Annotated in this window: 46 protein-coding genes and 1 other RNA gene (1 of these 47 running past the window's edge); 25 read left to right on the top strand and 22 right to left on the bottom strand. The window is 61.6% G+C overall.

Annotated features, from left to right (window positions below; genetic code table 11):
• The 3 genes in view from H8S62_RS16605 to H8S62_RS16595 are tightly spaced (at most 13 nt apart) and all read left to right on the top strand, a layout consistent with a single transcriptional unit that may run on beyond the window.
• A protein-coding gene (locus tag H8S62_RS16605) for a hypothetical protein (RefSeq protein ID WP_155149096.1) crosses the window boundary here: on the top strand, positions 1-105 show its end. The gene continues 363 nt to the left of window position 1, outside the view; only the last 105 of its 468 coding nucleotides appear in the window; its start codon lies off the left edge, out of view; it ends in the stop codon at positions 103-105.
• On the top strand, positions 102-1,004 hold the full coding sequence (locus H8S62_RS16600) for an RluA family pseudouridine synthase (RefSeq protein ID WP_173023914.1): 903 nt from the start codon (positions 102-104) through the stop codon (positions 1,002-1,004). The genes H8S62_RS16605 and H8S62_RS16600 overlap by 4 nt, the downstream gene beginning before the upstream one ends.
• A 13-nt stretch (positions 1,005-1,017) precedes the next feature.
• Entirely contained in the window at positions 1,018-1,194 is a 177-nt protein-coding gene (locus H8S62_RS16595) for a hypothetical protein (protein ID WP_155149098.1), read from the top strand.
• Positions 1,195-1,407: 213 nt separating this feature from the next.
• Here the strand turns inward: H8S62_RS16595 and H8S62_RS16590 are convergent, their stop codons facing one another.
• From H8S62_RS16590 to mutY, 5 genes are all read right to left on the bottom strand, one after another.
• A complete protein-coding gene (locus tag H8S62_RS16590) occupies positions 1,408-2,814 on the bottom strand; it encodes an MATE family efflux transporter (protein ID WP_186920309.1) in 1,407 nt (468 codons plus the stop codon).
• A 90-nt stretch (positions 2,815-2,904) separates the two neighbouring features.
• A complete protein-coding gene (locus tag H8S62_RS16585) occupies positions 2,905-3,777 on the bottom strand; it encodes a radical SAM protein (RefSeq protein ID WP_186920308.1) in 873 nt (290 codons plus the stop codon).
• A gap of 261 nt (positions 3,778-4,038) precedes the next feature.
• Entirely contained in the window at positions 4,039-4,611 is a 573-nt protein-coding gene (locus H8S62_RS16580; RefSeq protein ID WP_155149104.1) for a thymidine kinase, read from the bottom strand.
• Positions 4,612-4,696: 85 nt separating this feature from the next.
• Positions 4,697-6,061, bottom strand: coding sequence for an aldehyde dehydrogenase (locus H8S62_RS16575; protein WP_155149106.1), 1,365 nt, complete (start codon positions 6,059-6,061; stop codon positions 4,697-4,699).
• Positions 6,062-6,076: 15 nt separating this feature from the next.
• Positions 6,077-7,123 (bottom strand): A/G-specific adenine glycosylase, encoded by a 1,047-nt coding sequence (mutY, locus tag H8S62_RS16570; RefSeq protein ID WP_186920307.1) that lies wholly within the window; start codon positions 7,121-7,123, stop codon positions 6,077-6,079.
• A gap of 206 nt (positions 7,124-7,329) precedes the next feature.
• On the opposite strand from mutY, the gene H8S62_RS16565 reads away from it, so the two are divergent.
• Genes H8S62_RS16565 through H8S62_RS16555 form a run of 3 tightly spaced genes read left to right on the top strand, consistent with a single transcriptional unit; the run spans position 7,330 to position 9,220 of the window.
• Positions 7,330-7,800, top strand: coding sequence for a sigma-70 family RNA polymerase sigma factor (locus H8S62_RS16565; RefSeq protein WP_186920306.1), 471 nt, complete (start codon positions 7,330-7,332; stop codon positions 7,798-7,800).
• Positions 7,801-8,943, top strand: coding sequence for a DUF4179 domain-containing protein (locus tag H8S62_RS16560; RefSeq protein ID WP_186920305.1), 1,143 nt, complete (start codon positions 7,801-7,803; stop codon positions 8,941-8,943).
• The gene (locus tag H8S62_RS16555) at positions 8,918-9,220 is read left to right on the top strand and encodes a hypothetical protein (RefSeq protein WP_186920304.1); all 303 of its coding nucleotides are present in this window, start codon (positions 8,918-8,920) and stop codon (positions 9,218-9,220) included. The genes H8S62_RS16560 and H8S62_RS16555 overlap by 26 nt, the downstream gene beginning before the upstream one ends.
• A 191-nt stretch (positions 9,221-9,411) precedes the next feature.
• On the opposite strand, the gene H8S62_RS16550 is transcribed toward H8S62_RS16555, so the two are convergent.
• The 5 genes from H8S62_RS16550 to recG form a co-directional block, all read right to left on the bottom strand.
• Complete coding sequence (locus H8S62_RS16550) at positions 9,412-10,509, bottom strand: S-layer homology domain-containing protein (RefSeq protein WP_173023545.1); 1,098 nt, start codon at positions 10,507-10,509, stop codon at positions 9,412-9,414.
• Between the two features lie 112 nt (positions 10,510-10,621).
• On the bottom strand, positions 10,622-11,071 hold the full coding sequence (locus tag H8S62_RS16545) for a hypothetical protein (RefSeq protein ID WP_186920303.1): 450 nt from the start codon (positions 11,069-11,071) through the stop codon (positions 10,622-10,624).
• A gap of 111 nt (positions 11,072-11,182) precedes the next feature.
• Positions 11,183-11,569, bottom strand: a complete 387-nt coding sequence (locus H8S62_RS16540; protein WP_186920302.1) for a C-GCAxxG-C-C family protein — start codon at positions 11,567-11,569, stop codon at positions 11,183-11,185.
• Between the two features lie 96 nt (positions 11,570-11,665).
• Positions 11,666-12,112 (bottom strand): GNAT family N-acetyltransferase, encoded by a 447-nt coding sequence (locus H8S62_RS16535; protein ID WP_155149121.1) that lies wholly within the window; start codon positions 12,110-12,112, stop codon positions 11,666-11,668.
• 128 nt (positions 12,113-12,240) lie between these two features.
• Positions 12,241-14,361 (bottom strand): ATP-dependent DNA helicase RecG, encoded by a 2,121-nt coding sequence (recG, locus tag H8S62_RS16530; RefSeq protein ID WP_186920301.1) that lies wholly within the window; start codon positions 14,359-14,361, stop codon positions 12,241-12,243.
• A 303-nt stretch (positions 14,362-14,664) separates the two neighbouring features.
• On the opposite strand from recG, the gene H8S62_RS16525 reads away from it, so the two are divergent.
• From H8S62_RS16525 to H8S62_RS16485, 9 genes are all read left to right on the top strand, one after another.
• Entirely contained in the window at positions 14,665-18,126 is a 3,462-nt protein-coding gene (locus H8S62_RS16525; RefSeq protein ID WP_186920300.1) for a pyruvate carboxylase, read from the top strand.
• Between the two features lie 223 nt (positions 18,127-18,349).
• Entirely contained in the window at positions 18,350-19,309 is a 960-nt protein-coding gene (locus tag H8S62_RS16520) for a D-2-hydroxyacid dehydrogenase (protein WP_186920299.1), read from the top strand.
• A gap of 279 nt (positions 19,310-19,588) precedes the next feature.
• On the top strand, positions 19,589-19,933 hold the full coding sequence (locus H8S62_RS16515) for a PadR family transcriptional regulator (protein WP_155149130.1): 345 nt from the start codon (positions 19,589-19,591) through the stop codon (positions 19,931-19,933).
• Positions 19,934-19,955: 22 nt separating this feature from the next.
• Complete coding sequence (locus H8S62_RS16510; protein ID WP_186920298.1) at positions 19,956-20,798, top strand: hypothetical protein; 843 nt, start codon at positions 19,956-19,958, stop codon at positions 20,796-20,798.
• The gene (locus H8S62_RS16505; protein ID WP_155149134.1) at positions 20,791-21,435 is read left to right on the top strand and encodes a DUF5044 domain-containing protein; all 645 of its coding nucleotides are present in this window, start codon (positions 20,791-20,793) and stop codon (positions 21,433-21,435) included. Before H8S62_RS16510 ends, H8S62_RS16505 begins: the two co-directional genes overlap by 8 nt.
• Positions 21,436-21,456: 21 nt before the next feature.
• Positions 21,457-22,242 carry a permease prefix domain 1-containing protein gene (locus tag H8S62_RS16500; RefSeq protein ID WP_186920297.1) on the top strand — a complete coding sequence of 262 codons (786 nt, stop codon included), beginning with the start codon at positions 21,457-21,459 and terminating at the stop codon, positions 22,240-22,242.
• Positions 22,239-22,964, top strand: a complete 726-nt coding sequence (locus tag H8S62_RS16495) for a hypothetical protein (RefSeq protein ID WP_186920296.1) — start codon at positions 22,239-22,241, stop codon at positions 22,962-22,964. Before H8S62_RS16500 ends, H8S62_RS16495 begins: the two co-directional genes overlap by 4 nt.
• Positions 22,965-23,028: 64 nt before the next feature.
• Positions 23,029-23,526: an S-layer homology domain-containing protein gene (locus H8S62_RS16490; RefSeq protein WP_186920295.1), complete on the top strand. Its 498-nt coding sequence runs from the start codon at positions 23,029-23,031 to the stop codon at positions 23,524-23,526.
• A 581-nt stretch (positions 23,527-24,107) separates the two neighbouring features.
• The gene (locus H8S62_RS16485; RefSeq protein ID WP_186920294.1) at positions 24,108-27,011 is read left to right on the top strand and encodes an S-layer homology domain-containing protein; all 2,904 of its coding nucleotides are present in this window, start codon (positions 24,108-24,110) and stop codon (positions 27,009-27,011) included.
• Between the two features lie 169 nt (positions 27,012-27,180).
• Here H8S62_RS16485 and H8S62_RS16480 read toward each other — a convergent pair whose 3' ends face one another.
• From H8S62_RS16480 to H8S62_RS16460, 5 genes are all read right to left on the bottom strand, one after another.
• A complete protein-coding gene (locus H8S62_RS16480) occupies positions 27,181-28,908 on the bottom strand; it encodes a phospho-sugar mutase (protein WP_155149145.1) in 1,728 nt (575 codons plus the stop codon).
• Positions 28,909-28,945: 37 nt separating this feature from the next.
• Positions 28,946-29,356 (bottom strand): hypothetical protein, encoded by a 411-nt coding sequence (locus tag H8S62_RS16475; RefSeq protein WP_155149147.1) that lies wholly within the window; start codon positions 29,354-29,356, stop codon positions 28,946-28,948.
• A 62-nt stretch (positions 29,357-29,418) separates the two neighbouring features.
• Positions 29,419-29,901 (bottom strand): 23S rRNA (pseudouridine(1915)-N(3))-methyltransferase RlmH, encoded by a 483-nt coding sequence (gene rlmH / locus H8S62_RS16470; RefSeq protein ID WP_155149149.1) that lies wholly within the window; start codon positions 29,899-29,901, stop codon positions 29,419-29,421.
• A gap of 18 nt (positions 29,902-29,919) precedes the next feature.
• Positions 29,920-30,708, bottom strand: coding sequence for an MBL fold metallo-hydrolase (locus H8S62_RS16465; RefSeq protein WP_155149151.1), 789 nt, complete (start codon positions 30,706-30,708; stop codon positions 29,920-29,922).
• A 391-nt stretch (positions 30,709-31,099) separates the two neighbouring features.
• A complete protein-coding gene (locus H8S62_RS16460) occupies positions 31,100-32,392 on the bottom strand; it encodes a UDP-N-acetylglucosamine 1-carboxyvinyltransferase (protein WP_155149153.1) in 1,293 nt (430 codons plus the stop codon).
• Between the two features lie 627 nt (positions 32,393-33,019).
• On the opposite strand from H8S62_RS16460, the gene H8S62_RS16455 reads away from it, so the two are divergent.
• Positions 33,020-35,875, top strand: a complete 2,856-nt coding sequence (locus H8S62_RS16455; RefSeq protein WP_155149155.1) for an S-layer homology domain-containing protein — start codon at positions 33,020-33,022, stop codon at positions 35,873-35,875.
• A gap of 91 nt (positions 35,876-35,966) precedes the next feature.
• Here the strand turns inward: H8S62_RS16455 and H8S62_RS16450 are convergent, their stop codons facing one another.
• On the bottom strand, positions 35,967-38,777 hold the full coding sequence (locus H8S62_RS16450; RefSeq protein ID WP_186920293.1) for an S-layer homology domain-containing protein: 2,811 nt from the start codon (positions 38,775-38,777) through the stop codon (positions 35,967-35,969).
• Between the two features lie 535 nt (positions 38,778-39,312).
• Between H8S62_RS16450 and H8S62_RS16445 the strand changes: the two genes are divergently transcribed.
• The 5 genes from H8S62_RS16445 (at position 39,313) to H8S62_RS16425 (ending at position 48,723) form a co-directional block, all read left to right on the top strand.
• Positions 39,313-41,079, top strand: coding sequence for an efflux RND transporter periplasmic adaptor subunit (locus H8S62_RS16445; RefSeq protein WP_186920292.1), 1,767 nt, complete (start codon positions 39,313-39,315; stop codon positions 41,077-41,079).
• A 44-nt stretch (positions 41,080-41,123) separates the two neighbouring features.
• Positions 41,124-41,819, top strand: a complete 696-nt coding sequence (locus H8S62_RS16440) for an ABC transporter ATP-binding protein (RefSeq protein ID WP_155149161.1) — start codon at positions 41,124-41,126, stop codon at positions 41,817-41,819.
• Entirely contained in the window at positions 41,816-43,093 is a 1,278-nt protein-coding gene (locus H8S62_RS16435; protein ID WP_155149163.1) for an ABC transporter permease, read from the top strand. Before H8S62_RS16440 ends, H8S62_RS16435 begins: the two co-directional genes overlap by 4 nt.
• Before the next feature lie 46 nt (positions 43,094-43,139).
• Positions 43,140-45,539, top strand: coding sequence for an S-layer homology domain-containing protein (locus tag H8S62_RS16430; RefSeq protein WP_186920291.1), 2,400 nt, complete (start codon positions 43,140-43,142; stop codon positions 45,537-45,539).
• A gap of 301 nt (positions 45,540-45,840) precedes the next feature.
• Positions 45,841-48,723, top strand: a complete 2,883-nt coding sequence (locus H8S62_RS16425; RefSeq protein WP_155149167.1) for an S-layer homology domain-containing protein — start codon at positions 45,841-45,843, stop codon at positions 48,721-48,723.
• A 59-nt stretch (positions 48,724-48,782) separates the two neighbouring features.
• Here H8S62_RS16425 and H8S62_RS16420 read toward each other — a convergent pair whose 3' ends face one another.
• The 5 genes from H8S62_RS16420 to H8S62_RS16400 all read right to left on the bottom strand — a co-directional run bounded on the left by H8S62_RS16420 (position 48,783) and on the right by H8S62_RS16400 (position 54,583).
• Entirely contained in the window at positions 48,783-49,613 is an 831-nt protein-coding gene (locus tag H8S62_RS16420; protein WP_186920290.1) for a hypothetical protein, read from the bottom strand.
• A 71-nt stretch (positions 49,614-49,684) separates the two neighbouring features.
• Entirely contained in the window at positions 49,685-51,052 is a 1,368-nt protein-coding gene (locus H8S62_RS16415) for a hypothetical protein (protein WP_186920289.1), read from the bottom strand.
• Entirely contained in the window at positions 51,042-52,838 is a 1,797-nt protein-coding gene (locus tag H8S62_RS16410; RefSeq protein WP_243141917.1) for an ATP-binding protein, read from the bottom strand. The genes H8S62_RS16415 and H8S62_RS16410 overlap by 11 nt, the downstream gene beginning before the upstream one ends.
• A gap of 444 nt (positions 52,839-53,282) precedes the next feature.
• Complete coding sequence (locus H8S62_RS16405; RefSeq protein ID WP_186920288.1) at positions 53,283-53,987, bottom strand: response regulator; 705 nt, start codon at positions 53,985-53,987, stop codon at positions 53,283-53,285.
• Positions 53,988-54,046: 59 nt separating this feature from the next.
• Positions 54,047-54,583, bottom strand: a complete 537-nt coding sequence (locus tag H8S62_RS16400) for an NUDIX domain-containing protein (protein ID WP_186920287.1) — start codon at positions 54,581-54,583, stop codon at positions 54,047-54,049.
• A gap of 164 nt (positions 54,584-54,747) precedes the next feature.
• Here H8S62_RS16400 and H8S62_RS16395 point away from each other — a divergent pair, with 164 nt between their 5' ends.
• The 4 genes from H8S62_RS16395 (at position 54,748) to ssrA (ending at position 57,063) form a co-directional block, all read left to right on the top strand.
• Positions 54,748-55,245, top strand: a complete 498-nt coding sequence (locus H8S62_RS16395; RefSeq protein WP_155149178.1) for an adaptor protein MecA — start codon at positions 54,748-54,750, stop codon at positions 55,243-55,245.
• Between the two features lie 73 nt (positions 55,246-55,318).
• Complete coding sequence (smpB, locus tag H8S62_RS16390) at positions 55,319-55,786, top strand: SsrA-binding protein SmpB (protein ID WP_155149180.1); 468 nt, start codon at positions 55,319-55,321, stop codon at positions 55,784-55,786.
• Positions 55,787-55,990: 204 nt separating this feature from the next.
• The gene (locus H8S62_RS16385; protein ID WP_155149181.1) at positions 55,991-56,512 is read left to right on the top strand and encodes a peptidylprolyl isomerase; all 522 of its coding nucleotides are present in this window, start codon (positions 55,991-55,993) and stop codon (positions 56,510-56,512) included.
• Positions 56,513-56,716: 204 nt separating this feature from the next.
• Positions 56,717-57,063: a transfer-messenger RNA gene (gene ssrA, locus H8S62_RS16380) on the top strand.
• Between the two features lie 176 nt (positions 57,064-57,239).
• On the opposite strand, the gene H8S62_RS16375 is transcribed toward ssrA, so the two are convergent.
• On the bottom strand, positions 57,240-57,671 hold a 432-nt coding region (locus H8S62_RS16375; protein ID WP_186920286.1), incomplete at its 5' end, for a helix-turn-helix domain-containing protein.

Raw genomic sequence — 57,671 nt, 5'->3', positions numbered from 1 at the left:
GCCGTGGCGGTCAGTCAGGCCGTCTTCTTTACCCTGCTGGCCGCCATTGCGGCGTTCTTCGTGGTGTTCCTCTCCGCCACGGCCTACTACAATAAAAAGCTGTGAGCGCCCAGCCGCCCCGCCGCCTGGCCCTCACCGTCACACCGGAGCAGGCGGGCCGGAAGATCGATACCCTCATGCGCACCGGCCTGGGCCTCTCGGGCACGGTAATCCGCCGGGTGAAGTGGCTGAGCGACGGGATTCTGCTTGACGGCGTCCGGGTCCATACCGACGTCCGCCCCCGTGCGGGCCAGGTCCTCTCCGTCCTGGTGGCCGACGGCGTGCGCCGCAGCGGTATTGTCCCAGCCGCCGGAGCGCTGGATATCGTGTATGAGGATGCCGATATCCTGATCCTCAACAAGGCCCCCGGCGTACCCGTCCATCCGGGTCCCGGCCACTTTTCCGATACAATCGGTAATTTTCTGCTGGATTATTACGATAAAGAGGGTATTCAGGCCGATTTCCACCCGGTCCACCGGCTGGACAAGGGTACCAGCGGCCTGCTGGTGGTCGCCAAGCACCCTCACGCCCAGGAGGCGCTGAAAAACGCTCTGCACACCCCGGACTTCCGCCGCTTCTACCTGGCGGTGTGTGAGGGGGTTCCCCAGCCGCCCGCCGGGCTTATCGACGCCCCCATCGGCTCCGTGCCCGGCTCCCTCATCGCCCGGCGGGTGGCTGCCGACGGCCAGCCCTCCCGCACCCGGTACGAGACGCTCCGAACCGCCCATGACCGCGCCCTCCTCCGCCTGGAGCTGGAGACCGGCCGTACCCACCAGATCCGGGTCCATATGGCCCACCTGGGCCATCCACTCACCGGGGATTTCCTCTACGGCACGGAGGACCCCGCCCTGATCTCCCGCCCCGCCCTTCACTCTGCGCAGCTGCGCCTCCTCCATCCCGTCACTGGAAAGCCGATGACCTTTACGCTTCCTCTGCCCGCCGATATGGCACGGCTTGTGGAGTAGATGGGAGGCCCTTATGAGACGTTCGCATTTCCTGCTTCTGATCCCGCTGCTTTTGGGCGCTGCCTGTATCGTGGTCAATCTCCTTCTCGTCCCCCTGCCCGACCCGCTGGTCCGCGCGGCGGGCGCGGTGCTGCTTCTCTCCCTCTTTTTGTTCGTCTTCACCCTCGTCCGCGCCCGCAGGCCTGACTGAGGCGCAACCGCGCAGAAAAGCCCGGCGCCATCCGTTTTGGATGGCGCCGGGCTTTTTCCCCGTACACCGAAACGCGCGGGGAAGGCTCCCACAGCCGGCTGTCGGCGGCAGCACCCTGGACAAGGTGTCCGGGCGTCCCTTGCCTCTTTTAAAAAAGGACGTGGGGCGGTTTAGGCCGGTTCAATCCAACCGGCTTTTCCATTTTTCCCTTCTTCACTTTACCGCCGCCGTCTCCAGTCCGCACATCCGTCTCCACTTCCCGCTTCTCCACCGCACGGTGCAGAGGATGCCCCGCAGGACCAGGTCGGCGCTCATGGCAATCCACACCGCCTCCAGCCCCATGCGGAACACGAACACCAGGATGGGCGCCAGCACGATGCGCACTCCCCACATACAGATGAGGCTGGCCGCCATGGGGAAGCGCACGTCCTGTCCGCCCCGCAGGGCCCCGGTGAAGACGATGGACAGCGCGAAAAAGGGCTCCGCCACCGAGACAATCCGCAGCACCAGCGCCGCCTGATCCACCACCGCCGGGTCGGAGTTAAAGAGGGTGGCCAGAGGACGTGCCAGCAGGAAGAGGAGGGCGCCGGTGCCCAGGCACAGGAAGAAGCCCAGCCTGCCCGACAGCGTGCCGTACCCCTCCGCGTCCTCCCGGTTCTGGGCCCCCACCGACTGTCCCACCAGAGCGGTGGCTGCGTAAGAGATGCCGTAGGCCGGCATGTAGCAAAGCCCCTCCGCCGTGGTGGCGATCTGGTTGGCCGCCAGGGCCACCGTGCCCAGGGAGGCCACCAGGGCGGTCATGGCGATCTGGCCCAGGTTAACCGCCGCCCGCTCCGCCGCCGAGGGGAGGCCCAGCCGCACCGCCTGCCGTAAAATGGCCCGGTCGGGCCGCAGCCCTTCCGCGCGGAGGGAGACCCGGAAGCGGTCCCCCTGCCGCAGGGCGCACCAAAATATTGCCGCACCTGAGACCGTCAGGGCGATGGCCGAGGCGATGGCCGCCCCCGTGGCACCCATACCCGCGCCGGGGATGGCGAAGCGCATGCCCAGGAAATCCCCCCGCCGCGTGGGATAGATAAAGAAGAAATTGAGGATGATGTTCAGCACGTTTGCCATGGTGTTGAAGAGCAGGGGCGCCTTGCTGTTGCCCATGCACCGCAGTACGGCGGAGAAGATGAGTCCCGCGGCGGTGAAGGGCATGGCCGCAGTATAGCACCGCAGATAGGCCACCGCCTGGGGGTAGACGTCCGGCTCCGCACCCAGCCAGAGGGGAATAAACCCGGCCAGAAGCTGGTAGAGGAGCAGGGCGGCGCAGCCGCAGACCAGGGTGCCCAGCACCGCCTGGCGGATGACAGCCCTGGCTCTGCTGTCGTCCCCCGCGCCGATGGCGTGGGACACCAGCACCGAGAAGCCCACCCCTACCCCCGAGAGCACGCCGTTGATGAGCCAGAGGGACGCCGCGTTGACCGACACGGCGGCGGTGGCGGCCGCCCCCAGAGCACCCACCATGGCGGTGTCCACATAGCTGACCATTGTGGCCAGCACCTGTTCTATGATCGCGGGCCAGGAGAGGCGCCACATGGTCCCCATGCGCCCTCTCCCCACCCGTTGATTCCCTTCCATGGAAACATCCTCTCCAAACAAATTCAATCAGTGCATCCCCCTGGCGGGTGCTGCCGCCGCAGGCGGCCCAGAGGCGGCGTTCCGCCGCCTCTATACACCCGTGAGGTCAAAATTGGGGATAAACCCCTCGGTGGCGGACAGCAGCTCCTGGGTAAACCCGTCCAGCCCGGTGGCGGCGAAATACGTCTCCGCCGCACGGATCTCCGAGGGCCTGACCCGGCGGTTGATCTCGGGGAACGCCGCCGCCCGGCCCAGGGGGACGTACTGGCTCATGAGGGAGAAGAGCACCGTGTGGGGCGGAAAGGATTCCGCCGCCCAGTCCATTACGGCCTTGGCCTCCCTCACCCGCCCGGGGAGAATCAGGTGCCGGATGAGCACGCCCCGCTTGAGCAGGCCTTCCTCCAGCACATACGGTCCAGTCTGGCGCACCATCTCCCGGATGGCCGCGGCGGCAATTTCCGGGTAATCCTCCGCCCCGGAGTACCGCGCCGCGCCGGCGGCGTCCAGGTATTTGAGGTCGGGCAGATAGACCTGCACCTTTCCCTCCAGTCCCCCCAGGGTTTCCACGCTGTCGTACCCGCCGGAATTCCATACCACCGGGACCTCCGGCGGCTCTCTCAGCGCCGCCAGAATTGCGTGGGCGAAGTGGGTGGGGTTCACCAAGTTGATGTTGTGCGCCCCCTGGGCGGTCAGCTCCTGAAAAATCTCCCGCAGACGGGCCGCGGATACGGTCCTGCCGAAGTTCCCGTGGCTGATACCCTCGTTCTGGCAGAAGACGCACCCCAGCGCGCAGCCGGAGAAGAAGACCGTCCCGGACCCCCGGGTCCCCGAGATGGGCGGCTCCTCCCAGGGGTGGAGGCCAGCCCGGGCGAGCACAGGCAGGGCGGGCATCCCGCAGACGCCCGCCCCAGCCGTATCCGTTCTTTCCGCCCCGCATCTGCGCGGGCAGAGCCTGCAAATCATGCCCTGTGCTCCCTTCCGTGTTTATCCGGCGGGCCGCCGTGTCCCCGCCCTTACCGGTTGACCTCGCACTTTTCCGTGCGGCCCATGAGCCAGCCCACGGAGACTTTGTAATAATCCGCGATTTTCAGCAGATTATCATAATTCGGCTGAACGCCGCCATCCCGTCTATCAGGTCTCTGCGCCCAGGAGCGCTTTGCCCGGGGTCTCCGTCTGGGCTATGGAACGCCCTCTGACGGCCCGCGGTCCCATCCTGTCTTATTTTTACTTGCCCGGCCCCAGATTGCCTTCCTTCCAGTGCTTCCTGCACAGGCCGATATACCGGTCGTTGGCCCCCAGCACCACCTGCTCGCCCTCCTTGAGGACCTTACCGTTCTCGTCGAAGCGGGCGTTGCAGATGGCCTTCTTGCCGCACCAGCAGATGGTTTTGATCTCCTCGATGATATCCGCGCTGGCCAGCAGCTCCTGGGAGCCGGGGAACAGCTCCCCCTTGAAGTCGGCCCGCAGGCCGTAGCAGATGACGGGCACGTTCAGCTCATCCACCAGGTAGGTGAGGTACTGCACCTCCTCCCGGCTCAGGAACTGGGCCTCGTCCACAATGACACAGGCGTAGGGCTTCAGCTCCTCCCCCGTCATCTCCCGCAGCTCGGAAAAATAGATGCAGGGGTGGCTCAGCCCCGCCCGGGAGGCCACGAACCGCGCCCCGTCCCGCTGGTCCACCGAGGGCTTCACCAGCAGGGAGTCCTGCCCCCGCTCCTCGTAATTATAGCGCACCATCAGCGCGTTGGCTGTCTTGCTGGAGCCCATGACCCCGTAGCGGAAATACAGCTTTGCCATCCGTTCCATCCTCCATTTTAAAAAGCTCCCCCTGGCGTCTGCCCCCCAGTAAAAAGGGCCGCCGTCCCCGGCGGACAGGGGCGCTTCACATCAGCTTTTTCAGCAGCCCCAGGCCCTTCCCGCCGTAGGGCGGGTAGCGCACGGGCAGATCCAAAGCGCCCCGGCGCACCACCGTGCGGTAGTGGGTAAAGGTGTCAAACCCGGCCTTCCCGTGGCAGGCCCCCATGCCGCTGGCCCCCACGCCGCCGAAGGGCACGTTGGGGTTTGCGAGATGCACCACCGTGTCATTGACGCACACGCCGCCCGAGGGCACCATGCGCAGGATCCGCTCCTCCGCCCGCCGGTCCCGGGTAAAGAGATAGAGCGCCAGGGGCCGGGGCTTTTGCTGCTGCCGTGCGAGCAGCTCCTCCAGATCGGTGTAGGTCAGGATGGGCAGCACCGGCCCGAAAATCTCATCTCCCATCACCGCGTCCGTCTCGGTAACGTCCACCAGCACCGTGGGCTCAATGCGCCGGGTCACAGGGTCGCTTTTCCCGCCGATGGCCGTCTTCTCCCGCTGAATCAGCCCGTTTACCCGATTAAAATGCTTCTCGTTGACGATTTTGGGCAGATCGGGGCTCTCCAGCGGGTTTTCTCCGTATAACGCACGGATTTGCTTTCCCAGCTCCTCCACCAGCGCGTCCCGCATCCCCTCCGGCACCCAGACGTGGTCCGGGGCCACGCAGGTCTGCCCCGCGTTGAGGAACTTGCCCCACGCCAGCCGCCGGGCGGCCAGCTTCAGGTCCGCGTCCTCCCCGATGATGACCGGGGACTTGCCCCCCAACTCCAGGGTCACGGGGGTCAGAAACTCTGCCGCCGCCCTCATGACGGTCCTGCCCACCTCGGTGGACCCGGTGAAGAAGATATAATCGAAGCGCTCCTCCAGCAGGGCGGAATTTTCCGCCCTGCCCCCCTCCACCACGGCGGCGTACTCCCGGGGGAAAATATCCGAGATCAGGGCCTTCAGCACCGCCGAGCAGGCTGGGGCATAGGCCGAGGGCTTTACCACCGCGCAGTTCCCCGCCGCCAGGGCGGAGATGAGGGGCACCAGGGTGAGCTGGACCGGGTAGTTCCACGGCGACATGATAAGCGCCACCCCATAGGGGTCGGCCACCACCCGGCTTTTCGCCGGGAACAGGGCCATGGGCGACGGGCGGCCCTTGGGCGCGGCCCAGCGGGTCAGATGGCTCTTGGCGCAGCGCAGCTCCGCCAGAGTCATCCCCACCTCGCAGGCGTAGGACTCGTAGGGGGCCTTGCCCAGGTCCTCCCGCAGGGCGGAGAGCAGCTCCCGCTCGCGGCTTACCACGGCCCGCTCCAGTTTCTCCAGCATGTCCCGCCGGAAGCCGACGCTGCGTGTCGCACCGCTGTTCCAGTACCGCCGCTGGGCGGAGACCAATTCTTTCAAGTCCATAAGCCCCTCCTTATTTTAGAGCCGCTCCTCCACCAGATGCGCAAAGCTCTGGAAGGCATTGGGCACCGCGTAGTCCCGCCGCAGGGCGGCCCGGTCCGCCCAAATCCACCCCTTTGGCAGGTCGTTTTCCTCTATATAGACGATCTGGGCGGTCATATGCCATTCAATATGGGTAAAAATATGCTTTCCCACGCCGCCATACTGCGTGCCGACCGGGTGAACACCCCAGGTCTCCAGCGGATGATCCACCGCTTTCAGCTCATTGGGGTACTCCCATAGCCCGGCCAGCAGGCCTCTGGCCGGGCGGCGGCGCAGGGCCACCCGTTTTTCCCCATTCTGCGTAAAAATGAGGAAAACCCGGCGTTCCTCGGTCCGCCTCGCGCGTTTAGGCGCCTTTACCGGCAGCTGCGCTGTTTTTTCCTGCAAGAACGCGGCGCAGAAGGATTTTGCGGGGCAATTATCGCAGTTTGGCGCGCCGTTGGGCACACAGACCGTAGCCCCCAGCTCCATCATGGCCTGATTAAAGTCCCCCGGCGCGTCCCTGGGGATGATTTGCAGCAGGGCCTCCCGCATGCGGACTTTCGTCTCGGGCCTGGAGATGTCGCTGTCGTCCCCCGTGATGCGGGAGACCACCCGGAGAACGTTGCCGTCCACCGCCGGGACGCTGACGCCGAAGGCGATGGAGGCGATGGCCCCCGCTGTGTACTCCCCCACCCCGGCCAGGGACAAAAGCGTCTCATAGGTCCGGGGGAACTCCCCTGCGAAGCCGTCCACGATCTGCCTGGCGGCCTTTTGGAGGTTCCGGGCCCGGTTATAGTACCCCAGGCCCTGCCAGAGCTTCATCAGGACGTCCTCCTCCACCCGGGCCAGGGCCTCCACGGTGGGCAGGGCGTCCATAAAGCGTTGGTAGTACCCCAGGACCGCGGCCACCCGGGTCTGCTGGAGCATGATCTCGGACACCCAGACGTGGTAGGGCGTGGGGGCGCTCCGCCAGGGGAGGGTGCGGGCGTTCTCCCGGTACCAGGAGAGCAGGGGGATGGGCAGTTGTTCCAGTATGTTCAAATGGGCGCCTCCAAGAAAACAGGGCGGCACGGAGGCCGTCCCCTACAATTTATGCTATTATATAATGCGTGAAAATAAATTTCAATGGCGGCGATCAAAACAGGCTCCCCGATTATCTAATGGGTGAACAGGGACCTGATTCCATACTTCGTGCGGCGCGTCTGAGCCGGGACCGTCTCAGGGCACGCCGCAAGGGAGGGACCACATTGGAGCAAAATGAATACGCCCTTCGGGCGGACGGCCTGAAGGAGCGGCTCTACCGCACGGCCTGCCTCTACCTGCGCAGCAAGTCCCAGGCGCTGGACGCGGTGGACGAGGCGGTCTATAAGGGCCTGCGCGCCTGCCACAAGCTCCGGGAGCCGGAGTATTTCACCACCTGGCTCACCCGTATTCTCATCAATGTATGCAATGCAGAGCTGCGGCGGCATAAGCGGGAGCTTGCGGTGGAGGAGCTGCCCGAGACGGCGGCGGAGGAATTCGACGCCCTCCCCCTCCGGGATGCGGTGGACCGGCTGCCGGAGGCGTTGCGGGCGGTGGTCATCCTGCGGTACTTCACGGGCCTCACCCTGGCAGAGACCTCCGCCGCCCTGGAGATCCCCCAGGGCACGGTATCCACCCGGGCCAGGAAGGCCCTGTCCCTCCTGAAGCTGGAGCTGAACGACGAGGAGGCGCGGTAAATGGACCGAATGAACGAATATCAGGCGCTTTTGCAGGCGCTGAGCGAGACCCCGCCCGCGCTGGAGGGGTCCGTGGCCCGGGCAAAGGCCAAGGACCGCAGGCGCAGGGCGGGCCGCTGGTGCGGCATCCCCATGGCCAGCCTGGGCGGGCTGGCGGCGGCCTTCGTGCTGCTGGTGAACTTCTCCCTGCCCTTTGCAAGGGCCTGCGGCAATATCCCCTTTTTGAAGGACCTGGCGGCGGCCGTGGCCTTCTCCCCCAGCCTGAAGGCCGCGGTGGAGCACGACTATGTACAGCCCATCGGCCAGAGCCAGACGGTGAACGACGTCACAATGACGGTGGAGTACCTGATAGTGGACCAGAAGCAGGTGAACATCTTCTTCTCCCTCAAGAGCGACGCCTATACCGCCCTCTGGGGCGACCCGGAGGTGCTCGAGCCGGACGGAGAGACCGGGGGCCGCTCCGTGGGTTGGCGCTCCCCCGAGGACGGGAGCGGCCTCCAGCAGGTGGTGGTGAACTATCTGGAAGGCGACACCCCCGACGCGCTGACGCTGAGGTTTAAGGTAATGGGGGATCGGGAGCGCGCCCCCGACGAGCCCATCCCAGCCCCCGACGCTCTCAGCAGGATCGGCGGAGAAGCGCTACCGGAGCGGGAGTACGTGGCCGAGTTCACCTTCGACCTGGGCTTCAACCCCGCCTTCACCGAGACGGGAGAGACTATCTCACTGGGCACGCCCTTCACCCTGGACGGTCAGGATTTTACCGCCGATTCGGTGGAGATCTACCCCACCCACGTGCGGCTTAACCTCTCCGCCGACCCGGCCAACACCGCCTGGCTCAAAGGGCTGGACTTCTACCTCACCGACGAGAACGGGAACCGGTATGACAAGGTCTCCAACGGTATCAGTGCCACCGGCACTGGGCATGCGGGGGGCATGACCTCCTTCCGTCTGGAGAGCAGCTATTTCGGCAGGGCGGAGCACCTGACCGTCCACATCGCCGGGTGCACCTGGCTGGATAGGGACCGGGAGTACGTCACGCTGGATCTGGCCCAGGGGAAGGCCCTCTCCCCCCCTGCCCGACGGCGTGACGCTGGGGGCGATTACACGTCGGGGGTCCATGGCCAATATCATCCTTTTCGGTAAGGCGCCGGAGGGGAATGACGAAACCCACCTTATCTCCTATCAGATTGCCGCGAGCAGTTACCGGACCCCCGACGGAGAGGAGCACGCGATCAACGCCTTCAGCTCCAGCCACAGCGGCGAGGTTATGCCGGCGGACGGCTCTGTTCTGAACGTACCCGAGGGGTGCTTTGCGGAGCAGTTTCAGCTCGTCGGCTGCACAGCGGACACGGTGGAGCTGAAGATGGTCTTCTCCCGGATGAGCACATTTGAGACGCCGGTGGAGATTCCTGTAAAATAAGATCGACAGGGCCCCCGGGCGTATGCCCGGGGGCCGCAGGCTGTCTGTACGGATGGCGCCGGGACGGCGGAGCGGCACAGAGACCGCCCCGCCCGCGTTCGTCTGTTTTCGGCAAGAGCGCAGCAGGAGGCCGCACATTGCCCCACGGTCACGGACGCAGAAATTGCGGCTGGTCAAATATCCTACGGCTCTTACAGCTTGACGGAGACGCTGCTGGAGGAGATGCGGACGCTGTTCACCATGGCTGTCAGCAGGGCGTCGTCGTCGGAGAGCAGCGCGATCATCTCCATGGAGTCTCCGGTGATATAGAAATAGGACACGCACTTCAGGCTGATGCCGTTATCGGCCGTCAGGGTGCCGGTGGTGCGGTAGGCCGCGATGGCGCCGAAGTTCACTGCGGTGGACGCGCTGTCGCTAAATGTCAAGCCGGAATTCTTGTAGATTTCCGTCAGCAGGCTGTTGAGCGTTTCGGAGGGCAGTGCTGTGACGGAGATGCCTCGGTAGGCGTCGTCCTGCACGGAGCTGAGGATTGCCATACCCGCGTTGAAAAATACGCCCATCCCATCCTCACCGGCCTGCGCGTCCTGGGGCAGCGCCAGCACCACATTGTCGCTCCATTCCCAGTCCTCCAGCAGGGTGACGCTCTTGCGGGAACCGGCGATGGCCACCCGGGCGATGATGGCGGCGGACTCGGCCCGGGTAATGGTGGCATCCGGCTTGCAGGTGCCGTAAATGTCGCTGCCGGACAGAATGCCTGCCTCGTAAAGCGCAAAAATTTCGGCGGCGTGGGGCGTCGTCTCGTCCACATCGGGCAGGGCAAGAACGTTGTTGATGGCCGGCAGGGCCGAGGCGGGGAGCGCGTTATAGAAGATGTAGGCCATCTCCGCCCGTGTGACCTTGGCGGTGTAGTCGGTAAAGTCGCCCCCAGCGATGATGCCCTGGGCCACGGCATAATCCACGTAGGGCTGATACCAGGGGGAGCCGTTGGTGAGCGTGCTCCCGCCGGTGGTGAACACCTCGTGGACCCGATCGGCCATCACCAGCGCCTCGGCTACGCTCAGAACCCCGTCGGGGTTAAAGGTGGTGGCGGTGGCGCCCTTCATCAGGCCGTATTCAAAGCAGGTCTTGACCGACGGCGCCGCCCAGTACGACTCGGGCACATCGGTGAAGCCGCCGGTATATTCGGCGGTCTTCTGAAAATTATCCAGGCTGTTTTGCGCGGCGGAAGCGGGCACGGACAGGCTCAATACCAGGCAGATGGCCAGGGCGGCGGACAGCAGCTTTTTCATACATTCACGGTTCCTTTCTCTTTTTACTGTGATTATCATATTATATCATATTTTCCAGCCGCCGCATAGGCGTCAAATGTAAATTTCGGGTGCGGCTGACGGTCAGGGCCGTTCAGTCCCCCGCGCCGTAAAGAACCCGGTCTCCCAGCCACCCATCCCGGATGCGCCAACGGGCGGAGCGGGCGCAAACCCAGCTGAACTGCTGTCCATAGGGGGGATGCCCGGGGTCGAAGCCGATGGCGTCGGACCACCAGAGCATCCCCTCACGCCAGTAAAACTCCGCCCGGATAATGGAGCAGTCGTACTCCTCCCCGGCGGGTTCCAGGTGGAAGCACTCCACGCCGTCAAAGGCCAGCTCAATGGCCGCGGGCCCCTCCTCCTGCCGCTGGAGGAGGAGAATCAGGGTCCTTTTGTCATTGTAAGGCCACATGGCCAGCTCCTCGTCCACATAGGCGCCGCTGACGTAGCGCACCTCTTTCACGCAGCTGTCCTTAAAGTCACCAAAGAGGTTCACCAGGCCGCTGCCCCCGTCCTGTACGATCTCGTTCCAGTCGCCCATCATTGGAAATCCCTCCCTTACGATATAAGGCCAGTGTACCACGCAGCCGGCCCAAACCGCAACGGCCCGGCTGAAAAAAGCACTCATCCGGGGTATCCCGGATGAGTGCTTTTTTCAGCGCTCTCTCAGCGCCTCTTCCACCAGCTCCACGGCCTCTATCACCATACGGTCGCAGTGACACTTGCGGTCCTCGCCGCACTCCACGGCCTTTTTCAGCAGGCCGGCGCACTCCAGACAGCCGTTCTTGTCCCGGAAGGCCTTCATAAAGGCCTTGGCCGTGCTTTCGTCCTTCCCGGCCATGCCCAGAACCATCAGCGCCCCGGTCACAGCGCCGCAGGTGCCCCCGTGGCGCATTCCGCCGCCGAAATGTGCGCCCAGCGCCCCGGCCTTCCCTCGGTCCAGACCGCACTCGGGCGCAAAGGGGATCAGCACGGTCTGGCAGCAGTTATAGTGGACGTCCGGGTCGCCTCGCAGGGCGTGTACTTGTTGAATTTTATCCATATCGCTCTTCTTTCCTTCCTGTTCCCGGGGAGCGTCTCCCCTCATCCGCCGGCAGAGCCGGCGCCCTTCCCTGGTGGGGAAAAGGCTTAGTCTGTATTATCGGTCAAGCACCATCTGCCCGTATTGCAGAAAACGGAACCCCAGGCGCTCATAGAGCCGGATGGCCCCCTTGTTGGCGTCAGTGACCTCCAGGCGGATACGTCCGCAGTCAGGGTATTCCGCCATTACATACTGGAAGACCCGGGTGCCGTACCCCTTGCCCCGGCAGGACTCCTTGAAGTAGAGCTCCTCAAACATGAGGCAGTGTGCCCCCACCTCGGCTGAGTAGTAGCGGGTCACGTAGGCGTACCCCACCGCCGCGCCGTCCTCCAGGAGGAGCAGGCCCCGGAGCATGGGCTCGGCAGGATCGGCGGCGGCGCGGAGGGAGCGCTCCAGAATGGCGGAGTCCACGTCGTGCTCCACGGCGCTGCTGTGGTAGAACTCCTGCACCATGGGCAGGACGGTATCGTAGTCGCTGATGGCGATATCTCGTATTTCAAACATAATCTAATTCTCCTTATATACAGTAATTCACTAACTGCGGGCCGCCGGAGGGCGGGAGTCCGGGAACACGGGGGCGGCTGAGCCCCGCCCTGGGGAGGAAGGCGCGGCGATATTATGCCCTGTTTACTCTAATTGAAGATATCCGGGTTGTCTGCGAAGAGCTTTTTCACCCGCTCCAGCAGGGCGGCGTGGCCGGGGCTCCGGAGGCCCGGGTCGGCGGCCAGGAGCGCCTCGGCAGCGGTCTGCGCCTCCTTCAAAAGCCGCATGTCTCCCGCCAGATCCGCAATGTGGAGCTGGGGCAGACCGTGCTGCCGGGCGCCGAAGAAGTCGCCCGGGCCGCGGATTCGCAGGTCCTCCTCGGAGATCTTAAAGCCGTCTGTGGTGTCCGCGAGGACCTTAAGCCGCCTGCGGCTCTCTTCGCTGCGGGTGGACGTGACCATCACGCAGTAGGACTGGTGCCCGCCCCGGCCCACCCGCCCCCGGAGCTGGTGGAGCTGGGAGAGGCCGAAGCGCTCGGCGTTCTCCACCACCATGAGGGCGGCGTTGGGCACGTCCACGCCCACCTCAATGACCGTCGTCGAGACCAGAACGTCCACATTCCCGGCGGCGAAGGCGGACATCACCGCGTCCTTCTCCTTCGCCTTCATCCTGCCGTGGACGAAAGCCACCCGCAGGTCGGGAAAGATTTTGGTCTTCAGCTCCTGCGCATAGGCGGTGACGGCCTTGAGATCCGGGTGGGGAGCTTCTCCAGCCGCTTCGCCCCAGCCCCCTTCATAAGTGGGACCGGGGACCTCGGCCGGCTCGCTCTCCTCCACGGCGGGGCAGACGATATAGGCCTGACGGCCCTCGCCCACCAGCTTGCGGACGAAATTGTACATCCGCTGCCGCTTGTCCTCACCCACGATAAAGGTGTCCACCGGGGTGCGGCCCGGGGGCAGCTCGTCGATCACCGAGAGGTCCAGGTCTCCGTAGATGATGAGGGCCAGGGTCCGGGGGATGGGGGTGGCGGACATGACCAGGACATGGGGGGTGATCTGCCCGGCTTTCGCAGATAAGGCGGCCCGCTGGGCCACGCCGAAGCGGTGCTGCTCGTCGGTAATGACCAGACCCAGGCGGGCGAAGGCAACCCCCTCCGAGAGGAGGGCATGGGTGCCCACCACCAGGTCAATTTCGCCCGTCTTCAGGGCGGCGTAAACCTGTTTCTTCTCGGCGGCCTTCATGCTGCCGGTGAGGAGCCCCACCGTCATGCCGGTATCCGCCAGCAGGGCGGAGAGGGAGCGTCTGTGCTGCTCCGCCAAAATCTCCGTGGGGGCCATCATGGCGCACTGCCAGCCGCTCTGATAGGCCATCCAGGCGCAGGCGGCGGCCACCGCCGTCTTGCCCGATCCCACGTCCCCCTGGACCAGCCGGTTCATGGGGCGGGGGGCGCCCAGGTCCGCCGCCGCCTCGCCGATGACCCGGCGCTGGGCATTCGTGAGGGCGAAGGGCAGGCGGCTGCAGAACCACCCCGGGTCGGTGTACTCAAACACGGGGCCCCTCCCCCGGTCCCGGCCCGATTTGAGGAGCGCCATGCCGCAGGTGAGGTAGAAGAACTCCTCAAAGATCAGGCGGCGGCGGGCCAGCTCCAGACTCTCCCAGGAGTCGGGGAAGTGGATGTTCCGGTAGGAGAACTCCGATTGGGCCAGGGCGTGGACGCGGCGGACCTCCGCCGGGAGCAGTTCGGGTATCTCCCCGGCGCACGCGTCCACACAGCGGCGGGTGAGGCCTGCCAGCAGATTGTTGGAGACGCCCGCCGTCAGCGGGTAGACCGGCATGATGCAGCCGGTGAACCGGGCGCGGCCCTCCCGCTCGAAGATCGGGTTGGTCATCTGCCGTGCCCGGCCCATCAGCTCGATTTTCCCGTAAAAGACATAGGTCTCGCCGGGGCGGAGGGCGTCCTTTACATAGGTCTGGTTGAAGAAGGTCACCGTCATGGCGGCTGTCTCGTCCACCGCCTTTACCTTGACGAGCTCCAGGCCCTTCCGGATACGGGAGAGCCGGGGGGCCTCCGCCACCAGGGCGGCGATGCACACGCTCTCACCGGGGGGCGCGCCGGCAATCGAGACGATTTTGGTGCGGTCCTCATAACTGCGGGGGAAATAGGCCAGCAGATCCCCCACGGTGCCCAGGTTCAGCTTCTCCAGGCACTTGGCGCGGGCCTCCCCCACGCCGGGCAGCGCCCGGACGCCGGTGGCTGCGGTCAGCGGCATGATATTTCCCCCTCTCTTCCATATTATGAGATATTGTAGCACATTGGGGTGATTCAGGCAAGGTTGGGCACACGCGGGCGCCCGGCGGACGCCTATGCCGGGCGCCCGCGCATTGGCCAAGTACTAAACGGCGGGGCATTTTCATTTGATGTAAACCACTTTTTGCACGATAGGCTTAGGCTTGATTCATTTTTCATGCAAACACGCCAGTATTTGTGCAGGATTTTTATTTTCTGCAATTACGTCAAAAATTAGTTGCAAAACATTAAGCCAGCGCTTATAATATTTTTAATATAGTTAATCATGCGCTTAATAGAAAGGACTGATGCGCAAGTGGCAGAGCATGGATTCAGAAAGGTTCTGGTGGCCAACCGGGGTGAGATTGCCATCCGGGTCTTCCGGGCGTGCTACGACCTGGAGCTGCACACGGTTGCCATGTACTCCAACGAGGACATCAACGCACTCTTCCGCACCAAGGCGGACGAGGCCTATCTCATCGGTGAGAACAAATCCCCCCTGGGGGCGTACTTAGACATCCCCGGCATTATCGACCTTGCCAAGCGCCGCCAGGTGGACGCCATTCACCCGGGGTACGGCTTCCTCAGCGAGAACGCTGAGTTTGCCCGGGCCTGCGAGGAAAACGGCATTCAATTCATCGGCCCCTCCTCCCGGGTGCTGGCCCAGATGGGCGACAAGCTGGCGGCCAAGGCCACCGCCGTGGCCTGCGGCGTGCCTACCATCCCCGGCTCCAAGGAGCCGCTGAAGGACGGCGACGAGGCCCTGGAACGGGCCATATCCTACGGCTTCCCCATTATCCTTAAGGCCGCCGCCGGCGGCGGCGGCCGCGGAATGCGCCGCTGCGACACGCCGGAGGAGGTAAAGCCCGCCTTCGACCTGGTGCGCAGCGAGGCCAAAAAGGCCTTCGGCAGCGAGGACATCTTCATTGAGAAGTACCTGGTGGAGCCCAAGCATATCGAGGTGCAGATTCTGGCCGACCAGTACGGCAGCGTGATGCACCTGGGCGAGCGGGACTGCTCCCTCCAGCGGCGCTATCAGAAGGTGGTGGAGTACGCCCCTGCCTGGAGCGTCAGCGAGCAGGTGCGCCGCCGCCTCCACGAGGATGCGGTGAAGGTGGCCCGCCACGTGGGGTACGTCAACGCGGGCACGGTGGAGTTCCTGGTGGATAAGCAGGGCAACCACTACTTTATCGAGATGAACCCGCGGATTCAGGTGGAGCATACCGTGACCGAGATGGTCACCGGCGTGGACCTGGTCCGGGCTCAGATTCTCATCGCAGAGGGCGCGCCCCTGAGCCACCCCTATATCGGCCTTCGGACTCAGGACGATCTGCACGTCAACGGCTTCGCCATCCAGTGCCGGGTGACCACCGAGGACCCGGTAAACAACTTTGCCCCCGATACGGGAAAAATCACCGCCTACCGCTCCGGCGGCGGGTACGGCGTCCGGCTGGACGGCGGCAACGCCTACACGGGGGCCGCCATCTCCCCGTACTACGACAGCCTCCTGGTCAAGGTCACCTCCTGGGACAACACCTTTGAGGGGGCCTGCCGCCGGGCAACCCGCGCCATCCGGGAGGAGCACGTCCGGGGCGTGAAGACGAATATTCCCTTCGTCACCAACATCCTCACCCACCCGGCCTTCCATGCCGGGGCCTGCCACACCAAGTTCATCGACGAGACACCCGAGCTCTTCGAGATTGTGGACAGCCGGGACCGGGCCACCAAGGTCCTGCGGTACATCGCCCAAATCCAGGTGGATAACCCCTCCGCGGAGCGCAAGCAGTACGATATCCCCCGCTTCCCGCCCCTTACGGGCAACCGGCCCGACGGCCTCAAACAGCTTCTGGACGCCAGGGGACCCGAGGCGGTGCGGGACTGGGTGCTGGGGCAGAAGAAGCTGCTCGTCACCGACACTACCATGCGGGACGCCCACCAGTCCCTCCTCTCCACCCGGGTGCGCACCCGGGACATGAAGAAAATCGCGGACGGTACGGCGGAGATCCTCTCCGACTGCTTCTCCCTGGAGATGTGGGGCGGCGCCACCTTTGACGTGGCCTACCGCTTCCTCCACGAGTCACCCTGGGAGCGGCTGGACATTCTGCGCAAAAAAATCCCCAACATCCCCTTCCAGATGCTCCTGCGGGGGGCCAACGCCGTGGGGTACACCAACTACCCGGACAATCTCATCCGGGAATTTGTGAAGGAGGCCGCCCGGAGCGGCATCGACGTGTTCCGCATCTTCGACTCCCTCAACTGGGTCCCCGGCATGGAGGTCGCCATGGAGGAGGTGCTTAAGGAGAACAAGCTCTGCGAGGCCACCATCTGCTACACCGGCGACATTCTGGACGAGAAGCGGGATAAGTACACGCTTGAGTATTATGTGAACCTTGCCAAGGAGCTGGAGCGGCGGGGCGCCCATCTTCTCTGCATCAAGGACATGTCCGGCCTCCTGAAGCCCTACGCCGCCCGGAAGCTGGTCACGGCCCTCAAGAACGAGATCGGCCTGCCCATCCACCTGCACACCCACGACACCACTGCCAACCAGGTGGCCACCTACCTGATGGCCGCCGAGGCGGGGGTGGACATTGTGGACTGCGCCATTGCGTCCATGTCCAGTCTCACCAGCCAGCCCTCCATGAACGCCGTGGTGGCCGCCCTCCAGGGCCAGGAGCGGGATACCGGGCTGGACCTCCAGCGCCTCCAGAAGCTGGACGACTACTGGGCCGACGTGCGCCTGCGGTACGAGAGCTTCGACCACGGCCTGGGGAGCCCCACCACCGACATCTACCGCTACGAGATCCCCGGCGGGCAGTACACAAACCTCTATCCCCAGGTGGTCAGTCTGGGCCTGGGCCACCGCTTCGACGAGGTCAAGGAGATGTACAAGACCGTCAACGACATGCTGGGGGATATTGTGAAGGTGACCCCCTCCTCCAAAATGGTGGGAGATCTGGCCATCTTCATGGTACAGAACGAGCTGACGCCCCAGACAATCGTGGAGCGGGGCGAGGCCCTCACCTTCCCCGACAGCGTGGTGAGTTACTTTAAGGGCATGATGGGCCAGCCAGCCTGGGGCTTCCCGGAGGATCTGCAGAAGGTGGTCCTCAAGGGCGAGGCGCCAATCACCTGCCGCCCCGGCGAGCTGCTGCCGAGCGTGGATTTCGACGCCGTCCGGGAGGAGATGCGCGCCTTCATGGGCAGCGACGAAATCAATATGCGTGCCACGCTCTCCTACTGCCTCTACCCCAAGGTGTACGAGGAGTACCGGGAGCACCGCAAGGAGTACGGCTATATCACCCGCATGGGCAGCCATGTCTTCTTCAACGGCATGGCCCTGGGCGAGACCAACAAAATTAACATTGAGGACGGCAAGACCCTGGTCATCAAGTATCTGGGTTTGGGCGACCTCAACGACGACGGCACCCGGAACGTGATGTTCGAGCTGAACGGTCAGCGCCGGGAGGTCTCCGTGCCCGATAGGAACGCCGAGGTCAAGGGCGCGGCCGTGGTCATGGCCGACCCTGAGGACAAGAGCCAGGTGGGGGCCTCCATCCCCGGCATGGTGTCCAAGGTGGGCGTCAAAACCGGCGACCGCGTGGAGGAAAATCAGGTACTGGCCGTCATCGAGGCCATGAAGATGGAGACCAGCGTGGTGGCCCGTATGGCCGGCACCGTGGACCAGGTTTTCATCAAAGAGGGCGGAAGCGTCAAGGCCGGTGAGCTGCTGATTACCATCAAGCTGTAGCAGCGCTCATTTTGAGAGGGCCCGCTGACTCCGATACGGAGCCTGCGGGCCCTCTTTCATCCAGTGGGCACAGCAGACATCTCTTCCCGGCGCGGCGAAAAGTCCCGGCGGAACCCTTTTCCTCGATCCGGCCCTATCTTTTTTATCTTTTCCGCCTTTTCCTGTTTTACTTTTTACCCGCCAGGTATACAATCATTTCAAATGCACCACAAGGAGGCTCACTATGGAGACCGTTCTCAACCTGCTCCCACTTACCGACGGGGAGCGCCGGGCATTCCAGACCGCCGCGCCCGGCGCGGAGCACCTCTTCTATCCCGTACGCAATACCCGACGCAGCGCAGAGGATGTTCCGGCGGAGGCCTACGCCAAGGCCACCGTCATCCTGGGCTGCCCGCCCGCCGATGTCCTGGGCGCCGCCAAACATCTCAAATGGCTCCACGCCTGGAGCGCCGGGGTGGACGGCTACCTCCGTCCCGGCGTTCTGCCCGAGGGTGTCGCCCTCACCTCCTCCGTCGGAGCCTACGGACAGGCGGTCTCCGAGCATATGCTGGCCATGCTGCTCGCACTGCTCAAGCGGCTGCCTCAGTACCGGGACGTACAGAACCGCCGCGGCAGCGAGGATCTGGGTGAAATCCGCTCCCTCCGGGGCGCTACGGTGCTGCTGCTGGGTACCGGGGACATCGGCTCCGCCTTTGCGCGGCAGTGCAGGGCCCTGGGTGCGGCAAGGATACTGGGTGTGCGCCGGAACAGCGCCAAGCCCGCCGACGGCGTGGATGAGATGTACGCCATAGCGGAGCTGGACAGCCTCCTCTCCCTGGCCGATGTGGTTGCCATGGTCCTGCCCCGATCCGCCGAGACCGACGGCCTGATGGACCGCCGCCGCCTGCTCATGATGAAGGCGGACGCCGTTCTCCTCAACGCGGGCAGGGGCACTGCCGTAGACTGCGCCGCCCTGGCCGAGGTGCTGAGCGCCGGCCACCTCTGGGCCGCCGGACTGGACGTGACCGATCCGGAGCCCCTGCCCCCGGACCACCCCCTCTGGGCCGTGCCCAACGCCCTGCTCACCCCCCATGTAGCCGGGGGCACCAATCTGGAGGCGACGGTGCGCAATATCGCCGCCATCGCGCTGGACAACCTGGAGCGCTACCTGGCCGGGGAGCCGCTGCGCAACCGGTTCCGGTAGCGGCGACGCCCGGCTTATCTCCCTCTCCCGCCATATGCAGGCCGGGGTAAGCGCTCTGCCCTTGCCCTGCGGCCCGCCGCAGGGCCGTTTTCCGGGCCTCCGCCGCTCTCCGTCTCCCTGCTCCGCCCCGTTTGCCGGGCGCAGGGAGGAGCGCCGTACATCGGCAGGAGAAGCCGCTCCGGTGTGCCCCGCGGACGCGGTCTCCCTTGACATACCTCGGCTATCTAGGTATAATATACCTAGATAGCCGAGGTATGTTTTTTTGAAAGGAGGTCCGCCATGAAGGCCGACAAGAATCTGCTCTCAGGCAGCACCACCCTGCTGGTCCTCTCCCTGCTCGCCGCCGGCGACAAGTACGGCTACGAGATGATCGCCGAACTGGAGGCCAAAAGCGACGACACGTTCACCCTGAAGGAGGGCACCCTCTACCCCATTCTCCACGGCCTGGAGAATGACGGCGCGGTGAATTCCTACGAAAAGGAGGCCCCCAGCGGCCGCACGCGGAAGTACTACCACATTACCAAAAAGGGCTTTCGTCTCCTGGACGATAAGAAGGCCGAGTGGAAGGTATTCTCCGAGAAGGTAAACGCCATCGTCGCCGGGGCATCGCCCGCCACGGCCTGACCGTGCGGAGAGGAGAGGTCCCATGAGCGCCAATCCCGCCTTTGTGGATTTCTGCACCAGGGTGTGCGCCTGCGTCCGCTTCCGACCCGACCACCCGTCCATCCAGCGGGAGCTGATGGGACACCTGGAGGACCGGTACGACGCCATTTTGGAGCAGGAGAAGGGCATCCTCCTGGCGGATGCCCAGGCCAGGACGGTCGCGGCCATGGGCGACCCGGAGTCGCTGGGCCGGTATCTGGATCAAATGCACAGTCCCTTCTGGGGCTGGCTGCAGATCTGGCTGCGGCGGGCGGTCTGGCTTCTCGCCGCCGTCACCATTGTGCTGGCGCTGCTCCGGCTGGAGCCCCTCCGGGCCTGTCTGACAGCGCCCGTCCAGCACGGTTATGTTATGGAATATCGGATTGAAAACAATGGAAGCTATGAAATTTTGGCGGACTGGCGGCCCCCCTCCACGCTCCGCGCGGAGGACTATACATTCTCCATAGAGCGGGCGATTCTGGCCCGCTACCGGCGGACGGTGGGGGCGGACGGCGAAGCGGGGGACGTTTTGAGCCTGGCCCTTACCCTCAAGGCCGCCAACATCAACCCCTGGCTGCGGGGGCCCGATCTCAGCTGGCTCTATGCCCGGGACGATCTGGGGAACCGCTATTACGCGTCGGAAGAAATTTTCACCACCTCGCTTCCCAACTATGTGCGGAAGACCGGGTCCGCCGCCACCGTCACTTACCCCTTTTCCAGCTATTATGACGTTTCCGTCAGCGGCATAGACCCCGCCGCCGCCGAAGTGACTCTGATTTTCGACCGGTACGGGGAGAATACCGTCTTCCTCACCATCCCGCTGAAGGGAGGCGCCGGGCATGGTTAGACACCCTCTGAGAAAACGCACCCGGAAGCAGAAACTGATTTGCGACGCCGTCATCCTGCTCTTGTGTGTCCCGCTTCTAATCGCCGTCCTAGACTTTCCCATTCCGACGGCGGAGCTGGCGTTCCGCTCCGCCGAGGCCCGGCATTTCTTCGGCCGGGGCGAAATTGTTCTGGACGTCAATCCCGACGCGCTGGGGAAGGACGCTCAGGAGCTCTATCTCAATCGGGCCTTCGTCAGCCGCAGGGGAAACTGGTTCGCCTACGCCGAGGTGCGGCGGGAGCTTCTGTTCTGGCAGCCGTCCGGCGGCCTCACCGCGCTTGAGCACGACCCGTCCAAGCCGCTGGAGCTCCTTGCCGCCAAGCTGTGGGCGGGGCGATGGCTGCTGGTGGCCTGCGATCTCCCGGAGGCGGTTTCGGCGGAGGTGACTTACCCCGCCAACGACGGGGGCTGGCATCTGAATACGCGGCGGGAGACCGCCGCCGGCCAGGGCTGCTTCTTCTTTGCCCTCGACGAGGTCTGGCAGAACCGGTACGGACCGGAGGAGGTCCGGCTGCGCTGCTACGACGCCGCCGGGAATCTCATCTATGAGACGCCCACCCCCGCCGTCTGGAGCGGGGAATACGGCATCTCCCAATAGCCCAACGAGAGGAGGCGCGCCATGGGCTTTAACCCCATATCCACCTACTGCGACGCGGTGTGCGCTATGATCCGCCAAAAGCGGGTCCACGGTGCCGTCACCGCCGAGCTCACCGGCCATATGGAGGACCACGCGGACTATCTGGTCGAGACCAAAGGCACCTCCCTCCGAGAGGCCCGGGAGGAGGCTGTCCGCTCTATGGGCGACCCCTACGAGCTGGGCAAGGCACTGGACAGGCTGCACAATCCCTGGTATCCCCGGCTCTCCCGGGCGTTTCTCCTGCTGGGGCTGCTCTTCATCCTCATCTCAGTGGTCCTGGGCATGGGTGGGGGGACCTTCAGCAGCATCCGCTACACCCCCTTCGCCGACCCCGCCCAGCTTGCCGCGGGGCAGGCCGACGCTTCGCGGGGGGAGCAGATTGTGGCCGCCGGAACCGCCCAAGGCGGGGGGAGGCTGGGGTTCTACCACTTCTCCGAAACGGGGGCCGCCGTCCTCATCCGGGAGACCCGGGACTACAACGGCGACCCCATCGAGGAGTACCGGCTGGAGGTGGTCTTCTCCTCCCTCCGCTGGCCTATCTGGCTGGGGCCGCTGGTCAGCGGCTACCTCCCCAATGATCTCCGCACCAACGGGGGGGGAGACCCCTATCTCTCCGTCTACCCCCTCCCGGAGCGGGGCCTTTTCCGCCACTTCTACTCGGCCGCCGTCTACCGCGCGGACCCCGCCGCGACCACCTATACGCTGGAGTTCGGCGAGGAGCACGCGGTGGTCTACTCCGTTGCGCTGAAGGAGGTGGACGCGCCGTGAAAAAGCATCTGCGTCTGCCCACCCAGCGGACCCGGCTGAAGCTCAGTGCGGGTTTCTTCGTACTGGCCCTGATTTTCCTCTGGCTGACCGCGGGCGCGCCTATGCCCCTGCCCATCCTCGCCCACTACAAGGCCGCCGCCGAGTACGGCATGGATGCCGGCGCGGTGGTCGCGGGCGGGACGGTCCGCTTCCAGTCCGGCGCGGCCAACACCAAGGGCGGGGACCAGGGTCTGCGCTGGCGGGTCAGCGCCTGCGCAGACGGCTATTTCGTCACCACTCACAGCCGGGTGGGAGGGATTTTCTGGAGTGACGAGCATGCCTATCCTGTCTGGCCGTTTGAGGAAACTCCTATACCTGTCGTTACGCTGGCCTGGGGCTCCGATTATATCTGGGAGGAAACCCATGCGGATGGAGAATGGCAGTATGAGGCGGTCAATCTCGTCTATGTCAAATTACCTGACGTGGCGCGGGTGGAGCTGATTATGGGCATGTATCCCAGAGATGGAAACGATGACCTCAGCCAGTACGACTGGCTTCTGGCCCACGGCGTCTCTGCCGACTGCATCGAAGCCGCCCCCGGAACCGGCCTATGGTTGGGGCAACAGATTTTTCCCTCTCCCAAGGGCGGCGGCGGTTCCGCCACCCTGGTCCGGGCGTATGACGCCGACGGCACGCTGCTCTATGAATCCCCGGTTCCCGGCGCCCCCGGATTCGACGGATAAATATTCCAAGATATGGTATTCTTTTTTTACGGCCTGTCCAGAGCAGGCCCCGGGAGGATACCGTATGAAAAAGCTGCTTATCTCGGTCCTGTGTCTCACACTGCTGTTCGCCCCCGCACTGGCGGCGGACGACGCGACGGTGACCAGGGGCCAATTTGTCGCAGGGATTTGGGAGCTCTGGGGCGGTGTCCCCTATGAGGACACCCGCGTCTTTTCCGACGTGGACCATGACCGCAGCGATACCACAGCCATCTGCTGGGCGTATGACCTGGGACTGGTACAGGGCACCGGCGGCGGCCTTTTCGCCCCCGACCGCCCCATCACCCGGGAGGAGGCCGCCGTCCTCCTCCGCCGGGCGGCGGACTACCTGGGCCGGGAGACCGCCACTTCCTCCAATCTGGCCGAGTGCAACGACTACGACGGCATCTCCCCCTGGGCGGACGACTCCCTCTACTGGGCTACGGAGATCCGCCTTATCGACTGGGCACCCGGCGGCCTGATGGCCCCGGGGGAGACCATCTCCCCCGCGGAATTCTCCGGGATTCTGGAGCGGTTTGTCTGAACGGCGCAAGCCGCCCACTGCGGCGTCCCTATTCCGCACCTGTTTCTCTCAAATATCAAAAAGCTGCGTTTCTGGAAACAGGAACGCAGCTTTTTGATCCCCAAATACACGATCCCCCCTTTTCCTCCAAGGCCTCCGTGACATTTTTGAGAGAGGCTGGGCAAGTCCAAACCGTCAATTTTATCAAGCTCCCCTCGCCCAAAAAGGTCACCCCCACCACGTCGTTCACCTGGCTCGCCGCAATGAATTCCAATTTTTTGTAAAGCTGTCCCGCTCCCCCCCACCCGTCCTCGCTCTCCCTGCCCATTGACGCCCCGGCTGCCTAAGCGTGTTTTTCAGCCATGTCTACCAATTGTCTACCACCAGTCCCGGCAACCCCGCCAGATGGCGGACATCTCGTGCCCCTGCCACGGCGGTCGTCTACCGGATGTCTACCAGCGCAACCAAAACCCTAAAAACTTAGGGCAATAGATAAAAAAACTTTCGTTTTTAATATTTATTATATCTTGTAAGAATTGTCATACGACCCTGTGGGTCCGTATTTCGCCCAAAAAGCCCAATATTAGAAGGAGGAATTCCAAATGAGAAACCTCAAGCGGGTCCTCAGCCTGGCTCTGGCTTCTGTTATGCTCCTGGGCATGATGGTCGTCGGCGCTTCCGCTGCGGACAAAACTTACGCTGATCTCACTGACTCTGAGAAGATCAGCAACAAGGAGGCTGTCAGCCTTCTGGTCGACCTCGGCATCATCGAGGGCAAGACTGACGGTTCCTATGATCCTTCCGCCACCGTGGACCGCGCCACCATGGCCAAGCTCATCACCATGATGCTGATGGGCGACGTGGATCAGGCGTCCTTCCAGGGCACCAAGACCGACCTGACCGACATCGACAGCTCCTGGGCCGAGGGGTACATCAAGTTCTGCTACTCCAACGGCATCATCACCGGCGACGGCAAGGGCCACTTTTTCCCCACCGAGCCCGTGACCGTCGTCCAGGCCGCCAAGATGCTGCTGGTCGCCGTGGGCTACGACGCCGCTGACCGCGGCTACGTGGGCGACAACTGGTCCGTCAACATCATGCGCGACGCCCAGTCCGCCACCGAGTGGAGCCGCACCGAGTCTGCTGACGGCAAGACCGTCTCCTACAGCACCGGTTCCGTCCGCTCCCTGACCAAGGGCATCAGCGTAAAGGCCAGCGATTCTCTCACCCGCGACAACGCCGCTCAGATGATCTTCAACACGCTGTTCGTCACCAACAAGAAGCCCGTCTACGCCTTCGATATGGGCAAGCAATACATCAGCAGCTACTCCGACGTCTCCAGCCTGGCCGCCACCACCTACAACGGCCTCTACCAGGTCAAGGGCGTGCTGGAGAGCGTTGACCCCAGCGATAAGACCGCTGTGATCAGCGGCAAGCCCGAGAAGCTCTCCGCCGAGACCGGCGACATCGGTTCCACTGTTGCCTATTATCGCGATGTCAACGGTCTGGTCTCCAGCGCCGCCGTCGCCACCACTGCCGACGTCCTGGCCACCAGCACCGACGGCACCGCCTTCGCCAATCTGGTCACCAAGGGCAAGAGCGGCTATATCGGCTACAGTATGGACGAGTCTGTTTCCGTCTATGTCAACGGCGACAAGAAGGACACCGTGACCACCCTCGACGCTCTGAAGAATGCCCTTAAAACGGCTTATGACGTCATCGGCACTACCATTGAATTCCTCGATGCCGACAGCAACGGCAAGTACGACGTCGTCAAGGTCACCGAGTACACCCTGAGCACCATCACCAAGACCACCGCTGAGAAGTCCGACGGCACTGAGGCCACCGTCTCCATCAAGGGCGTCTCCAAGGCCATTGACGAGTCCCTGGTGGTGGGCGATTTCGCCTCCCTCTCCAAGGACGACGTGGTGCTGTACGCCAAGATCGGCGATATGTACTACGTGTATGAGCCCGAGACCGTCACCGGCACCATGACCCGCTACAATACCAGCAAGCACACCATGCTCATCGACGGCACCACCTACACCGCCGCCGGCATTAAGAACGCCACCTCCATGACCGACGCGCAGGCCTTCACCGGCAACGATGAGTCCGTCTTCTATCTGGACGCCAACGGCTATGTCGTGGCCGTGGACGGCGTTGAGGGCGAGACCAACTACGCCATTATTGACGCCATCGCCTATGTCCCCGGCTCCGGCGCCAAGCCCGAGGGTTACTTCGAGGCTCTGCTCGTCTTCACCGACGGCACCAGCGAGACCGTGAACGTCGACAAGCTCGGCGGCAAGAGCATCAAGGGCACAACTGGTACCTCTGAGGGCAGCTACGACGCGGTGAACGGTTCCACCGTCAACGCGTCTGCCGCCAAGAACAATGCCCTTGACGGTATCTACACCTACTCTGTGAACTCCGATGGCAACTACGAGCTGACTCAGGTCAATGCCGTCGACAAGGCCAACATTGTCAAGGGTACCGCTACTATCGCTGGCGTTGCCACTGCCAACAACGACACCATCTATGTCTATAAAACCCTGAACAGCAGCAGCAAGTCCGTGTTCACTGTCTACACCGGCTATCAGAACGCCCCCACCAGCAAGGGTGCGAATACACTGATTGCCGCAGCCACCAAGGGCGGCTACGCCAAGGTCGTCTTCGTGGACGCCACCGGCGCCGGCTCTTCCGTGGGCGACAAGTCCAGCAACATGATCGTCTTCCTGGCCAACGAGGGCGTGGAGTACATTGGGTCCACCAAGTACTACTGCTACAAGGCCTCCCTGAACGGCGATGTCGATACCTATATGTCCAAGAGCGATCTGGAGCTCGCTAAGAGCGATTATAATGTCCTCATGACCATCGATGTGGACAACGACAAGTACATCAGCAACCCCGGTGCCGCCACCGGCGCGAATTACTATCCCGTCGTCGCGTCTGCCGATGCCAGCGCCGGTGCGCTGAAGACCAAGGGCGACATCCACTCCGGCGATGAGAAGCTCACCAACGCCACCCTGACCTTTGACGGCAGCGAAGACGTGTACGTCATCGGTGGTAAGGACGTTGTCGAGGGCGATGCGGCTGATATTGTTGCCGGCACCTTCCTGTGGGTCAAGACCGTCGACGAGACCACCGCCGCCGGCAAGGTCGCCATGAAGACCGTCTATGTCCTGAATCCCGACGACGATACCCCCACTCCCGCTCCCCAGACCGTGAAGGCCAACGGGACCGCTCTGAGCGCTGACAAGGCTACCGAGGTCAAGGCTGCTGCCGGCGAGACCATCGCCATTGAGGTCAGCGCTAAATCCGCCAACACCTACACCTCTGTCAGTTTTGACGGCGCCGGCAAGACCAATTCCGACGGCGCTTACGTTGTCGACAAGGACGATGTGGGCAAGACCGTGATCGTCACTGTCGTCACCTCCGAGGCCGGCAAGGGCATCACCTCTACCTCCTACACCATCTCTGTCGTCGCAGAACTCTCCGAGGCTGAGTAAAAATCATTCCAGCAACTTAAAAACCGGCTCCCGCGCTTTCTGGCGCGGGGGCCGGTTTTCTCCACCTTCCCAATCGGAATCGCTTCGTCTCGCACCTCAAGCACCAAAAAAGAGCTCCCACGCCTTTAGGGCCGTACCCATAAGGCGTGAGAGCTCTTTTTATATCAGCTTACCCCTTCAGGTTCTCCGCCCATGCGGCGTATTTCTCCACCTTCCCGCCGCATTCCGCGTGGCTGGCGCCCTGGGCCAGGATGTAGACCTTCACCTTCGGCTCGGTGCCGGAGGGCCGCACCACAAGGTCGGTGCCGTCTGCGAGCTTGTACTTGAGCACGTTGGAACCTTTGAGTTCCATCTCCGTCACCCTCCCGCTCGACACGTCGGTCTCGGTGCCGTCGGCGAAGTCCTTGCGGGAAACGACCTCTACCCCGGCGATTTCGGTGAGGGGATTGGCCCGCAGGTCGTCCATCAGCTTCTTCATTTTGGCCAGGCCGTCCAGCCCGGGCATCACCAGGTTGAGGGTCTTCTCGCCGTAGTAGCCGTACTTTTCAAAGAGGGCCTCCAGCGCGTCGTAGAGGGTCATGCCCTGTCCGGCGTACCAGGCCGCCATCTCGGTGAGCATCAGCGCGGCGGTGACGGCGTCCTTGTCCCGGACATAGTCGCCCAGCATATACCCGTAGCTCTCCTCGTAGGAGAAGATGACCTTTCCCTCGCCGGCCTGCTCCAGCTTGTTCTTCTTCTCCGCCATAAACTTAAAGCCGGTAAAGGTGTCATAGCAGGTCACGCCGTTCACCTCGGCCACCTTCCGGGCCATCTCAGTGGTGACGATGGTCTTGAGGGCCACGGCGTTTTCCGGCAGGCTGCCCGCCCGCTTCCTTGCCCCGATGAGGTAGTCCAGCAGCAGCACGCCGGTCTGGTTGCCCGAGATGGTGACGTACTCGCCCTTGTCGTTGCGCACCATGATGCCCACCCGGTCGGCGTCGGGGTCGCTGCCCAGGATGAAGTCGGCCCCGTTCGCCTTGGCCAGATCCACCGCCAGACAGAAGCCCTCGGGGTTCTCCGGGTTGGGGGAGACCACAGTGGGGAAGTCCCCGTCAATCACCATCTGCTCCGGTACGCAGATGACGTGCTTCATCCCCAGCCGCTTTAAAACCTCGGGAATAAGCTTGTAGCCCGTGCCGTGGAATGGGGTGTAGACCATTTTGAAGGTGTCCGCCACCTTCTCCACGGCGGCTGCGTCGTTGACCTGACTCATCACGTTGGACAGGAACTTCTCGTCGGTCTCCGTCCCCATGACGGCGATCATCCCGGCCTCCACGGCCGCATCGTAGTCCATGCGCCGGATGGAGTCGAAGAGGTCGAGCTCCTCCATCTTCGCCGCGATGGCGGCGGCGTGATGGGGGGGCAGCTGTGCGCCGTCCTCCCAATAGACCTTGTAGCCGTTGTACTCCTTGGGGTTATGGCTGGCGGTGACGTTGATGCCCGCGATGCAGCCGTACTCCCGCACGGCGAAGGAGAGCTCGGGGGTGGGCCGCAGGGTGTCGAAAATACGCACCTTGATGCCGTTGCCCGCCATGACGGCCGCCGCCTCCCGGGCGAACTCGTCGGAGTGGTGGCGGCAGTCGAAGCAGATTGCGATGCCCCGCTGCGCGGCGTCGCCGCCCTCGGCCAAAATGACCTCGGCGAAAGCCTGCGTGGCGTGGCGGATGACATGGATGTTCATCTGGTGCAGGCCCACGCACATGGTGCCCCGCAGGCCGGCGGTGCCGAATTCCAGGGGGGCGAAGAAGCGGCTCTCAATCTCTTTCTCGTCATTTGCAATGGAGCGCAGCTCCTCCTTCTCCGCCTCACTGAGAGCGCTGCTGCCGAGCCACTTCTGGTAAACCTCTTTGTACGTCATGCTTCATCCTCCTGTTCAGTATGGAAATTTCACGCTGTCAATAACCCCTGCCGGGCGCAGCCAGGCCGCCGACCATCTCCTCGGCCTCCTCATAGCGGCTTTTCGGCACGTAGATGTATACCCCGTACCCCGAAAAGCCCAGTACGACCTTACCCAGTCCCCCGCCCTCGGGATAGCGGTAAAACGCCGGGATTCCCGCGGCCTCCAGCCGGGACAGGATGAGCCCTCTCGAGGACTCGAAGTCCTGCGCCAGTGCCAGCATTCCCGGCTCCTCCGGCTCGCCGTCCGGCCCCTTGGGCCAGCGGTCCAGCAGGCGTCCCGTCTCTCTGCCCCACTCGGGGTGGGCCTGCTCCAGGTCCTCGGGGGTAATCTCCTGAAGCAGCTCTCCGCCGCAGACCGGGCACACAGTTCCTTCCCGCTCCGTCTCACAGTGTTCGCACCAGCCCATGTCCATCCCGCCTTTCCGTCCTGTTCTGCACCTTATCGCTGCATTCGGGTGCTCTGCCCTTATCACTTATGATAGCTGGACCCCTCCATGATTTTAAATCCCCGGTAAATCTGTTCCAGCAGCATGACCCTGGCCAGATGGTGGGGAAACGTCATAGGCGACATGGAGAGCTTCAGGTCCGCCCGCTCCTTGACAGAGGTATGCAGCCCATAGGAGGAGCCGATGAGAAAAGTCAGCTGGCTCTTCCCCTGCCCGGCCCAATCCGCCATGCGCCCGGACAGCGCCTCGCTGGAGAGGCTCTTCCCCTCCACGCACATGGCGATGACCGCGCCGCCCTTGGGCAGCCGCTGCAGAATGGCCGCCCCCTCTCTGGCGAGGCCGCTTTCAATCTGGGCCTGCGACGGCTTCTCCGGCAGCCGCTCCTCAGGGAGCTCCGCGAGCTGGAATCTGCAGTACCCGCTCAGCCGCTTGGCGTATTCCGCCGAGGCCTCTATGTAGAATTTTTCCTTCAGCCTGCCCACGCAGATAATATGGATGCTCAGCAAAAACCCACGCTCCCAGTCCTACACCGTGTATCTCCGCCCCGTCTCCACCCGGGGGGCCACCTCCAGCTGAATGTCCCGCTCCACGTCCACGCCCCCCAGTTCCAGGCAGGTGCGCACGGTCCCATAGGCCCTGGCGGGAGTGTTGTTTTCGGCGGACAGATGAGCCAGCACCACCGTATGTGCCCCCTGTTCCACAGCACTGCGGGCCAGTGCGCCCCCCGCCTCGTTGCTGAGGTGCCCATGGTCCCCCAGAATGCGGGATTTTAGGAAGTAGGGATAGGGTCCGGACTTCACCCACTCCACATCGTGATTGGCCTCCGCCACCAGCAGGTGCGCCCCCTTCACCCCGGCGGCCACCGCCTCGGTGACCTCGCCCAGGTCGGTGACCACCGCAGCTTTCCTGCCGCAGCCGGTCACGGCGTAGCCCACGCTCTCCACGGTGTCGTGGGGGGTGGGGAAGGTCTCCACACCCAGCTCCCCCACCTCAAAGCTCTCTCCCGGCCGGAAGGTACGCAGGCAGGACTCCAGGAACGCAATCCGGTAGCAAAGCTGCATCCCCGTGCCCCTGCTGGCATAGACGGGCAGGGAGAACTGCTTTGTTAGGGTGGTCAGGCCCGAGATGTGGTCTGAATGCTCATGGGTAATCAGCACTCCGGCCAGCTCACCGGGCTCAATGCCCAGCTCCCGCAGGCTTTTGGTAATGCGCCGGGCCGAGATGCCCGCGTCAATCAGAACATGGGTCCGCCCGTCGGACACCAGCAGGCTGTTCCCACTGGACCCGCTCGCGAGGGTGCAAAGCTGCAACAAAAGGGAGCCCTCCCAAATATGTAATCAATTTCTCCCCACACAGGGGCGATTAGGCGCGGTATTGACAGGGGCGGCGGCCGCGAACCGCCGCTTCCCCACATGCTTTGGCGTGTGGGGAAACCCCTGTTATTCTTATGTATTGCCTGCCCGGAGTGAATCCGCCCAGGCTCCGGCGCACCCGCGCCGTCCGCATCCGCGGAATCACAAGGGGCGGCGGCCACGAGCCGCCGCCCCTTGTGATTTCTAAAGGCCAGTAACGTATCCAAACGTCCGTACCTTTTTCCGCAAGACACCGCCGGACTCCCGTGCTGTAAACCCATGGCGCCTTCGGAAAACCGGCCGGGATGATGAAAAACGATGTCTATTTGCTTGCGCCGCTGCTCTGAACGGCCTAGCCTATCTGCGCCTGCTTCTCTTCGTCGGGCGTCACCACGACGCGGATATCCGCCCCCACCCCGGAGAGCTTGCGGACGATGTCCTCATAGCCCCGCTCAATATGGTGGATACAGTCGATCTCCGTGGTACCCTGGGCCGCCAGACCGGCGATGACCAGGGCCGCGCCGGCCCGCAGGTCACAGGCCCGGACAGGCGCGCCGGTGAGGTGATCCACACCCTCAATGACGGCCACCTTGCCGTCCACCTGAATCTGCGCCCCCATGCGGCGGAACTCGTCCACGTAGCGGTAGCGGTTATCCCATACGCCCTCGGTGAGGACGCTGGTCCCCTCCGCCAGGCAGAGGACGGCGGCAACCTGGGGCTGCATATCTGTGGGGAAGCCCGGATAGGGCAGCGTCTTCACATTGGTCCGGGTGAGGGGGCCGGCCCTGCGCACGACAACGGCGTCGTCCCGCTCCTCCACGTCCACGCCCATCTCCTCCAGCTTGGCGGTGATGCACTCCAGGTGCTTGGGGATGACGTTTTTGATCAAAACCTCGCCGCCGGTTGCGGCGGCGGCGGCCATATAGGTGCCCGCCTCAATCTGGTCGGGGATGATGGAGTAGGAGCCGCCGGTTAGCCGCTCCACGCCCTTGATTTTAATCACATCGGTGCCCGCGCCCATGATGTCCGCACCCATGGAGTTGAGGAAGTTGGCCACATCCACCACATGGGGCTCCTTCGCGGCGTTTTCGATGATGGTCATGCCCTCCGCCAGCGTGGCGGCCAGCATAATGTTCATGGTGGCGCCCACGGAGACCATGTCCATGTAGATCTGGGTGCCCACCAGCTTGTCCCCTTTGGCCCGAGCCTGAATATAGCCGCCGCGGACGTCCACCTCGGCCCCCATGGCCACAAAGCCCTTGATGTGCTGGTCGATGGGCCGCCCGCCGAAGTCGCAGCCGCCCGGAGGGGGCACCTGGGCGCTGCCGAAGCGGCCCAGAAGCGCGCCGATGAGATAATAGGAGGCGCGGATTTTCCGCGCCAGCTCGTGGGGCACTTTTCCGTTGCGGATATGGGAGCAGTCCACGTCCACCGTGGTCCGGTTCACCGTGCGCACGTCGGCGCCCAGCTCCTGCAGGATGGTCAGAATCAAGGTCACATCGCTGATCTGGGGAATATTTTCAATACGGCAGACGCCGTCCACCAAAAGCGCGGCCGGGATAATAGCCACCGCCGCGTTTTTTGCTCCGCTGATTTCAATTTCACCGTGAAGCGGCTTCCCACCGCGGATCACATACTTTGTCAATCCGGCACCCTCTATTCCTTCCGCCGGAGCCGTACAGCGCTCCGCGGTATCCAGGGCGGGGCTCTTCGGCTTCCGCCCGATATGTTTGTTCTTAACCATGCCGCGCCAGCGGGCGGCCATGGGAGGCTCACCGCCCAGGCGGGAGCACTTCATACGGTGCTATTATAGCATAGTATGATGTAAAATCAAAGTAATTTTGCGCCGCAGGCATAAAAAACGCGTTTAGCTCCGCATCCTGCTCATTTTCTTCCAGCTTTTGCAACCGAAATCCCCCAAAAGTCTCTTTTTTAACACTATAAGACCGCGTCTTGCTGCTTTCACTATGCCCGCAAATCCGCTTTTTTATTCCAGCCGTTCCGCCTTATATTTTCCTGTATTTTTCAGAGCACGTCTACCAGATGTCTACCGAAAGCACCCCCAAAACGTTGCAATTACACCGTTTCTGTCGCACTTTTCTCCCAGCGGCCTACCAAATGTCTACCTTACTCACTATTTTATAAAAAAGGGGCGGTTTTATTAATAAAACCGCCCCTCTCTCGCCCTTTATTTTCTTGGAAAGAATTGTCATACGACCCTGTTGGTCCGTATTTCGCCCGAAAAGCCCAATATTAGAAGGAGGAATTCCAAATGAGAAACCTCAAGCGGGTCCTCAGCCTGGCTCTGGCTTCTATCATGCTCCTGGGCATGATGGTCGTCGGCGCTTCCGCTGCGGACGTCACCTCTTCCGACCTCAAGGACATGAATGAGGTCACCAACAAGGAGGCCGTCGCTCTGATGGTCGACCTCGGCATCATCGTCGGCAAACCTGACGGCACCTTCGCCCCCACCGAGGGCGTGGATCGCGCCACCATGGCGAAGCTTATCTGCTATGTGCTGATGGGCGATACCGATCCCGCGCTGTTCGAGGGTACCAAGACCGACCTGACCGACATTGACAGCTCCTGGGCCAAGGGGTACATCAAGTACTGCTATGCCAACAACATCATCTCCGGTGACGGCATCGGCCACTTCTTCCCCACCAACGGCGTGTCCGTTGTTGAGGCTGCCAAGATGCTGCTGGTTGCACTCGGCTATGATGCCGCTGCTCAGGGCTACACTGGTAACTCTTGGTCGATCAACATCATGCGGGACGCGAAGACAGCCGGTCTGCTGGAGAACCTCTCCGCCAAGACCAACGACAAGCTGACCCGTGACGACGCTGCGCTGATGATCTTCAACGCACTGCTCGCCAAGACTGTGAAGTACGACACCCAGTATGATCAGGGCGTCGCTCACAAGACCGATCTGCGCACCACTGACACCATTCTGGGCGACCTGCAGTACAGCCTGGTCAAGCACACCGGCGTCGTGGTTGCCAACGAGTACGCCTACATCAGAATGAGCTCCAACACCACTGATGCCGGCAAAACAGCCGTCATCGTGTCCGACAAGGACGGAAAGTACGCCAGCATGACCGCCGCCCCCACCGTCATCAACTCCTCCAGCACCCTGGAGCAGCTGGGCCAGGAGGTCGTGTACTACACCTTCAACACCGGTGATAAGGTCTCCTCCGCCGTTGTCAATTCCGGCAAGACCAAGACCTACACCAAGTCCGACTCCGCCGGTGCCACCAGCGACAGCAAGTTCCTGACCAACAACGGTCTCACCGTTGCCGATACCGCCGTGTTCGCCGTGAACTATGCCAGCCTGACCAACACCCAGCCCGTCCTGCAGGGCTACACCCTGATCGACGCCGATGCCAACGGCACCGTCGATTTTGGCCTGAAGACCACCTACACCTTCTCCGAGGTCACCAAGAAAACCTCCAGTAACATTACCATCTCCGGCACTGGCACCAAGAAGGCCGCCGACGTGGTGGGCTTTGACAATGTTGCTGAGAAGGACTATGTCAACTACACCACCGTGGGTAACCGCGTGTTCGTGAGCAAGGCTGAGTCCATCACCGGCACCGTCACCGCCTTCAACGGCACTAAGAAGACCGCTGTCGTGGACGGCACCACCTACGACGTTACCGGCAAGGGCAATGCCTCTTCCAGCACCAACGTCAAGGACGCCCTGACCTATCTGAGCGGCCTGACCACGCTGAAGGACGCCACCGAGCAGACCTACTACCTCGACCACGACGGTGCTCTGGCCATCGCTGTGGGCGAGACCTCTGCCAGCACCCAGTATGCCTACCTGACCACCGCAACCGTCTCCAAGGACGCCTGGGGCAACTCCACTGCCGAGGTCGGCGCGGTTCTGGCTGACGGCACAGCCGAGATTTACACCCTGGCCGACGACAACGGCAAATCCGATAGCTCCAGCCTGCTGGAGAATCTCAAAGGCGGTTATAACGACCTGAACGGCGTCTATGGCTATTACTTGAATGCCGACGGCGATATGGTCGTTAAGGCCGCTGCTACCTCCAAGGTCACCACTACCGTCTCTGCTGCCTTCACCTCCGGAAAGCCCACCGTTGGCACCGGCGTTCTCGCCAACGACAGCACTGTCGCCCTCTTCTACAAGGACGGCAAGGCTTACTCCTACACCGGCGTGAAGAGCATTCCCTCCTTCACCGGCACCGCCACCTATGTCAATGCCAAGAACAGCGCCTATGCCACCTTTATCTTCATCGGCGCCACTCCCTCTATTGAGACCGACGCCAACTACGCCTACTCTCTGGGCGGCGATGTGCTGACCGTCGTGGGCGGCTACGCGCACAGCTTCTCCGTGGACGGCGAGATTGTCTCCCTTACCACCACCACCGCCACCCCCTACCCCGTCGGCGCCGTGTACAAGTACAGCACCAACGATAAGGGTATCTCCTCCATGGGCGCCCCCCTCTCCGGCGACAGCATCATGAGCGGAGTGGTCGCCGGTACTGACGGCGAGAGCTATATCCTGGTTGATGGCAATGTCATCTACTTCGCCAGCAACATCACTGTCGACGTACTGACCAGTGCCGATGAGAAGGGCAACATTACTCCCTACACCGGTGTCATCTCCAAGGACGACACCGTGGTCTATGTCCTCAACAGCGAGAAGAAGATTGCCAAGGCTTATGTTGTCGGCACTGGCAGCGTCTCCAACACCGGCAGCGACACCCTGGTGGAGGAGATTGGCTCGAGCAACCTGCCTGATACCGTCCACATCAACGAGGGCGCCGCCATTGTCTACAACGGCAATGATATCACCGTCACCAAAGCTCCCACTCTGAGCACCGGCTTCACTTGGTTCAATGGAAGCGTTGAGGCTGAGCAGTCCGGCCATTTCGTCGCCCTGACCTTCAAGGCCCCTGCCGGCGCTACCAGTGAGTATGACGTCAAGATCGACAACTATACCACCAATCCTGACGGCGCTGATAAGACCCTGAGCGACCAGTCCGGTGATTTCACCCTGATCCTTCGTCTGGAGGGCAAGACCTTTGTCGATGTGACTTTCCAGTGGACCGAGAACTATTCCACTACCTATACCATCGACTGTAGTGGCTTGGGGCTGTAAAAAATAGCTCTGGTCATTTAATGTAAAAGCGGACCCGGCGCACATTGTGCGCCGGGTCCGCTTTTGCGTCGGGAATACTCCCGTTCTTTAGTTACTCAGCAGGAGTGGGGGCAACATACTCGGACAGGTCGGAGGTATCAATGGTGTAAGTCTCAGTGTAGAGAGAGTTCCACTGAATCTCAACCGTAATGGTCTCAGTGCCGGTGGTAAACACGTGAGTGAGTTCCACAGAGGTCTTGCCGTCAGCAAGATCAGCGGACACAGTCGCATTGTTAACCTTGACAACAGCGCCGTTGGCAGAGATGCCGGCGGGAGCAGTGTACTTCAGGACCAGCTTGTTGCCAGCCTCGGTAAAGGTACCGGTGGCGGTGACATTGTAGCCGTCCACGGCCAGCAGAACGCCCTTGTTCTCACCGTCAACACCAGCGACCTTGCCGTCGTTGATGACATAGGCCTTGACCAGCTTGGAGTTAGAGGTGACGTAGACAATCTTGCTGTCGGCAATCAGGTCGCCGGTGCCGGGGATGATGGCGTTCTTGTTGTCGGTGGAGGTCAGGTCGTCCACGCTGTAGTCGCTGGCCAGCTCAACCACCTCACCACCCTTGAGGGTAATGTACTTATCAGTGACAGAGGTAATGACGCCAGTGTCGATGTTGGTGGTCACCTTGGTCAGGGTCGCGATATCGTCCTTGTCCAGACCGTAGGTATAGATGTCGCCAATGTGCATGCCAGACACTTCGTTCGCGGTGGTCAGGGTGACCTTCTCACCGTTGACGACCATGCTGTACTCGTAGCCGTCGGCGGTCTGAGCAGTGAAACCGTTGCCAAGCGCGTAAGCGTACTCGGCGGTCTCGACCTCGCCCACAGCGTTGCTCACCAAGATGAAGGAGGCAAAGGTCTTGTCGGCAGCCTTCACATAGGTAACAGTGGTGTTATCCGCGATACCGGGGACATTGTTAACGCCCTTGTAGGAGGAGATGATTTCCTTGCTGCCGTCCTTCTTATAGAAGAGGACCACAGTGTTGGAGTCCAGCAGGATGTCAGTGCTGTCAAGCTCCATCTTGGGGTTGCCGGCAGTATACTTGCCATCGGTGGCGCTGATGGTGTCAACCTTCTTACCGGCCAGCATCTCACCGTCCTTGTTCAGGGTGTAGGGATACACACCGACAAGAGCGTTTTTCAGAGAAGTCGTATTTGCAGCAATAGCCATGTCGTACAGGCCATCGGTGTTCTTGTCGCTGTCGTCGACAACAACCATCGTCTCCTGAGTGCCATCAGCCAGGACAACCTTCGCCTCGACGGAATAATCACCGAAGTAGCTGGAGACCTGGGTGCCAGTCACATAAGCGTAGAGGGTGGTGGAATCAGCGGCGTCCTCAGTGGGGAGGTAGACGGCGATCTCACCGGCGTGGTTGAGGTAGAAGATACCGGCCACAGCCTTGGAAATGGTCAAGTTGTTGATGTAGGTCTTGGCGACCTGAGCGGGATCCTTCACGCTGGCCTTGCCGGCATCGGCGGCCACGTTGTAGGTCTCGCCGTCAATCACGGCCTTGGTCTTGTTGCTCTTCAGAGCGGTGACGGTGCCGGTGATCTCCTCGGCCTTCTCAGCAACAGCCTTGCCGCTGGTGCCGACGTTGGCGTAGTTGACATAGTCGTCCTTCTCCAGGTCGGCGGAGCCGGACACATCGGCGATCTTGCGGGTGCCGAGGCCGGAAATGGTGATGTTGGTGCTGTCAACCTTGGTAACCTTGCTGAAGGTATAGTTGGTCTTCAGGACAAAGTCGACCTTGCCGTCGTTGTTGCTGTCCACGAAGCGGGCAGCATCGGCAGCCTTGGGAGTGTAAGCAGCTTCATCCACGTAGTTGGTGGAGAACTCGGTGTACTTATCGCCGTCAACAGTGATGCTGTTGTTGCTCAGGAACTTGGCGTAAGTGATATCATTGTCGTTATAGGTGTAGGTCTTGGTCTTGTCGGTAGCAGAGACGAAGGAGGACACAGTGCCCTTGGAGCCGTGGGTGTAGTAGTTGACCTCCTGGCCCAGCATGGCAACGCCGGTGGCGACCTTGATGGACTTGGAGTCGGTGTTTACAACCACGCCGTCCTTGTTATAGGTGTAGATCAGGGTCTTGCCGGTGTCCTGAACAGCGCCCATCAGAGCGGCGAAGTCGTTGGCGACCACGACGCCGGTGTGCTTCTCCAGGGAGTAGGTCTGATAGCCCAGGGTGGTGTCGTCGTCAACATACTCGGAGACGTACTTCTCGCCCATGTCGCGGTCATACTTGGCGGTGACGGTCTTGGCGAGCAGGGTGTTGAAGATCATCTGAGCAGCGTTGTCGCGGGTCAGGGGATCGTTCGCCTTGGCGTCGAAGCCCTCAATCAGGCCCTTGGTCTTGGCGTCCTTCATGATGTTGACAGACCAGGAGGCGTCGTTCTGATAGCCGCGGTCCTCGGCATCATAACCCAGCGCGACCAGCAGCATCTTGGCAGCCTGGACAACAGTCACACCCTGAGTGGGGAAGAAGTTGCCCTTACCGTCGCCGGTGATGTACTTGTTGGCGTAGCAGTAGTTGATGTAGCCCTTGGCCCAGGAACTGTCAATGTCCTTCAGGTCAGTCTTGGTGCCGTCGAAAATGGAAGCGTCCACATCGCCCATCATGATATAGGTGATGAGCTTCGCCATGGTGGCGCGATCCACGCCCTCAGTGGGAGCGTAGGAGCCGTCGGGCTTGCCGACGATGATGCCAAGGTCGACCATCAGGGAGACGGCCTCCTTGTTGGTGACCTTGTCCATATCGGTCAGGTCAGCCGCAGTCTTGTCCGCAGCGGAAGCGCCGACGACCATCATGCCCAGGAGCATGATAGAAGCCAGAGCCAGGCTGAGGACCCGCTTGAGGTTTCTCATTTGGAATTCCTCCTTCTAATATTGGGCTTTTCGGGGCATACTAGCTGGTTCAGCCAAGTATGACTCCCCTTGCCTCTGCGAGAATCATAATCCAACCCCGCAGAATCGTCAAGCGTTTACAGCCATTCGTAACATAACTGTAAAACAACGGCCAAGCCCTGGAATGCCGTTATTTTTCTTTAGACGATATGCCTTAAAAAAAGGTTCCCGGCCTGTTTTGAAAATTTTTTAGAACATTTCAATCACCTGCAACATTTCCGGTTTTCCAAGACATATAAGGTAAAGAGGTCTCGCGCAGGCGCCCCGCGGCTGTGCGCTTTATTATATATATGTATCGCCGGCCCCCGGGCGTTGCACCCCCCGCACACAAAATTTTTTCAGCCGGGTAACTTTTCCCGTTTTTCTCCGTCTAATTAGACGGTCCCAAAAAATCTTAAGCAATGCTTAAGAACTTGTCATTCATTTGTAGTTGCCATCTCTCAGCACTGTGTTAAAATAATTTGTGAAGCAATCGCAATCGTAGGAGGAAACGAAAATGACTGAACAACACACCCCCGTCATGGAGCCGTCGGCCGCACCGGCCGCGCCTCAGCCGCCCCAGAAGGCGCCTGAAAAGAAAAAAAAGAAAAAGAAAGTTGCGAAAAACGTGGTTGTCGCCATCATTGTGGTGGCGCTGATCGCCGCTGCGGCCTGGGCCATCTGGTACTTCGTCTTCCGCGAGAAGCCCAAGGAGGGCCTGGGCGAGCCTATTTACGATACCGCTATGATGGGGTCCATCGTCAGCAATGTCTCCGGATACGGTACGGCCAACGCCAAGGACTCAGCCACCATCACCCTCTCTCAGGGCGGTGTGGTGGATCAGGTCTTTGTCACTCAGGGGCAGCCCGTAGTGAAGGGCGACCCGCTCTATGTCATCACCTCCGCCGCCGCTGAGGAGGCCCTGGCCGCCGCCAAGGAGGCTCTTGTGAATCAGCAGGAGACCATGGACAAGCTGAATGAGGAGATGACCAACCTCCAGAAGAGCCGCGGCGACCTGACCATCTCGGCCCCCCACGCGGGAAAGCTGACAGAGGTCGCCGAGATCAAAGTGGGCGATCCCATGACCAGCGGCACGAAGATTGCCCAGATCGTGGACGATACCAAGCTCAAGCTCTCCTTATATTATAGCTACGCCTACGAAAACGACATCTCCGTGGGCCAGTCCGCCCAGATCTCCATCCCCGCCACCATGACCACCCGCAATGCCACGGTGGAGAAGATCAACAAGGTGGAGCATATCACCAAGGAGGGCGGCGTCACCTTTGAAGTTGTCTTCGTTATGGACAATCCCGGCACCCTCACCGCCGGTATGTCCGCTTCCGCCGAGTTGACCGACGCCTCCGGCGCGCCCATCTACCCCTATGAGAACGGCGAGCTGGCCTACTACCAGACCACCACCATCGCCACCAAGGCCCAGGGCCCTGTGGAACAGGTCATCGATCTGCTGAATTACGCCAATGTCACTGCCGGCCAGGTCCTCCTGGTCCAGGGAACCAACGACGTCGATGAGCTGATCCGCAGCAAACAGGAGCAGATTGATACCGCCAAGAAGAGCTATGACGACGCCGTCAAGAAGGTGGAGGACGAGCAGAAGAACCTGGAGAACTTCTCCGCCGTGGCTCCCATTACCGGCACGGTTGTGACCCTCAGCCTTACCGAGGGGCAGGAGGTGGCCTCCGGCGCTACCGCCATCGTCATCGCCGACAACAGCGTCATGACGGTCAACATCAGTGTGGATGACCGCAACCGCCAGTACATAGAGACCGGGATGGAGCTTATGCTCAACGACTGGAACGGCAACTCCTATATGGGTATTGTGGACTCCATTGCCGTCATCGGCGAGAACCAGAACGGCGTCACGGTCTACCCCGGCACAGTCCGGGTGGAGAACCCCAATGGCACCCTGATGGGAGGCTATCCCCTGGACTACCAGTTCACAGCCGCTCAGAGCCAGGACTGCATCGTCATACCCATCCAGGATGTGCGGTACTACAGTCCCGAGGGGGCTGAGGAGCCTCAGGCTGTGGTCTTTATCCAGACCGCCGAGGCGCCTGAGAACGCCATCGACAAGACCCTCCTCCCCGCCGATATGCAGGCGGAGATCCCCAAGGACTGTTATGTCATCCCTGTAGAGACCGGGCTCTCCGATGAGACAATGGTGGAAATCAAATCCGGCCTGAACGACGGAGACAAGGTCTATAACAACACACCCAAGGAGAATTACTACGGCCGCAAGGCCAGCACCTCCACCAAGGCGGGCTGACGCATCCCGCGTAAATCGCCCGTTTCGGATTAGGAGATGATGCAATGCTCATTGATATTAAGGACGTCTACAAGATTTATAACGAGGGAGAGGAGCGGGAGGTCCGGGCGCTTAACGGCGTCTCCCTGAACATCGATCGGGGAGAGTTCGTCGCCGTGGTGGGCCAGTCCGGTTCCGGCAAATCAACCCTGATGAACATTCTGGGCTGTCTGGATATCCCCACCTACGGGGATTATCACCTGGACGGCCAGGATGTGACCGATCTGACGGATAAGCAGCTCTCCCATGTACGCAACAAGCAGATCGGATTTATCTTTCAGGGCTTTAACCTGATACCTGCGTTGTCCGCCTATGAGAACGTAGAGCTCCCCCTCATCTATCAGGGGGTGAAGGCCTCCATCCGCCGGGAGCGGGTTCAGGACGCGCTGGAGCGCGTCTCCCTTTGGGACCGGCGGGAGCATAAGCCCACGGAGATGTCGGGCGGCCAGCAGCAGCGGGTGGCCATCGCCCGGGCTATCGCCACCCATCCGCCCATCATACTGGCCGATGAGCCCACCGGCGCTTTGGACTCCAAAACCGGCAAGCATGTGCTGGACATCCTGCGCCGGCTCTATAAGGAGGGGACTACCGTTATCCTCATCACCCACGACAACTCTATCGCCGCAACCGCACCCCGGGTCATCCGGATTTCGGACGGCCAGATTATGGCCGACGCGCCCCAGGAGGTGGATTGGCTATGAACCTGAAACAAACCATCAAGCTGGCCGCTAAATCCATCGGCGCCCGGAAGGGCCGCACCTTTCTGACCATGCTGGGCGTCATCATCGGTCTGGCCGCCGTCATCATTCTGGTGACATATGCATCCGGCACCACCAAGCAGATGATGGAGCTCATGCAGTCCATGGGCACCAATCAAATCCAGGTCTCCGCCTACAAGTGGAGCAGCCGGCAGGATGATGACTCTGTCTTCAACGCGCTCTATAACTACTGCCGCCAGATGGACGACCTTGTGGTTGGCGTCACGCCCAGTCAATCCTGCTGGGCCACCATCCAGTATGGGGCCAAATCCAGCCGTACCATGGACTACTCCGACTACGACCACTACCCGCCCGAGGTCTACCTCGGCAGCGATCAGTGGGCTGCCTGCAACAATGCCAAGATTGCCAAGGGCCGCGATCTCACGTACCTGGATGTGCAGGGCAACAATCAGGTCTGCGTCCTGGGTTCCCGGGCCGCCAAGCTCTTCTTTAACTACGCCGACCCCATCGGAGAGACGATGACCTTTGACGGCGTGCCCTTCACCGTCATCGGCGTCTACGACGAGCGGGTGGACGAATCCACCCTGACGGAGGATAATCAGTGGTACAAACAGCAGAACAATTTCATTCTTCTGCCCTATACCGCCATCCGTGCCCTGAAGGTGGGCGGCTCCTCCAGTGTCTCCTCCTATAGTACGGATTTCGTTGTCAAAGCCAAAAATTCTGCCGCCAGCCAGGAGATCCAGGCCCGTCTGGAGGGCTTCCTCAAAACCCTGGTGGGGGACGCCAAGACCGGCAGCAGCTACGGCAGCTACAATATTTACAGCCAGGACTCCTATATTGACTCCACCAAGGAGGCCTCCCAGGCCCAGCAGGCCCTTCTGGGCGGCATCGCCGCCATCTCCCTCATCGTGGGCGGCATCGGCATTATGAACATCATGCTGGTCACCGTCACCGAGCGCACCCGTGAGATCGGTATCCGCAAGGCCATCGGCGCCGAGCGGAAAAATATTATCATCCAGTTTCTCATTGAGGCATGTATGATATGCGGCATCGGCGGCATCCTGGGCATTCTCGTCGGGTACGCGGGTACGCTCATCGTATGTAAACAGACGTTGGGGATTATACTGCTGCCCAGCTACGGCATCACCGTCGGTTCCTTCGTCATCTCTGTGGGCTTGGGCATCGTCTTCGGCCTCTACCCCGCCATCAAGGCGTCCGGTCTCCAGCCTGTGGAGGCCCTGCGGGCGGAGTAGCGCCCATCTCCAGACCCGTATGCAACTGTAAAGAGGAGAGAAACATATGAAACTCAAACGACTTATCGCAAGCCTTCTGGTGGTGGCGACGCTGTGCGGACTGACTGCCGTCGTGCCCGCGTCTGCCGCCTCCGGCCGGGCTTCCGCCTTTACCGACATCTCCGATCCCCAGGTGGCCGGGGCCGCCGAAATTCTCCGTCTGCTGGGCGTGGTCAACGGCACCGGCGGCAGCTCCTTCAATCCCTCGGGGACCCTGACCCGGGCCGAATTCTGCAAGATGGCCGTGGAGGTCATGGGCAAGGGCAATGAGGCCGCCGCCCAGGCCAACCGCACCATCTTTAAGGACGTAAAGGGCGGCAACTGGGCCAGCGGCTACATCAATCTGGCTGCCTCAACCCCCATTGGCGCCGCCGGTGAGGAGGGCGGCAGCAGCGATATGCTGATGATGGGCAAGGGGGACGCCACCTTCGGCCCCGGCGACGTCATCACCTTTGCCCAGGCGGTGACCGTCATGATGCGAATTCTGGGCTATGGCGCCAAGGATATCGCAACCGGCTCCAGCTGGTACGGCGGCTACCTGGCCACCGCCAATACCATCGGTCTCACCGAGGGCGTCTCACTGTCCTGGGATTCCCCCATCACCCGGGGGCAGACCGCCATTCTTTTTGAGAATATGCTCTACACCAAGCCCAACGGCGGCAAGGACCCCTATCTCACTACCCTGGGCGGCAAGATTCTGGACGAGGCCATCATCCTCTCTGTGGACGCCACCACCGCCGACAACACCACTGGCGCGATCCAGACCATCGCCGGCGAGACGGTCTCCGTATACAAGACCGACCATGTCCCCTTCGACGCCTCTCTGTGCGGCGTCCGGGCCAAGCTGGTTCTCGATAAGGAGGAGAAGGTCATCGCCATCACCCCCTCCACCTCCGGCTCTCAGCGCACGGTGACCGTGGTGGCACCCGAGATCAACTACCTCACCGTCTCCGGTGGCGAGAAGCTGGATGTGCCCACCGAGACCCCGGTGTATCAGGATGGGGTAATGAAGCTCTATAAGGATATCTACATCAACCTGAAGGCCGGCGTCCAGGTGAATTTCCACTACAGCGCTACCGGCAAGCTGGAGTACCTCTTCATCCCCACCGCCGACACGGCGGAGACCGCAGCGGTCGCCAAGGCCACCGGCTCCGGCAACCCCTTCTCCTCTCTGGTGGGCGGCGACACCGGCTACCGCATCGTGAAAAACGGCGTTACCGCCAGCATCGCAGATATCCGCCAGTACGACGTGGCCACCTATGACAAGACAACCAAGACCCTGCATGTCTCCGATCTGCGCCTCACCGGCGTGTATGAGAATGTCTCCCCCAGCCCTGCCACCCCCCTCAGCGTCACGGTGCTGGGCGCTACTCTCCCGGTCCTCTCCAGCGCCTACGAGGATCTCGCCAAATTTAAAATCGGCGACATCGTTACCCTGCTGCTGACCGCCGACGGCCAGGTGGCCGGCGTGGTCTCCTCCAGCGAGGCGAAATCCACCACTGTAGGTACTGTTACTTCTATTGATAAGGATACTGGATATGCTGAAATCAAGCCCTTATTAGAACTGAAAGATACAGCAGGGAAGTTGATTACGCTTCAGGGAACCAGCAGCTATAAAGGTGACTCAGCAGCTAAAATGACAGGTCAATTGGTCACAGTCTCTTCTTCCAAAGTCAAGCAAGTTACCCTGAGCCGTCTCTCCGGCAGCGGCGCATCGGGTACGCTGGACGTGAACAAGCGCACGCTTGGCGGTGAAGCGCTGGCCGACAATGTCTATCTCTATGAGCGCGTGGGCAACGGCGCCCCTGCCTCGATTACCTTCAGCCAGCTGACCCGCGCCACCGTTCCGAGCTCCAAAATCTCTTATGTGGGTAAGGACTACGCAGGCCGCATAAACATCATTGTGTTTGACGACGTGACCGGCGATCAGTATACCTATGGAATTGCAGAGACCGATCAAATCGAAGGCACGTTTAATAGTGAAAAATTTTATAACTCTACTATTGCTGTGGAAAATAATAATGGTAAGAGCGCCGACTTGGTTTCCGGTGCCGCTATTAAAGCCGGCAGCTATATCGGCATTACTGCATCCCTGGATACCGTGAATAGTAGTAACAATAGGCTTGCCAACTGGGTTGAACTCAAATCCGTGTCCGGCGTCTCCCGCGCAGATTTTGAGCTCAACGGCGTCACTCCCGGCAAGGATAACCCCACCACTCCTATCGGCACCATCACCACCTCCAATATGATAATCCCTATCGCCGGGAATGTGGCCTGCTATAATAGGACTACAAAGAAGTGGTTTGCTTCTCTGGATGAGGCCCGTGCCTATTCCAACAGCCTCACCATCTACTATGATCGCACCCCTGAGGAGGGCGGAAAGGTCCGTCTTGTCGTGGTAGAGTAACTGAATCGGTCTTAGAGCGGTCGGGCATATATGTCCGACCGCTCTTTTTGTGTCTTGGGGTATGTCTACCAAATGTCTACCGAAATTGCCGTCAAAAGCCTGCGAATACGCCGTTTTTGACTTGGTCTTGTATAAAAAGCCTACCAGATGTCTACCATGCTCACTAATTTACAAGAAAGGGGCGGTTTTATTAATAAAACCGCCCCTTTCTTGTAAATTATTTGCCTGGAAAGAATTGTCATACGACCCTGTGGGTCCGTATTTCGCCCAAAAAGCCCAATATTAGAAGGAGGAATTCCAAATGAGAAACCTCAAGCGGGTCCTCAGCCTGGCTCTGGCTTCTGTTATGCTCCTGGGCATGATGGTCGTCGGCGCTTCCGCTGCGGACAAGACCTACGCTGATCTTACCGATTCCGATAAGATCACCAATCAGGAGGCTGTCAGCGTTCTCGTTGATATCGGTATCATCGAGGGCAAGACCGACGGCTCCTATGACCCCTCCGCCACCGTGGACCGCGCCACCATGGCCAAGCTCATCACCATGATGCTGATGGGCAACGTCGACCAGAGCGCCTTCCAGGGCACCGTCACCGACCTGAAGGATATCGACAGTTCCTGGGCCGAGGGCTACATCAAGTACTGCTATGCCAACGGCATCATCGAGGGCGACGGCAAGGGCAACTTTTTCCCCACCGAGCCTGTGACTGTTGTCCAGGCCGCCAAGATGCTGCTGGTCGCCATCGGCTACAACGCTGAGAACCGCGGCTACTCCAACGATGCCAATTGGTCCACCAACATCATGCGCGACGCGCAGACCACTCTCTTCTATGGCAGCACCTACACCACCACCATCCGCTCCCTGACCAAGGGTCTGTCCGTCAAGGCCACAGACGCTCTGACCCGCGACAATGCCGCCCAGATGATCTTCAACGCCCTGTTCGTACAGAACTATGACCCCGAGTATCAGTATGACGGCGGCGTGCGCTACATCTCCAAGTACACCGCCCTTCCCAGCCTGGCCGCCACCACCTACAACGGCCTGAATCGCAATGTCGGTGTTCTCACCGCTGTGAACGATGACGGCTATGCCACCGTTACCGGCGGCGACATCGTACCCACCAAGAAGATTAACGGCGATGTCACCCTGATGGGTAAGGCTGTTGCCTACTACAAGGATGCTTCCGGCCTCGTCTCCAGCGCAGTTGTTGAGGATAAGGACAATACAGCCGTTACCGTTCCCGGCGACCTGGTGAACAATTCTGCCAAGTCTAAGGACGTGACCAAGTGGCTGACCAACAACGGTCTGGAGCTGTCCGCCACCAACGCCTACATCGTGACCAACTATGTGGCTACCAACACCAGAGCTATTACTGCCGCCGACCTGGCCGGCATTGGCAACTATGCTGTGGCTTATGTCATCGACAGCAACGGTGACGGCGTAGTCGACGCGCTCGTGAAGACCACCAAGACCGTCTCCGAGGTGACCGGCGCTGTAAAGACCAAGACCGATTCCGACGGCAAGGTTACTGTTTCCATCCCCGGCGTCACCGCCGGCTACGTCAGTGCTGTTGGCTATGAGGACCTGTCCAAGGGCGACCTGGTGATGCACATCACCTACGCCGGTACCACCTACATCACTGAGTGTGAGTCTGTTACCGGGAAAATCACCGGCTATAAGGGTACCAGCGCCATCTACATTGACGGCACCTCCTATACCCGCTCTGACGGCGCCTACGGCGGTCAGACCGTGACTCAGATGAAGGACCTGGACACCTCCGCCAAGAAGGACGTCACCCTGTTCCTGGACGAGAACGGCAACGCGCTCTACGCCAAGCTGGTTGATGCCACCTCCACCTACAATGTGGCCGTGGTTCTGGGCTACGATACCGTGGGCTCTTCCGTTGAGGACTCCATTACCGCCACCGCCCGTCTGCTCTTCGCCGACGGCACCGTCGATGTGGTCAATGTCTCCGGCGGCAACGGCACTTCTATCGCCCCCGGCTCTACTCTGACCAGCAGCGCTCAGACCGCTGGCACTAACTACTACCTGGTGGCCTATACCATCGACTCCGATGGCAACTACGAACTGACCAAGCTGACCACCTCCGATGTGGACTTCGGCGGCAAGGACATTAAGTACACCACCATCAGCAACGCCTCCATCGCTCCGGGCAAGGCCGTGTTTACCGACGGTTTCATCGGAAACTCCAGCACCGCTTTCCTGGTTGCCAACTACAGCTCCAGCAACAATAAGTTCTCCACTGCCGCTACCACCACCGGTATTGCCAATGCCCCCAAGTACACCGGCACCGCTGACGGCGTGGTCATCACTGTGGACGGCACCGCCGCTCTTGTCTTCGTGACCGACGGCACCCTGCAGGATGCTTCCGCTACCAGCAACTACATTTACATTCCCTCCTCTGTCACTCCCAGCTACAGCAGTGCCGACAAGCTCTATACCTATTCCAAGGGCTATGTGAACGGCGAGGAGCAGGACATCATCTCCAAGATCGCCCTCACCACCGGTGCCGTTATGAAGGTCAGTCTGAATGACGATGACGTGGTTATCTCCGAGTCCGCGCACGGCGGCGTTGCCTATAAGGGCGTGTCCTTCGGCAACGACGTGCTGACAGTCGATACCGCTACCACTCCCCTGGTTGGCAAGGCTTACTACACCCTGGCCGACGATGCGAAAGTCTTTGAGATCGACTCTGACGGCAAGATCACCGAGATCGCCGCTTCCGGCATCACCGCTGACAAGACCGACGGCGTTATCGTTCTTGGCGCGTCCGACATGAGCAGCACCATGAAGGCTCAGTATGTCTACATCACCAAGGCTGACTCCTCCGCTACTACCGCAACTGTCTCTGTCAATAATAATCCTGTTGCTTCTGCCAACACTGCGGATACTGCCGCTTCCTGCGGCACCCCCACTAAGAACACCACTGTAACGGTTTCTGTTACCGGTGTTGCCGACGGCGCTACTGTCAGCGTCACTCTTGACAGAGAGTACAGCACTTCTTTCGTTGCCAATGCTACCCTCTCCAGCGATGGCGCCGGCGCTTATACCTTCACCTGCAGCAATCCTGCTTCCGGCTCCGTGGTCGATATGGTCTGCGTCACTGTTACCGCTGAGGACGGCACTGTTGCCACCTACTATGGTTCCATGACCATCAACGCCTAATCGTAACTGTACAAACAAAGGGAATCCCCCTGGCGATGCCAGGGGGATTCCCTTTTGTTTTACGCCTGCTTTACCTCGCCGGTGACACCGTCCACCTGGAAGGGACCGGCGTCGGTCATGACCTGCCAAACCAGGGACAGCCGGGCCTGGCCGCTGGTCTCCGGCGTGACCTCGTAGCCCGCCGTGAGGCTCAGCACCTCCCGGCATACATGGCCGCCGTCCCGCACGCCGCTGAGGAAACGCAGGAGCACGGCGGCCACGTTCAGGGTATCCGCCCCGCCGGCGGCTACAGGCGTGCCGATGAGGCGGGTACCCTCGTCGATGGATACCAGCTCCCCATTCCGGTAGAGCAGCCGGGCGGTACAGTTAAAGAGCGGGGTATCCTCCCAGGTCTGACGCACCCTGACATAGGTTGTCCCGATCTCCTCATCCGCCGCGCCGGTCTCCACCACCTCACAGAGGTAGCCCGCGCCGCTCAGGAGGGCCTGGGCGTGCTTGGCCGGGTCAGTCCCGTCCAGCGGGTACGCCCCCGCCGCGAAGGTAAAGCCGAAGCTGCCGTCCAGCCGGAACCAGGCGCTCCCCTTCTCCCCTTCATAGGTGTCCCGGCCCCGGTCCCCGGTCTTGACCGCGTTGGTAAGCAGCGCCCCGGCCAGAGCCGCCTCCCCCTCCCTGTCCCGCTCGGCGGTCATGGGGAGGAGCCCGGTCTCCGGCGGCAGGCTTTTCTCATCCATCTCAATGCGGTTGCTGCGCAGCACCTCCACCGCTCCCAGCCGCGCCTCCTCCTGATACTGGGCGGACTTCCACTCCCGGTCCGCCACCGAGATAAGCAGGAAGGCGTTGACGGTGAGCAGGATGATAATGATGATATTTTTAATTTTGGACCATTCCATAGCATCACCATCCTTTGGGTGGAATGGGCGTCCGGAGGCGGGACGGCACTAGCTCCCTGCGGGGATACTGTTTACTGCGCAATCCAACGCGCCTGAAGCCGCTCGGTCCCGCCGGGGTCCTCATAGGTGAGCGTCAGCTCCTTGCCGCCGGCATCCAGCGCGCCCATGGCGGCCGCGGCCTGGATATCGGGCAGCACCGACGAGGACTCTCCGGTATCCGCGTAGCTGCGCATGTGCAGGGTAAAGGCGCTGATTTGCCCGTCCTCAATGATAAAGCGTGCGGCATACCCCTCGGCCCCGGTCTGGACCGTGATCCCGTTCAGGCTGTAGCCGTAGTCCACCTGCCACACGCCCTCGGCCGTCTCCGTGACGCCCATCAGGTAGATCCCGGCCTCTCCCCGCCAGGCCTGGGCCCCCACGGACTGCTCCACTAGGGCCTGGGTGGCCTCCACCAGCTCCAACCCGGTCGGGGGCTTTCCAGGCGTACCCACGGCGTACTTCGGCTCATCTGCGGCGGTGGTCTCGTAGTAGATTGTGCCGTTATCCAGAATATTCAGGGTATAGGGCCACTCGTTGACCACCAGCCGGTCCCCCCGGCGGTAACTGTTGTTGGACTGGGAGTGGAAGCCCAGGGCCTCCAGCAGGTCCTCCCGGCCCGCGCTCATCTCCGCCACCGGATTGGCGGCGGTATAGATTTCCGGACGGGACTGGCTGCCCGGCATGGCCGCCGTGGATTGGCTGATGAGTACATAGGGGTCCAGGCCGGGATACTCCCCCTCGTAGGCGAAGAGGGCGCCGTTGACGCTGTAGGACATCACGATTTCCTGGAGATGTCCCTGCAGCGCCTGGGTTGTCTCGCAGGCATAATACATGCCGTCTGTTTCATTACTATAATACAGGACCGCATCGCCGCTCCCGTTCTCCGCCAGCAGCAGCCGGCGCACACCCACGTCCGGCAGGGCGGGATTGCTCCCCCCGCCCAGGGCTGCGAGGACCGACATGGGCTGCGTCCCCTGGAAATCAAAATAGACTCCGCTCAGGTTGGAGAGGGCCTCCCTCCACCGGTCCTCGCCAATCTGCCTGGGCGCCTGGGCGCCGTCCAGCGCCTCCAGCAGGGTGCTGAACACCCGGGTGAAAATCTCGTCCGTCCGCTCCTGGTCGTACTGGACGGCATACCGTCCCACGCCCTGGACGTTGACGGCCATACGCATGGGGCGTACCTCCAGCCGGTGGGCGCTCTCATTTCCGCCCGGGGGCAGCAGGCCGGGCCCCCTGTCGAAAAAGTCCAGCACCGCCCCCAGCCAGCCGGTGGCCTGGTGGCCGGTAAAGTCCGCGTACATCTGGGTGCGCAGGGCGAGGTAAGCGGCGGACAGTGTCAGGAGCACGATGAGAAGGCTCTTCACCGCCTCGGCGGCTCTTCTGTGCTTCTTACGCTCCATGGTCAGGTCCCTCAATTTTCAGCTCCAGCCGGATGGTGAGCCCCGGCTCCCGCCGGTCCACCAGGCGGATGACGCCCTCATGCCGTTCCACAATCTCCTTGGCGATGGAGAGGCCCAGCCCCGTGCCCCCGGACTCCCGTGAGCGGGCCTTGTCCACCCGGTAGAAGCGCTCGAAGATACGGGGGCGGTCCTCCTTGGGAATGCCGATGCCGTTGTCCTGAACCTCCATCCACACCCGGCCCCGCTCCCGCCCGGCGGAGATTTTAATTCGGCCGCCGTCCGGTGTGTATTTAATGGCGTTGGCGACCACGTTCATCATCACCTGGAGGATGCGCTCCCGATCCCCCAGAATCTCGGGCAGGCCCTTCTCCAGATCCAACATCACGGTATGCCCGTGGCGCTGAGCCTCCAGGGCCACGGCGTTGTACACATCCCGGATGGCCCCCTCGAAAGAGAATCGGGCCAGCTTGAGTTCGCTGTGGCCGGAGTCGAACCGCGAGAGGGTCAGCAAGTCCTGAACAATGTGGGTCATGCGGTCGGATTCGTTGAGGATGACCCCCAGGAAGTCCTTTTCCATCTGGGTGGGCAGCTCTCCGGCGCTGTCCACCAGGGTCTCGGCGTAGGAGCGGATGTTGGTGAGGGGGGTGCGCAGCTCGTGGGAGACGTTGGCCACAAACTCCCGGCGCATCTCCTCGGTCTTGCGCTGCTCGGTCACATCGTGGATGACCGCCATGACGCCCGCCGCCCCCTCCCGGTCAAAGGGGGCCAGCAGGACCTCCAGGGTGGCCGTGTCGGCCTCGCGGGTGCCGTCCAGATAGCCGGGCTGCTCCACCGCCAGCACCGAGGGGAGGGCCGCGATATCACCGAAGAGCGTGTCGTAGGTCTCCTCGCCGCCCACGGCGATGGTCCGGCCCAGCATCCGCTCGGCGGCGGGGTTTGATTGGATGACGCTCCCGTCCCGGGAGAACGCCACCACGCCGTCGGTCATATGGAGGAAGAGGGTGCCCAGCTTGTTGCGCTCGTTCTCCACCTCCTGGATGGTGCTGCGCAGCTGCCGGGCCATGTCGTTGAAGGTGCCCGTCAGGATGCCGATCTCGTCCCGGGAGGCCACCTCAATCTTGTGGGAGAAATCTCCCCGGGCCACCCGCTCCGCGCCGGCGGTGAGCCGCTCGATGGGGGTGATCATGGTCTTGGAGAGGAGGAAGGAGAGTAGCACCGAGATCACCAGTCCGAAGACCAGAGCCTCCAGAATCAGCTGGAAGAGCTGATTGTTCAGGTTCTGGACGGTTAAGCGGTTATCCAGAATATAGATGATATACCAGTTGTCCTCCCCACGCTGAACAGGGACCGCCATATCCATATAGCTGGCGGAGACGTCGCTCTTGTCCCCCGCCTCCTGATGCTGGAGGGCGGTGGTGATATTGGGCGTGCCGATGTTCAGCTCCGCCGCCTGTTTGTCGTCAGACCCGGCCAGAAGCTTGCCGGTCTCGCCGTCCAGGATAAAGTAGTTGCGGTTGCGGTTGTCCACGCCCAAGGCGCCGATGTAGGTCTTCATCACGTCCTGGATGACGTCCACATCACTCTGCCCCTCCTCCGCCGGGGCTTTCAGGTCCTCATAGAGCGACGGGTTCTTCGCCGCATCGAAGACGTCGTACATCTGGACATAGAAGTCGTTGAGATAGAAGGCCGAGACGGAGTTAATCAGGAAGGCGCCCACCACCGTCATCAGCGATACGATGAGCAGTACCATGATAAGCACCAGCTTCATATGCAGGCTGCGGAACATGGATGCGCCTCCTTTCTTTCTGCGTTTTTCGTCCGCCGCGGCCGCAGGGGCGGACGCACGAATCATCCACGGGAGAGCGGCCTCCACTCCGACATGGGGCCCGCGTGAAGGGCCGGAACGCTTGGCACGCGCCGCCCGGCGCGCCCCATTCCACGGGGTCCCGTGGAGGCCGCCCCGCCCGCCGGTCCTGCTTTTTCTAAGCGTTGAACAGATACCCCAGCCCTCTCCTGGTGACGATAAACTGCGGCTGGCGGGGTCGTCCCCTTCCCATGGGTTGTGCCCCATGGGAGCCCTGGCTTCTTTAATCTGCGCGGGGCAAGTAAATTGCCCCGGCATCAAGGTTCCGGCCCGCGTGAAGGGCCGGAACGCTTGGCACGCGCCGCCCGGCGCGCCCCATTCCACGGGGCCCCGTGGAGGCCGCCCCGCCCGCCGGTCCTGCTTTTTCTAAGCGTTGAACAGATACCCCAGCCCTCTCCTGGTGACGATAAACTGCGGCTGGGCGGGGTCGTCCTCCACTTTTTCGCGCAGGCGGCGGACGGCGACGTCCACGGCGCGGACGTCGCCCACGTATCCCTCATAGTTCCAGACGTTTTCCATCAGGGCCTCCCGAGAGAAGACCTTTCCCGGCTGGGCGCCCAGAAAGCGCAGCAGCTCGTACTCCCGCTGGGTAAGGTCCAGGCTCCGCCCGTCCTTGTAGGCTACCAGCAGGTCCTGGTCCACGACGATGCGCCCCAACTCCAGCTTGTTCCCCCCTACGCCCGCCGTGCCCGCGCTCTCGGCCATGCCGTGGCGGCGGATGTTGGCCTTTACCCTGGCCAGCAGCTCCCGCATGGAGAAGGGTTTGGTGATATAGTCGTCGGCCCCCAGCTCCAGACCCAGGACTTTGTCGTTCTCCTCCTCCCGGGCGGTGAGCATGATAATCGGGGTGCTCCGCCCGGCGCTGCGCACCTGGCGGCACACGTCAAAGCCGTTCATTCTGGGCAGCATCAAATCCAGCAGGATAAGGTCCGGGTCCTGCTCCAGGGCGAGCTGGAGTCCCGCCTCCCCGTCGTAGGCCTCCAGGGTGTCGTACCCCTCACGTCCCAGGTTGAAGCTCAGGATATCCACAATGTTCTTCTCGTCTTCCACGATGAGAATGCGCTTATTCATGTCTGTTCCTCCATGTACTTGGCGCCCCGGCAGGAGCGTCGGGGCGGCGGGAGCATCCCCTATCTCCCCAGCAGCGTCTTCGCCTTCAGCACCGCGGCCACGGTCTTCCCGTCCGCCACGCCGCACTTCATCACCTGCTCCACCAGCTCGTCAAAGGGCACGCGCACCAGCTCCAGGAACTCGTCCTCGTCGGGCTGGCACGCCCCCTGGTGGAGGCCCTTGGCCAGATAGAGATGGATAATCTCCCCGGAGAAGCCGGGCGAGGAGTAGAGCGCGCCCAGATAGATAAGCTCGTCAGGGGTCATGCCCACCTCCTCCTTCAGCTCCCGCAGAGCGCAGAGGCGGTGGCCCTCTCCGGCGTCCAGCTTGCCGGCGGGCAGCTCGCAGATAACCTGGTGGAAGGGATAGCGAAACTGCTTCACCAGCGTCACCATGTCCTCGTTGTCCAGGGGCAGGATACACACGCCGCCGGGATGCTCCACCACCTCCCGGGTCGTGACGTGCCCGTTGGGAAGCTCTACCCGATCCACATGTAGGCGGACGATACGCCCCTCGAATATTGTCTCCGTTCCGACCGTTTTTTCGATTAACTCCATACGTCATTCCCCCTGTGCCGGCGATTCTTCAAATTGGGTATAGTATAGCACATTTCCCGTCCCCGCGCCACCTTGAACTTTTCCAGTCCTCCCAATCATTACAGCTATTCAAAGCGGCCATTCATCCGTATAATGAACTACGATTCCAGGAGGAGGCGTTCTTTATGACCATCCAGCCCATCGGCGCCGCCAGCGCCGCGTTGTACATCACTCCGGCCGACTTAAAAGAGCACGGCCTCACCCCCGCCCAGCTCACCCTGGAGCGGGCGCTGGAGCTGACCCAGTCCGCCTTCAGCGAGGCGGGCATCGCCCTGGACGGCGCCATTGAAATCGAGGCCTATCCGGATGCCTGCGGCGTGCTGGTGTTCGCCCGGGTCCGGCCGCCCGAGCGGCTCTGGCTCTCCTTCGCGGGGCTGGAGGACCTTCTCTCCGCCGCCCGTGCCCTCCCGTCCCCCTGCCCGGACGCCTCCCTGCGCTGGTTCGACGGCCGGTACTGGCTCTCCCTCCCCGGCGCGGAAACCCAGCTTGCCGCCTATCTCTCCGAGTTCGGCTGTCCGGAGCGGGATCTCCCCCATCTGGACGCCCGCCTTGCCGAGCACGGCCAGGTTATTCTGGAGCGGGACGCCCTGGGCGCCCTTCTGCATTTTTTTCCCGCAGTCTGAAAATTTTTGGTCTCAAAGCTTGACAACTATGCTATAATAGATACCTACCTCTCATCAGAAAGGAGGTATCCCAATGGGCCAAATGAGCGTCAAGGTCATCTCCAAGAACCCCAAGGCCTACCACGATTATTTTATTGAGGATAAGTTTGAGACCGGAATTGAACTCTGCGGCACTGAGGTCAAATCCATCCGCCAGGGCAACGTGAACCTGAAGGACGCCTACTGCATCATCAAGGACGGCGAAATTGCGGTCCACGGGATGCACATCTCCCCCTATGAGCAGGGCAATATCTTCAATAAGGACCCCCGCCGCCCCCGCCGCCTGCTCATGCACAAGCGGGAGATTCTGCGGCTCTATCTGAAGATGAAGCAGGACGGCTACGCGCTGGTCCCCCTCTCACTCTACCTCAAGGGGCCGCGGGTCAAGCTTGAGATCGGCCTGGCCAAGGGCAAGAAGCTCTATGACAAGCGGGACGCCGCCGCCGCCAAGGACGCCAAGCGGGAGATGGACCGCACCATGAAGGACCGTTCGCGGTACTGATTTTAAGAAAATGTCAGACGCCTCGCGGCTGGCGCCGGGCGGAAATCGCGTTTCTTGCATATGGCCATGGCAAACGCTCCGTCCCGCGCCGAGGTCTTACCTAAACGCCACTCGCCTTGGATGGCTGCTCTCGCGCCGCACCGGCGTGTGGAGTCCTGTTTGACGCTTGTTCCCTATGTTACTTTTTGAAAGGATGTGTCTCCCATGTCCCAGAATCCCATCGTCACTTTTGAGATGGAGGACGGCGGCAAGATGGTCGCTGAGCTCTACCCCGAGGTAGCCCCCATCTCGGTGAACAATTTTATCAGCCTGGTGAAGCGGGGTTTTTATAATGGCCTCACCTTCCACCGGGTCATCCCCGGCTTCATGATCCAGGGCGGCTGCCCTCAGGGTACCGGCACCGGCGGCCCAGGGTACACCATCAAGGGCGAGTTCTCCGGCAACGGTGTGAAGAACGGCCTGAAGCACGACCGCGGTGTCCTCTCCATGGCACGGGCCATGCATCCCAACTCCGCCGGCAGCCAGTTTTTTGTCATGGTTGAGAAGGCCCCCCATCTGGACGGGCAGTACGCCGCCTTTGGCAAGGTAATTGAGGGCATGGACGTGGCTGACGCCATCGTGTCCGTGAAGGCCGACTTCAACGATAAGCCCCTCAAGGAGCAGCGGATGAAGTCCGTCACCGTGGAGACCTTCGGCGTGGACTACCCCGAGCCGGAGAAGACCTAAATCTTTGATTTCACGTTGGCGGGGCATACCGCCCTGCCAGATGGAAGATACTATCTCTGCAATCCCCGCAGAGATGAACCATCCCCCGGCTCCGCTTTTCCCGCAATTCCTGGTGCAGCACAGCAAGAATTGCGGGAGAGGCGGATTGAATGAGCTTTCGCTCTTCGGCGATAGCGAACGATACGGAGATTGCTCCGGCGATACGGGGGCGTACTGGTTTCGACGGGGACGTAGAGGCGGGAATAGCGGGCGGATGCGCCTAACATCCTTAAAATGGGCAACTTTATAAATTAAAGAACAACGATAACGTAGTTCTCGCTGCGGCTTAACGCAGCCGTCCAACCCGGAAGGACCACGAGCCGGGATTGGGCGTCGTTTAGTGGTGCACGTGTGTGCGCAAAGCTTTGAGCGCACCATGAACAATGAAGCTACCAAGCCCCTGAGTGTGACGGCCCACGCCTGGGTAAGGGAATGTAAATAACCGTCTGCGCCCGGAGAAGTTCCCGTTGAAGCGTTTTCGGACAGGGGTTCGACTCCCCTCGCCTCCACCATAATGCGAAGATACGAACACCTATTTGTGGTGAAAAATGTTTTCGCAATTACTGTAAAGATAGAGGACCGCTAACTTTAGCGGTCCTCTATCTTTTTTCGCCCACAAGCGGGCGAACGATGAGCATAATAAAAAGGGGGCGTTCTCCGCCGCTTGTTTCTCTGATATGCTACTTCCTCACTGCCTCTTTTTCTTGTTCTGGCAGTACATTAACTCAATACTTTGGACCGCTACTTCATACTGATCCGGCGTCAGCGACCTCAGCTTTGTAATAAGTTCGGCTTCAGCCGTCGTGAGGTCCTGTTCAGTCGCCGGCAGCGGGCTATTATTCAGCAGGGTCCAGGGAGACACGCCCAGAGCATCAGCGAGCTTATAGGCCATTTCAACAGATATGGCGGCCTTGTCCGTCGTGTAGGCGCTGATATTCGCGCGGGTCACGCCGACCTGATCCGCAATCTGCTGTTGAGTTTTACCGCTCCAGTCAATAAGCTCCGCCAGCTTCTCATTTATTTTCACACTAGAGAGGCCCATATGGGTGCCGGTGTCGCCGTCGGGCACGGGGAAGACGTTCAGCTCGTTGATGTGCTGCTTCTGTATATTGATGGAGGC

The organism is Lawsonibacter faecis, from assembly GCF_014287675.1.
Taxonomy (GTDB): Bacteria; Bacillota; Clostridia; order Oscillospirales; family Oscillospiraceae; genus Pseudoflavonifractor; species Pseudoflavonifractor faecis.
The sequence above is the reverse complement of the archived record's forward strand: the minus strand, read 5'-3'. Positions and strand labels throughout refer to the sequence as shown.

What these genes read in the sequence shown, in the direction of transcription:
- H8S62_RS16595 (WP_155149098.1), top strand. Translation starts at nt 1,018, where the DNA reads ATGAGACGTTCGCATTTCCTGCTTCTGATCCCGCTGCTTTTGGGCGCT.
- H8S62_RS16590 (WP_186920309.1), bottom strand. Translation starts at nt 2,814, where the DNA reads ATGGAAGGGAATCAACGGGTGGGGAGAGGGCGCATGGGGACCATGTGG.
- H8S62_RS16585 (WP_186920308.1), bottom strand. Translation starts at nt 3,777, where the DNA reads ATGATTTGCAGGCTCTGCCCGCGCAGATGCGGGGCGGAAAGAACGGAT.
- H8S62_RS16580 (WP_155149104.1), bottom strand. Translation starts at nt 4,611, where the DNA reads ATGGCAAAGCTGTATTTCCGCTACGGGGTCATGGGCTCCAGCAAGACA.
- H8S62_RS16575 (WP_155149106.1), bottom strand. Translation starts at nt 6,061, where the DNA reads ATGGACTTGAAAGAATTGGTCTCCGCCCAGCGGCGGTACTGGAACAGC.
- H8S62_RS16560 (WP_186920305.1), top strand. Translation starts at nt 7,801, where the DNA reads ATGGACCGAATGAACGAATATCAGGCGCTTTTGCAGGCGCTGAGCGAG.
- H8S62_RS16555 (WP_186920304.1), top strand. Translation starts at nt 8,918, where the DNA reads ATGGCCAATATCATCCTTTTCGGTAAGGCGCCGGAGGGGAATGACGAA.
- H8S62_RS16550 (WP_173023545.1), bottom strand. Translation starts at nt 10,509, where the DNA reads ATGAAAAAGCTGCTGTCCGCCGCCCTGGCCATCTGCCTGGTATTGAGC.
- H8S62_RS16545 (WP_186920303.1), bottom strand. Translation starts at nt 11,071, where the DNA reads ATGATGGGCGACTGGAACGAGATCGTACAGGACGGGGGCAGCGGCCTG.
- H8S62_RS16540 (WP_186920302.1), bottom strand. Translation starts at nt 11,569, where the DNA reads ATGGATAAAATTCAACAAGTACACGCCCTGCGAGGCGACCCGGACGTC.
- H8S62_RS16535 (WP_155149121.1), bottom strand. Translation starts at nt 12,112, where the DNA reads ATGTTTGAAATACGAGATATCGCCATCAGCGACTACGATACCGTCCTG.
- recG (WP_186920301.1), bottom strand. Translation starts at nt 14,361, where the DNA reads ATGCCGCTGACCGCAGCCACCGGCGTCCGGGCGCTGCCCGGCGTGGGG.
- H8S62_RS16525 (WP_186920300.1), top strand. Translation starts at nt 14,665, where the DNA reads ATGCGCTTAATAGAAAGGACTGATGCGCAAGTGGCAGAGCATGGATTC.
- H8S62_RS16520 (WP_186920299.1), top strand. Translation starts at nt 18,350, where the DNA reads ATGGAGACCGTTCTCAACCTGCTCCCACTTACCGACGGGGAGCGCCGG.
- H8S62_RS16515 (WP_155149130.1), top strand. Translation starts at nt 19,589, where the DNA reads ATGAAGGCCGACAAGAATCTGCTCTCAGGCAGCACCACCCTGCTGGTC.
- H8S62_RS16510 (WP_186920298.1), top strand. Translation starts at nt 19,956, where the DNA reads ATGAGCGCCAATCCCGCCTTTGTGGATTTCTGCACCAGGGTGTGCGCC.
- H8S62_RS16505 (WP_155149134.1), top strand. Translation starts at nt 20,791, where the DNA reads ATGGTTAGACACCCTCTGAGAAAACGCACCCGGAAGCAGAAACTGATT.
- H8S62_RS16500 (WP_186920297.1), top strand. Translation starts at nt 21,457, where the DNA reads ATGGGCTTTAACCCCATATCCACCTACTGCGACGCGGTGTGCGCTATG.
- H8S62_RS16490 (WP_186920295.1), top strand. Translation starts at nt 23,029, where the DNA reads ATGAAAAAGCTGCTTATCTCGGTCCTGTGTCTCACACTGCTGTTCGCC.
- H8S62_RS16485 (WP_186920294.1), top strand. Translation starts at nt 24,108, where the DNA reads ATGAGAAACCTCAAGCGGGTCCTCAGCCTGGCTCTGGCTTCTGTTATG.
- H8S62_RS16480 (WP_155149145.1), bottom strand. Translation starts at nt 28,908, where the DNA reads ATGACGTACAAAGAGGTTTACCAGAAGTGGCTCGGCAGCAGCGCTCTC.
- H8S62_RS16475 (WP_155149147.1), bottom strand. Translation starts at nt 29,356, where the DNA reads ATGGGCTGGTGCGAACACTGTGAGACGGAGCGGGAAGGAACTGTGTGC.
- H8S62_RS16455 (WP_155149155.1), top strand. Translation starts at nt 33,020, where the DNA reads ATGAGAAACCTCAAGCGGGTCCTCAGCCTGGCTCTGGCTTCTATCATG.
- H8S62_RS16450 (WP_186920293.1), bottom strand. Translation starts at nt 38,777, where the DNA reads ATGAGAAACCTCAAGCGGGTCCTCAGCCTGGCTCTGGCTTCTATCATG.
- H8S62_RS16445 (WP_186920292.1), top strand. Translation starts at nt 39,313, where the DNA reads ATGACTGAACAACACACCCCCGTCATGGAGCCGTCGGCCGCACCGGCC.
- H8S62_RS16440 (WP_155149161.1), top strand. Translation starts at nt 41,124, where the DNA reads ATGCTCATTGATATTAAGGACGTCTACAAGATTTATAACGAGGGAGAG.
- H8S62_RS16435 (WP_155149163.1), top strand. Translation starts at nt 41,816, where the DNA reads ATGAACCTGAAACAAACCATCAAGCTGGCCGCTAAATCCATCGGCGCC.
- H8S62_RS16430 (WP_186920291.1), top strand. Translation starts at nt 43,140, where the DNA reads ATGAAACTCAAACGACTTATCGCAAGCCTTCTGGTGGTGGCGACGCTG.
- H8S62_RS16425 (WP_155149167.1), top strand. Translation starts at nt 45,841, where the DNA reads ATGAGAAACCTCAAGCGGGTCCTCAGCCTGGCTCTGGCTTCTGTTATG.
- H8S62_RS16420 (WP_186920290.1), bottom strand. Translation starts at nt 49,613, where the DNA reads ATGGAATGGTCCAAAATTAAAAATATCATCATTATCATCCTGCTCACC.
- H8S62_RS16415 (WP_186920289.1), bottom strand. Translation starts at nt 51,052, where the DNA reads ATGGAGCGTAAGAAGCACAGAAGAGCCGCCGAGGCGGTGAAGAGCCTT.
- H8S62_RS16410 (WP_243141917.1), bottom strand. Translation starts at nt 52,838, where the DNA reads ATGTTCCGCAGCCTGCATATGAAGCTGGTGCTTATCATGGTACTGCTC.
- H8S62_RS16405 (WP_186920288.1), bottom strand. Translation starts at nt 53,987, where the DNA reads ATGAATAAGCGCATTCTCATCGTGGAAGACGAGAAGAACATTGTGGAT.
- H8S62_RS16400 (WP_186920287.1), bottom strand. Translation starts at nt 54,583, where the DNA reads ATGGAGTTAATCGAAAAAACGGTCGGAACGGAGACAATATTCGAGGGG.
- H8S62_RS16395 (WP_155149178.1), top strand. Translation starts at nt 54,748, where the DNA reads ATGACCATCCAGCCCATCGGCGCCGCCAGCGCCGCGTTGTACATCACT.
- smpB (WP_155149180.1), top strand. Translation starts at nt 55,319, where the DNA reads ATGGGCCAAATGAGCGTCAAGGTCATCTCCAAGAACCCCAAGGCCTAC.
- H8S62_RS16385 (WP_155149181.1), top strand. Translation starts at nt 55,991, where the DNA reads ATGTCCCAGAATCCCATCGTCACTTTTGAGATGGAGGACGGCGGCAAG.